General features: G+C 72.4%; 55 protein-coding genes, 1 tRNA gene and 1 pseudogene (1 of these 57 cut by a window edge). 36 read left to right on the plus strand and 21 right to left on the minus strand.

Features of this window, described 5'->3' with window-relative positions:
• The 7 genes and pseudogenes from IEY71_RS04505 to IEY71_RS04535 all read right to left on the minus strand — a co-directional run.
• On the minus strand, positions 1–718 hold a 718-nt coding region (locus IEY71_RS04505; protein WP_189084072.1), incomplete at its 3' end, for a creatininase family protein.
• Positions 715–1,695: an aldo/keto reductase gene (locus tag IEY71_RS04510; protein WP_189084073.1), complete on the minus strand. Its 981-nt coding sequence runs from the start codon at positions 1,693–1,695 to the stop codon at positions 715–717. The genes IEY71_RS04510 and IEY71_RS04505, both read right to left, overlap by 4 nt.
• 173 nt (positions 1,696–1,868) lie before the next feature.
• Positions 1,869–2,735 carry a helix-turn-helix transcriptional regulator gene (locus IEY71_RS04515; protein ID WP_189084074.1) on the minus strand — a complete coding sequence of 289 codons (867 nt, stop codon included), beginning with the start codon at positions 2,733–2,735 and terminating at the stop codon, positions 1,869–1,871.
• Positions 2,736–2,761: 26 nt separating this feature from the next.
• On the minus strand, positions 2,762–4,006 hold the full coding sequence (locus tag IEY71_RS04520) for a cytochrome P450 (protein ID WP_189084075.1): 1,245 nt from the start codon (positions 4,004–4,006) through the stop codon (positions 2,762–2,764).
• 14 nt (positions 4,007–4,020) lie between these two features.
• Positions 4,021–5,232 (minus strand): NAD(P)/FAD-dependent oxidoreductase, encoded by a 1,212-nt coding sequence (locus IEY71_RS04525; protein WP_189084076.1) that lies wholly within the window; start codon positions 5,230–5,232, stop codon positions 4,021–4,023.
• Positions 5,229–5,426: pseudogene (locus tag IEY71_RS04530) on the minus strand (ferredoxin); the annotation flags it as partial. The pseudogene IEY71_RS04530 and the gene IEY71_RS04525, both read right to left, overlap by 4 nt.
• Before the next feature lie 158 nt (positions 5,427–5,584).
• Complete coding sequence (locus tag IEY71_RS04535) at positions 5,585–6,265, minus strand: M23 family metallopeptidase (RefSeq protein ID WP_189084078.1); 681 nt, start codon at positions 6,263–6,265, stop codon at positions 5,585–5,587.
• A 284-nt stretch (positions 6,266–6,549) separates the two neighbouring features.
• Here IEY71_RS04535 and IEY71_RS04540 point away from each other — a divergent pair, with 284 nt between their 5' ends.
• Complete coding sequence (locus IEY71_RS04540; protein ID WP_189084079.1) at positions 6,550–7,800, plus strand: M23 family metallopeptidase; 1,251 nt, start codon at positions 6,550–6,552, stop codon at positions 7,798–7,800.
• A gap of 104 nt (positions 7,801–7,904) precedes the next feature.
• Here IEY71_RS04540 and IEY71_RS04545 read toward each other — a convergent pair.
• Positions 7,905–7,978, minus strand: a tRNA-Gly gene (locus IEY71_RS04545).
• A 52-nt stretch (positions 7,979–8,030) separates the two neighbouring features.
• Here IEY71_RS04545 and dcd point away from each other — a divergent pair.
• From dcd to IEY71_RS04560, 3 genes are all read left to right on the plus strand, one after another.
• The gene (gene dcd, locus IEY71_RS04550) at positions 8,031–8,636 is read left to right on the plus strand and encodes a dCTP deaminase (RefSeq protein ID WP_189084080.1); all 606 of its coding nucleotides are present in this window, start codon (positions 8,031–8,033) and stop codon (positions 8,634–8,636) included.
• A 149-nt stretch (positions 8,637–8,785) separates the two neighbouring features.
• Positions 8,786–9,763 carry an alpha/beta hydrolase gene (locus IEY71_RS04555; protein ID WP_189084081.1) on the plus strand — a complete coding sequence of 326 codons (978 nt, stop codon included), beginning with the start codon at positions 8,786–8,788 and terminating at the stop codon, positions 9,761–9,763.
• A gap of 106 nt (positions 9,764–9,869) precedes the next feature.
• Positions 9,870–10,889 carry a helix-turn-helix domain-containing protein gene (locus IEY71_RS04560; RefSeq protein WP_229781522.1) on the plus strand — a complete coding sequence of 340 codons (1,020 nt, stop codon included), beginning with the start codon at positions 9,870–9,872 and terminating at the stop codon, positions 10,887–10,889.
• Here the strand turns inward: IEY71_RS04560 and IEY71_RS04565 are convergent.
• Positions 10,858–11,778, minus strand: a complete 921-nt coding sequence (locus IEY71_RS04565; protein ID WP_189084083.1) for an alpha/beta hydrolase — start codon at positions 11,776–11,778, stop codon at positions 10,858–10,860. The two genes, IEY71_RS04560 and IEY71_RS04565, sit on opposite strands and share 32 nt — an antisense overlap.
• Before the next feature lie 91 nt (positions 11,779–11,869).
• Here IEY71_RS04565 and IEY71_RS04570 point away from each other — a divergent pair, with 91 nt between their 5' ends.
• Positions 11,870–12,550, plus strand: a complete 681-nt coding sequence (locus IEY71_RS04570) for a TetR/AcrR family transcriptional regulator (RefSeq protein WP_189084084.1) — start codon at positions 11,870–11,872, stop codon at positions 12,548–12,550.
• 254 nt (positions 12,551–12,804) lie between these two features.
• Here the strand turns inward: IEY71_RS04570 and IEY71_RS04575 are convergent, their stop codons facing one another.
• Positions 12,805–13,539, minus strand: coding sequence for a MarR family winged helix-turn-helix transcriptional regulator (locus IEY71_RS04575; RefSeq protein ID WP_189084085.1), 735 nt, complete (start codon positions 13,537–13,539; stop codon positions 12,805–12,807).
• Between the two features lie 419 nt (positions 13,540–13,958).
• Between IEY71_RS04575 and IEY71_RS18320 the strand changes: the two genes are divergently transcribed.
• Positions 13,959–14,273 (plus strand): MarR family winged helix-turn-helix transcriptional regulator, encoded by a 315-nt coding sequence (locus IEY71_RS18320; RefSeq protein WP_229781523.1) that lies wholly within the window; start codon positions 13,959–13,961, stop codon positions 14,271–14,273.
• A gap of 9 nt (positions 14,274–14,282) precedes the next feature.
• Here IEY71_RS18320 and IEY71_RS04585 read toward each other — a convergent pair whose 3' ends face one another.
• From IEY71_RS04585 to IEY71_RS04595, 3 genes are all read right to left on the minus strand, one after another.
• Positions 14,283–15,632, minus strand: coding sequence for an MFS transporter (locus IEY71_RS04585; protein ID WP_189085069.1), 1,350 nt, complete (start codon positions 15,630–15,632; stop codon positions 14,283–14,285).
• Between the two features lie 285 nt (positions 15,633–15,917).
• Positions 15,918–16,796: an alpha/beta fold hydrolase gene (locus IEY71_RS04590; protein WP_229781525.1), complete on the minus strand. Its 879-nt coding sequence runs from the start codon at positions 16,794–16,796 to the stop codon at positions 15,918–15,920.
• 60 nt (positions 16,797–16,856) lie between these two features.
• Entirely contained in the window at positions 16,857–17,729 is an 873-nt protein-coding gene (locus IEY71_RS04595) for a serine protein kinase RIO (protein WP_229781526.1), read from the minus strand.
• 342 nt (positions 17,730–18,071) lie between these two features.
• Between IEY71_RS04595 and IEY71_RS04600 the strand changes: the two genes are divergently transcribed.
• Positions 18,072–18,344: a DUF4190 domain-containing protein gene (locus tag IEY71_RS04600; protein WP_189084087.1), complete on the plus strand. Its 273-nt coding sequence runs from the start codon at positions 18,072–18,074 to the stop codon at positions 18,342–18,344.
• A 55-nt stretch (positions 18,345–18,399) separates the two neighbouring features.
• Here IEY71_RS04600 and IEY71_RS04605 read toward each other — a convergent pair whose 3' ends face one another.
• The 4 genes from IEY71_RS04605 to IEY71_RS04620 form a co-directional block, all read right to left on the minus strand.
• Positions 18,400–19,680 (minus strand): MFS transporter, encoded by a 1,281-nt coding sequence (locus IEY71_RS04605; RefSeq protein ID WP_189084088.1) that lies wholly within the window; start codon positions 19,678–19,680, stop codon positions 18,400–18,402.
• A gap of 89 nt (positions 19,681–19,769) precedes the next feature.
• Positions 19,770–20,555 carry a sulfite exporter TauE/SafE family protein gene (locus IEY71_RS04610; protein WP_308426121.1) on the minus strand — a complete coding sequence of 262 codons (786 nt, stop codon included), beginning with the start codon at positions 20,553–20,555 and terminating at the stop codon, positions 19,770–19,772.
• Positions 20,552–22,132: a gamma-glutamyltransferase gene (locus IEY71_RS04615; protein WP_189084089.1), complete on the minus strand. Its 1,581-nt coding sequence runs from the start codon at positions 22,130–22,132 to the stop codon at positions 20,552–20,554. Before IEY71_RS04615 ends, IEY71_RS04610 begins: the two co-directional genes overlap by 4 nt.
• A gap of 151 nt (positions 22,133–22,283) precedes the next feature.
• A complete protein-coding gene (locus IEY71_RS04620) occupies positions 22,284–23,027 on the minus strand; it encodes a FadR/GntR family transcriptional regulator (RefSeq protein WP_189084090.1) in 744 nt (247 codons plus the stop codon).
• 175 nt (positions 23,028–23,202) lie between these two features.
• On the opposite strand from IEY71_RS04620, the gene IEY71_RS04625 reads away from it, so the two are divergent.
• From IEY71_RS04625 to IEY71_RS04650, 6 genes are all read left to right on the plus strand, one after another.
• A complete protein-coding gene (locus IEY71_RS04625) occupies positions 23,203–24,381 on the plus strand; it encodes a M24 family metallopeptidase (RefSeq protein WP_189084091.1) in 1,179 nt (392 codons plus the stop codon).
• Positions 24,382–24,472: 91 nt separating this feature from the next.
• Positions 24,473–26,125: an ABC transporter substrate-binding protein gene (locus IEY71_RS04630; protein WP_189084092.1), complete on the plus strand. Its 1,653-nt coding sequence runs from the start codon at positions 24,473–24,475 to the stop codon at positions 26,123–26,125.
• Between the two features lie 41 nt (positions 26,126–26,166).
• Positions 26,167–27,117, plus strand: coding sequence for an ABC transporter permease (locus IEY71_RS04635; protein ID WP_189084093.1), 951 nt, complete (start codon positions 26,167–26,169; stop codon positions 27,115–27,117).
• Complete coding sequence (locus IEY71_RS04640; protein ID WP_229781527.1) at positions 27,114–27,986, plus strand: ABC transporter permease; 873 nt, start codon at positions 27,114–27,116, stop codon at positions 27,984–27,986. The genes IEY71_RS04635 and IEY71_RS04640 overlap by 4 nt, the downstream gene beginning before the upstream one ends.
• Positions 27,983–28,915, plus strand: coding sequence for an ABC transporter ATP-binding protein (locus IEY71_RS04645; RefSeq protein WP_189084094.1), 933 nt, complete (start codon positions 27,983–27,985; stop codon positions 28,913–28,915). The genes IEY71_RS04640 and IEY71_RS04645 overlap by 4 nt, the downstream gene beginning before the upstream one ends.
• Complete coding sequence (locus IEY71_RS04650; protein ID WP_189084095.1) at positions 28,912–29,745, plus strand: ABC transporter ATP-binding protein; 834 nt, start codon at positions 28,912–28,914, stop codon at positions 29,743–29,745. The genes IEY71_RS04645 and IEY71_RS04650 overlap by 4 nt, the downstream gene beginning before the upstream one ends.
• Here the strand turns inward: IEY71_RS04650 and IEY71_RS04655 are convergent.
• Positions 29,729–30,607: an IclR family transcriptional regulator gene (locus IEY71_RS04655; RefSeq protein WP_189084096.1), complete on the minus strand. Its 879-nt coding sequence runs from the start codon at positions 30,605–30,607 to the stop codon at positions 29,729–29,731. The genes IEY71_RS04650 and IEY71_RS04655 overlap by 17 nt on opposite strands.
• A gap of 128 nt (positions 30,608–30,735) precedes the next feature.
• Here IEY71_RS04655 and IEY71_RS04660 point away from each other — a divergent pair, with 128 nt between their 5' ends.
• The 10 genes from IEY71_RS04660 (at position 30,736) to IEY71_RS04705 (ending at position 41,054) form a co-directional block, all read left to right on the plus strand.
• The gene (locus IEY71_RS04660; protein ID WP_189084097.1) at positions 30,736–31,401 is read left to right on the plus strand and encodes an ABC transporter permease; all 666 of its coding nucleotides are present in this window, start codon (positions 30,736–30,738) and stop codon (positions 31,399–31,401) included.
• Positions 31,394–32,440, plus strand: coding sequence for an ABC transporter ATP-binding protein (locus IEY71_RS04665; RefSeq protein WP_229781528.1), 1,047 nt, complete (start codon positions 31,394–31,396; stop codon positions 32,438–32,440). The genes IEY71_RS04660 and IEY71_RS04665 overlap by 8 nt, the downstream gene beginning before the upstream one ends.
• Positions 32,437–33,225 (plus strand): ABC transporter permease, encoded by a 789-nt coding sequence (locus IEY71_RS04670; protein ID WP_189084098.1) that lies wholly within the window; start codon positions 32,437–32,439, stop codon positions 33,223–33,225. The genes IEY71_RS04665 and IEY71_RS04670 overlap by 4 nt, the downstream gene beginning before the upstream one ends.
• Before the next feature lie 64 nt (positions 33,226–33,289).
• Positions 33,290–34,225: a glycine betaine ABC transporter substrate-binding protein gene (locus IEY71_RS04675; protein ID WP_189084099.1), complete on the plus strand. Its 936-nt coding sequence runs from the start codon at positions 33,290–33,292 to the stop codon at positions 34,223–34,225.
• Positions 34,225–34,740, plus strand: coding sequence for a formaldehyde-activating enzyme (fae, locus tag IEY71_RS04680; RefSeq protein ID WP_189084100.1), 516 nt, complete (start codon positions 34,225–34,227; stop codon positions 34,738–34,740). Before IEY71_RS04675 ends, fae begins: the two co-directional genes overlap by 1 nt.
• Positions 34,737–35,840, plus strand: a complete 1,104-nt coding sequence (locus IEY71_RS04685) for a mandelate racemase/muconate lactonizing enzyme family protein (RefSeq protein ID WP_189084101.1) — start codon at positions 34,737–34,739, stop codon at positions 35,838–35,840. The genes fae and IEY71_RS04685 overlap by 4 nt, the downstream gene beginning before the upstream one ends.
• Positions 35,841–35,863: 23 nt before the next feature.
• Entirely contained in the window at positions 35,864–37,360 is a 1,497-nt protein-coding gene (locus IEY71_RS04690; RefSeq protein WP_189084102.1) for an aldehyde dehydrogenase, read from the plus strand.
• Positions 37,361–37,399: 39 nt separating this feature from the next.
• Positions 37,400–38,326 (plus strand): NAD(P)-dependent oxidoreductase, encoded by a 927-nt coding sequence (locus IEY71_RS04695; RefSeq protein WP_189084103.1) that lies wholly within the window; start codon positions 37,400–37,402, stop codon positions 38,324–38,326.
• Entirely contained in the window at positions 38,323–39,516 is a 1,194-nt protein-coding gene (locus tag IEY71_RS04700; RefSeq protein ID WP_189084104.1) for an iron-containing alcohol dehydrogenase family protein, read from the plus strand. Before IEY71_RS04695 ends, IEY71_RS04700 begins: the two co-directional genes overlap by 4 nt.
• 65 nt (positions 39,517–39,581) lie before the next feature.
• Positions 39,582–41,054, plus strand: a complete 1,473-nt coding sequence (locus IEY71_RS04705) for an NAD-dependent succinate-semialdehyde dehydrogenase (RefSeq protein WP_189085075.1) — start codon at positions 39,582–39,584, stop codon at positions 41,052–41,054.
• 11 nt (positions 41,055–41,065) lie between these two features.
• Here IEY71_RS04705 and IEY71_RS04710 read toward each other — a convergent pair whose 3' ends face one another.
• Positions 41,066–41,671, minus strand: a complete 606-nt coding sequence (locus IEY71_RS04710) for a hypothetical protein (protein WP_189084105.1) — start codon at positions 41,669–41,671, stop codon at positions 41,066–41,068.
• Positions 41,672–41,793: 122 nt separating this feature from the next.
• Here IEY71_RS04710 and IEY71_RS04715 point away from each other — a divergent pair, with 122 nt between their 5' ends.
• Positions 41,794–43,242: a dihydrolipoyl dehydrogenase family protein gene (locus IEY71_RS04715; protein ID WP_189084106.1), complete on the plus strand. Its 1,449-nt coding sequence runs from the start codon at positions 41,794–41,796 to the stop codon at positions 43,240–43,242.
• A 109-nt stretch (positions 43,243–43,351) separates the two neighbouring features.
• Here IEY71_RS04715 and IEY71_RS04720 read toward each other — a convergent pair whose 3' ends face one another.
• Positions 43,352–44,368 carry a magnesium and cobalt transport protein CorA gene (locus IEY71_RS04720; RefSeq protein WP_189084107.1) on the minus strand — a complete coding sequence of 339 codons (1,017 nt, stop codon included), beginning with the start codon at positions 44,366–44,368 and terminating at the stop codon, positions 43,352–43,354.
• A 388-nt stretch (positions 44,369–44,756) separates the two neighbouring features.
• Between IEY71_RS04720 and IEY71_RS04725 the strand changes: the two genes are divergently transcribed.
• The 5 genes from IEY71_RS04725 to IEY71_RS04745 all read left to right on the plus strand — a co-directional run bounded on the left by IEY71_RS04725 (position 44,757) and on the right by IEY71_RS04745 (position 49,444).
• The gene (locus IEY71_RS04725; RefSeq protein WP_189084108.1) at positions 44,757–45,131 is read left to right on the plus strand and encodes a VOC family protein; all 375 of its coding nucleotides are present in this window, start codon (positions 44,757–44,759) and stop codon (positions 45,129–45,131) included.
• A 279-nt stretch (positions 45,132–45,410) separates the two neighbouring features.
• Positions 45,411–47,294, plus strand: a complete 1,884-nt coding sequence (gene dnaK / locus IEY71_RS04730; RefSeq protein ID WP_189084109.1) for a molecular chaperone DnaK — start codon at positions 45,411–45,413, stop codon at positions 47,292–47,294.
• A 2-nt stretch (positions 47,295–47,296) separates the two neighbouring features.
• The gene (locus tag IEY71_RS04735) at positions 47,297–47,902 is read left to right on the plus strand and encodes a nucleotide exchange factor GrpE (RefSeq protein ID WP_189084110.1); all 606 of its coding nucleotides are present in this window, start codon (positions 47,297–47,299) and stop codon (positions 47,900–47,902) included.
• 136 nt (positions 47,903–48,038) lie between these two features.
• Positions 48,039–49,025: a DnaJ C-terminal domain-containing protein gene (locus IEY71_RS04740; protein ID WP_189084111.1), complete on the plus strand. Its 987-nt coding sequence runs from the start codon at positions 48,039–48,041 to the stop codon at positions 49,023–49,025.
• Between the two features lie 2 nt (positions 49,026–49,027).
• Positions 49,028–49,444 carry a heat shock protein transcriptional repressor HspR gene (locus tag IEY71_RS04745; RefSeq protein WP_189084112.1) on the plus strand — a complete coding sequence of 139 codons (417 nt, stop codon included), beginning with the start codon at positions 49,028–49,030 and terminating at the stop codon, positions 49,442–49,444.
• A gap of 42 nt (positions 49,445–49,486) precedes the next feature.
• On the opposite strand, the gene IEY71_RS04750 is transcribed toward IEY71_RS04745, so the two are convergent.
• The gene (locus IEY71_RS04750; protein WP_189084113.1) at positions 49,487–50,233 is read right to left on the minus strand and encodes a hypothetical protein; all 747 of its coding nucleotides are present in this window, start codon (positions 50,231–50,233) and stop codon (positions 49,487–49,489) included.
• A gap of 73 nt (positions 50,234–50,306) precedes the next feature.
• Between IEY71_RS04750 and IEY71_RS04755 the strand changes: the two genes are divergently transcribed.
• From IEY71_RS04755 to IEY71_RS04785, 7 genes are all read left to right on the plus strand, one after another.
• Positions 50,307–51,500, plus strand: coding sequence for a class I SAM-dependent methyltransferase (locus IEY71_RS04755; protein WP_189084114.1), 1,194 nt, complete (start codon positions 50,307–50,309; stop codon positions 51,498–51,500).
• Positions 51,497–52,402 carry a DUF817 domain-containing protein gene (locus IEY71_RS04760; RefSeq protein ID WP_189084115.1) on the plus strand — a complete coding sequence of 302 codons (906 nt, stop codon included), beginning with the start codon at positions 51,497–51,499 and terminating at the stop codon, positions 52,400–52,402. Before IEY71_RS04755 ends, IEY71_RS04760 begins: the two co-directional genes overlap by 4 nt.
• 40 nt (positions 52,403–52,442) lie before the next feature.
• A complete protein-coding gene (gene clpS / locus IEY71_RS04765) occupies positions 52,443–52,751 on the plus strand; it encodes an ATP-dependent Clp protease adapter ClpS (RefSeq protein ID WP_229781529.1) in 309 nt (102 codons plus the stop codon).
• Positions 52,748–53,236, plus strand: a complete 489-nt coding sequence (locus tag IEY71_RS04770) for a DUF2017 family protein (protein ID WP_189084117.1) — start codon at positions 52,748–52,750, stop codon at positions 53,234–53,236. The genes clpS and IEY71_RS04770 overlap by 4 nt, the downstream gene beginning before the upstream one ends.
• Positions 53,237–53,358: 122 nt before the next feature.
• Positions 53,359–54,885: an LPXTG cell wall anchor domain-containing protein gene (locus tag IEY71_RS04775; protein ID WP_189084118.1), complete on the plus strand. Its 1,527-nt coding sequence runs from the start codon at positions 53,359–53,361 to the stop codon at positions 54,883–54,885.
• Positions 54,886–54,929: 44 nt separating this feature from the next.
• On the plus strand, positions 54,930–55,559 hold the full coding sequence (locus tag IEY71_RS04780; RefSeq protein WP_189084119.1) for a histidine phosphatase family protein: 630 nt from the start codon (positions 54,930–54,932) through the stop codon (positions 55,557–55,559).
• 175 nt (positions 55,560–55,734) lie between these two features.
• Positions 55,735–55,983: the start of a DUF998 domain-containing protein gene (locus IEY71_RS04785; RefSeq protein WP_189084120.1), read on the plus strand. The gene runs 927 nt beyond the window's last position; 249 of the gene's 1,176 nt are visible here — the first part of the coding sequence; it begins with the start codon at positions 55,735–55,737; its stop codon lies off the right edge, out of view.

The raw sequence follows: 55,983 nt of genomic DNA on the forward strand, positions 1-55,983 counted from the left end.
CGACCCAGTCCACGAGGTGGGCGAGCAGCGGCTCGGCGTTCTCGGTGTCGAGGCGGCGGGGATCGGCGCCGAAGACGCCGTGCAGCGGGTGGTCGGCGCGGTGCCGGTCCTGGCCGTAGGGGTCCTCGCCGTCAGGGGCCGGATGCGTCGTGGGGTCGGGCAGTGCGTCGACGTGCACGAGCTCGGGCGAGAGGGCGTGCAGCAGGAGCGACTCGAATCGGCCGGCGTGGTCGGGCGCGACCGGCGGCGTCGGGGCCTGGCCGAGCGTGCGGGCCACGGCGCGGAGCGGGGCATCCGTGCCGTTCCAGCGATCGGCGACCCGCTCGACCAGCTCGCGCTGCTCCTCGGCGAAGTGGCCGCTCAGGATGACGGCGCGGCGCACGCCCAGCTCCGAGAGCCGCGCGAGGCGCTCGCCGAGCAGCGCCTCGATCGCCTCGGGGGTGTCGCTCATGAGCGTCCACGGGTAGCGCGAGTGCTCGCCGCCGACCGCGTGGTAGGAGGCGGGAAGCACGACGCCGCCGTGCTGCTCGGCCGCTCGCAGGCAGATGCCGTAGGCGGTGAGCGCGTCGAGGCCGATCGGCAGGTGCGGGCCGTGGAACTCGAGCGAGCCGAGCGGCAGGTACGCGACGGAGGCGTGCGCCAGGCGCGCCTCGATCTGCTCGGGGCTCAGCCGCTCGATCGCGGGTGAGACGTCGGTGGCTGCGGTCGTGTCGCTCATACGTAGAAGTTCCTCTCCCATCCGAAGCCGGCGAGCCGCTCGCGCAGCCCCTCGGCGAGTCCGCGCCCGTCGGCGAACGACAGATTGCGGGCGATGCGCCGCTGCGAGGTCATCCCGACGATCGCCGTCGACACCTCCGGGCGGTCCAGCACGAAGCGCACGGCGGCCTCGTCGAGCCCGCCGTAGTACGGCGCCGTGACCGCCTTGATCGCCTCGACGCGTTCGAGCGTCTCGGTGAAGCGCTCGCCGCGGAACATCGTCTTCAGCACCGAGTCATCCGCCCACTGCGCGTACGTCGCAGGGGTCCACGCCCCGCTCAGCGAGCCGGAATCCAGGGCGACGCGCACGATGATCGCCGTGCCGGACCCGGCGGCCGCCGGCAGCAGCGCCTCCTCGGGCCGCTGCTCGAACAGGTTGTAGATGACCTGGATCGAGTCGACCAGCCCCGACTCGGCGAGGGCCACCCCCTCGTCGGCCCGGTAGTCGCGCAGCGAGACGCCGATGCGGTCGATCTTGCCCTCCGCGCGCAGTTCGTGCAGGGTCTCCAGCCAGCCGAGCTCCTGCATGCCGCGAGGCATCCAGCAGTGCAGCTGGTACAGGTCGATCCGCTCGACGCCCAGGCGGCGCAGCGACTGCTCGGCCTGTTCGCGCAGGTACTCCGGGCGGTAGGCGGCCGCGATGTCGGGGTCGTCGACCGAGGGGTGCGGCCACTCGGGCGGCTGCACCTTCGTGGCGACGTAGACGCGCTCACCGCCCCACTCCCGCAGCGATCGGCCGACGACCTCTTCGCTGTGCCCGGAGCCGTACATCTCGGCGGTGTCGACGAAGTTGATGCCGCGCTCGTAGGCGTCGAGCAGCGCGCGGACCGAGGCGTCGTCGTCGACCGGCCCCCACTGCCCGCCGAGCTGCCAGGCGCCGAACGACACCTCGCTGATCTCCCACCCGGTGCGACCGAACGGTCGGCGATGAACGGTCATGTGCTGGTGCGCTCCTTCACGCTCGGGGCGCGCTGCTTGCGCGCGGCGGCGCGCGGGGTGCACACCGCGCCGCGCATCCGGCGCGGCCCTTCGAATCTACGAAGCGCGGATGGCCCGCCGAAGGACACCGGAACGCGGAAACATGGACTGGACGAGCAGCGCTCGCCGCCGCCTCACGGCCGCACGGTGTCGCGCGCGAACTGGGTCGGCGAGACCCCGTACGCGCGGCGGAACGCGCGCGAGAAGTACAGCGGATCGGGGTAGCCGACGAGCTGCGCCACCTCGCTCACCCGCATGCCGGTGGTGCGCAGCAGGCTGCCGGCCTCGCGCAGGCGCACGTGCCGGATCCACGCCTGCATGGACTCGCCGGTATGCCGGGTGAACAGGCGCTGCGCGGTCGTCTCGCTGCACCTGGCCGCCTCGGCGACCCGGGCGACGGTCAGCGGCTCGGCGATGTGGTGGCGGATGAATGTCATCATCAGCTCGAGCGAGCCGGGTACGGCGGTCTGCTGCGCGTGGCTGTCGGCCCAGGCGGCGTTCTCGAAGAGGATGAGCCGCCCGAGCGCCCGGAAGTACTCCTCGTCGAAGGCGCCCTCGCCGAGTCGCTCGATGGCGATCGTGCCGAACTCGGTGATGCGCCGGGCGGCGGCGTTCCGCATCGTCGACAGGCCGGGGCGGAACGCCGCCGCATCGCCGTGCCTGGCCGGATCGTCGAGCAGCGGGTCGCCCGGCAGGTGCGCGACCCGGGGCACGACGGGCGCTGAACGGTCGTAGCGGGGCACGACGTGCAGGGTGCCGATGTGGAACGGTCCGCGGCGGTTCGCGCGGTACTCGACCCGGTGGTGCCACGGCAGCCGCACGACGTGCTGCGCGTCGACGGTCCAGCTCTGCCCGCCGGCGCGGATCTCGCCGCCACCGCTCACGATCCAGATGAACGAGACGCTCATCACGTGCGGGTTCACGATCTGCTCGCCCGAGGTGAAGCGGTACCAGTTCGCGCCGACGACGACGGGGTCGTCGTCGGGGTGCAGCAGCGTCACATCGACCATGGTAGGTCGCATGAGCGTCAGGCGGCGGCCTCCAGGCGGACCGAGACGGTGCCCGCCTCGTACACGGCGACCGGGTGCGCGAAGGGCTGCGGGGTGAGCTGCTCCGCGTCGACGAGCGCGAGGCCGGGGAACGACTCCAGCAGGGCCGCGATGGCCTCGCGGATCTCGACGCGGGCGACCTGCTGGCCGATGCATCCGTGGATGCCGTAGCCGAAGCCCAGGTGACCGAACGCGTCCCGCGTGACGTCGAAGTCCTCCGGGCGCTCGCCCCAGTGCCCGGGGTCGCGGTTCGCCGCGACGGGCGAGACGGACACCGAGGTGCCGGCGGGGATCCGCGTGCCCTCGATCTCGACGTCTTCGAGCGCGGTGCGGGCGAAGAGCGTCACGAACATGGCGCCGGCGCGCATGAACTCCTCGACCGCCGGACGCAGCTGCTCGGGGTCCGCGCGCAGGATGGCCAGCTGCTCGGGGTTCGTCAGGATCGCGACGGAGGCCGTCGCGATCAGGTAGGCGACGGAGTCGCGCCCCGCGCCCATCAGCAGGCGCAGCAGCGCCTCGACCTCGACCCGGTCGAGCTCGGGGTTCTGCAGCAGGTCGGTGATGACGTCCTCGCCCGGCGAGTCCGCGCGCTCCGCGAGCAGGGCGCGGATGAAGTCGTACTTCTGCTGCGCCGTCGACTCCTCGACGAAGAGCGCGACGAAGCGCTCGTAGTGGTGCTCCGGGATGCCGATGACGTGGCAGTGCGTGCGGGCCGAGATCGGCATGGCGTAGTCGCGCCAGAGGTCGACGACCGGGCCGCGCTCGCGCAGCGCCTCGATCTGCTCGGCGACCATGGCACGGATCCACGGCTCGCGGGCCCGCGCCTGACGCACCGAGAAGCGGGCGGTCACGGCGCGCCGGAGCTTCGCGTGCTCCTCGCCGTCGAGGTTCAGGAGGTTGAGCTCGTCGGAGGCCTGCCCCGAGGCATCCAGCTCGCCCGGCGCCTCGAGCGGCACCGCGGCGCTCTCGGCCTTGCCCTCTTCGCCGTGCGCGGGCGGGCCGACCGGCATCCGCGAGGGGCGCATGCTGAACCGCGGATCCTGCAGCACGGCGACCGCCGCCTCGTATCGGGTGGCGACGAGGCCCTCGTGGCCGTCCTGGAAGTCGAGCGGCATGAACGCGCCGGCTTCGCGCCAGGCGGCGAGCTGCGGGGACGGCGTGAGCGGGGTGCCGTCGCCGGGGAGGGAGCGGGAGTGGAACGGGCATTCGGCGGGGATCGTCATCGATCTGGCTTCTTTCAGGAGTGGGCGACGAGGGGATGGGCGGAGGTGACGACGGCCGCGCGGGCCGTGCGGAAGTCGCGGGGCGGGGCGTTCCAGCCGACGACGCCGCGCAGCTCGCCGGCGCCGTCGTGGCTGCCGAAGACGGTGCCCACGGACTCGGCGGTATTCGGGAGTTCGGCGCTCTTCGGTAGCTCGGCGAGCGGACGTTCGGGGTCGAACCAGCCGTAGGCGTGGATGCGGGTGCCGTGGATCTCGGACCAGAACAGCGGCACCGGCTGTGCGCCCTCGGCGCCGTGCGCGAGGCGCCCGGCGACGGCGATGGCCTGCTCGATGGCGTTGCTCTGGTGCTCGACGCGGCGGTGCCGCCCGGTGATCGGGTCGAACCACGCGGCGACGTCGCCCACCGCGGAGATGCCGGGGGCGGCGATGCCGAGGCGGTCGCAGGCGATGCCGTCGGCGAGCTCGAGCGTCGAGGAGGCGAGCCAGTCGGTGCACGGGGTGCCGCCGATCATGGTGACGACGAGGTCGACGGTGCGCGTGGTGCCGTCGGCGAACCCGAGCTCGGTGGCGTCCGGTGCGGTCGACGTGCCGGCGGGCCTTGCGGCGACGAGCTCGGCGCGGAGGGAGAGCTCGACCCCGTGCGCCTCGTGCAGCCGCACGAGCTCTTCGCTCAGCAGGGTGCCGACCCCGCCGAAGCCGAGCGCACCGGAGCGGCCGACGAGCAGCACCTCCGCGTCGCGCTTGCGCGCGGCGCTCGCGATCTCGGAGCCGAGGATGCCGGAGCCGATCACCGCGACGCGACGGGCCGCCTCCATCCGCTCGCGCAGTCGCAGCGCGTCGTCCATGGTGCGGAGGGTGGATGCCTCGGCCAGCGCGGGATGGCGTCGGGGCTCCGTGCCCGTCGCGATCACGAGTTCGTCGAAGTCGATCGGACCGTCGCCGGTGTGCAGGGTACGCGCGCCGACGTCGAGTCCGGTCGCCCGCCGGCCGGTGAGCACGCGGATGCCGAGCTCGTCGAGCTCCGCCGCCGTGCGGATGGCGGCCTGATCCGGTTGCCATTCGCCAGCCAGGATCTGCTTCGACAGCGGCGGCCGGGTGTACGGCAGGTGCGGCTCGTCGCCGAGCAGGGTGATCTCGCCGTCGAAGCCCTCGTCGCGCAACGACTCGGCGACGGTGAGCCCGCCGATCGACGCGCCGACGATGACGACGCGTGCGGGGGCGCTCATGTCGTCGAGAGCGCGATCGCGCGGGCAGGGCAGAGCCGCACGGCGCGGGTCGCCGCCGCGAGGTCGGCGCCCTGGGGATCGGGCTCGAGCAGCAGGACGATGCCGTTGTCGTCCTGGTCGAACACGTCGGGGGCGACGAGGGCGCACTGCCCGGCGCCGACGCAGGCGTCGGTCTGGACCAGGATGCTCATCGGTACTCCTCTGTACTAGGTGCAGTGGAGTCAATCCAAGCCGTGGCATCCACGGAATCCCATGCCCCGCGCACCCAGAACATGGACTGGACGATCAGGCGCCCCGCACGACGAGGCGCCCCCTCCCGCTCGAACGCGGGAGGGGGCGCGGCGTCGGAGAGCTACTGCTGGACGGGCTCCTTCGAGAGGTAGGCGGTCTTCCAGGCCTGCCAGGTGCCCCAGTCGAGGTTGACCGCGGTCCCGTGCTGCCCGGCGAGGCCGTTCGCGACGTTCACGTCGGAGATCTGCAGCCAGGCCGCAGTGCCGCGGCCGTCACCGGCGAGGGCCCACGTGTGCGAGCCATCGGTGTTCTGAATGTGGAAGAGCGAAGACATGCCGTTGTTGTTCCTTACGTGAGGGGTGGTGGTGGGATTTCCGGTGAGGCGGGCGTTGATGTACATCCATGGATCGGTGGTGACGCTGAGGTCTCCGTTGTTCCACGTGCCGTCGTGCGTGTAGGTGATGGTCAGGTGCAGGTGGTTGCCCTGCGAGGCGGTGCCCTCATTGCCGACGTTGCCGATGATCTGGCCGCGTGCGACGGACGCGCCGACCGCGAGCGGCGACTGCCGGATCATGTGGCTGTAGCCCGAGAACACGCCGTCGGCGTGCGCGATGACGAGGACCCAGCCGAGCGCGTCGTTCCAGACGTTGTGCCTGACGGTGCCGTCCGCCACAGCCGGGATGGGCGTGTCGGCAGCCTGCGGGTAGTCGAGTCCGCGGTGCGCTTGGCTGCGACCGCCGGCCCATGACCCCCAGCCGTCGGCGAGGTCCGGATTGGAGAACGGATGCTGGTACTGAACCATGTTCCTCCTTTCGTTCCGTAGCTTCCGGGCCGCCGGTCGGCGACCCGATATTCGAATGCGTGTTCGAAACTACGGATCGATGAAGGGGAGTGAGAACTCGACACGCCGGCCCGATATCCGCCGACTTCCATCCGTTCCGTGTTGGCAACAATCCGGCTGCGGTCTTGACTTCCGGGACGGAGTGTCGGCTTCCTATGCCCGCAATTTTCCTTCTACGTTCGAATGTGTATTCGATACATGGCCATCGACCGATGGGCCGGAAGTCACGTAATGAAGGAGTAAGCATGGTTCGGTATCAATACCCATTCCCCATCGAGTGGTACGACGCATCCGACCCGTTCGGCAACACGTCCCCGCCGTGGCGGTCGCCGGAGAACCCGCACCGCGGAGCGGACTTCAACGGAGGTGCGTCGGGAACTGCGGGCACCCCCGTGCCAGCGATCGCCGGAGGGGTGGTCGTCTACAGCGACTGGTACGACGGGCTCGGCAACGTCGTCACGATTCACCACCCGGACGGTGCGTTCAGCGGCTACTGCCACCTGACCGACCGGTCTGTCTCCGTCGGCCAAGAGATCGCGCGCGGCGTGATCGTGGGGACGGTCGGCGGCACTCGAACCGCCACGCAGCACTACGCCCCCCATCTCCACCTCACCATGGGGTCGGACTCGGCGGGCACGCGCGGGGGTGCTGCCCGCTTCGATCCGATTCCATACATCGCCGCGCGGCTCGACGCATCAGAGGGTGGCACCGCGGCACCCGAACGGTACGCGGTCCTCAGCGCTGACGGGAGGCTCTGGGTGAAGGAGCCGAACCCGTATGCGAACTGGGTGATCCAGGCGAGCAACGTGACGTCGTTCTCGCTGTCCGGGCATCGGATCGGTGTGGTCAGCGGCGGAACCGCCTATGTCAAGGAAGGAGATCTCTACGCCGGTTGGGTCCAGGTGAGCGGGGCTGGCGGCATCAAGGACATCGTCCTCGACGGACTTCGTATCGGCATCCTTGGGAGCGACGGAGTGCTCAACGTCAAGGAAGGCAACCTGTCTACCGCATGGGTGCAGCAGAGCGGCGGCGTCAAGAAGGCTGACCTGGCGGGCAACCGCATCGGCATCATCGGCACGAATGCCGTCGTTTCGGTGAAGGAAGGCGACCTGTCCGCCGCGTGGGTCGGCCAGGGGGTGGCTGACGACATCTCGCTCAGCGGGAACCGCATCGGAAAGATCGTGGGCGGCGTCGCAATGGTCAAGGAGGGCGACCTCTGGGCCGGCTGGACCACCATGACCGGAGGCACGGGGGCGTTGGCCATCAGGCTCGACGGCATCCGAGTGGGCGTCAACACCACCGGCGGGCTGCTGGTAAAAGAGGGCGGTCTGTCTGCGGGCTGGACCAATCAGGCCAACGGCGTCGAGCAGTTCTCGCTCAGCGGTGACAAGATCGGCATCCTGAAAGGCGGGCTCTCGATCGTGAAGAAGGGCACGCTCTTCGACGGCTGGATCAATCAGATGCCGAACACCACCCGGATCGAGGTGGCGAACTAGTCGTCCGGTCGCGGAGATCCGGACCGGAAGGAAAGGGTCTCCGCGACCGCCGTCTGCCTCGGTTCCGCGGCCGAAAGGCTGCTGAACGTGTACGCGGACTATCGTGGAGCCGAAGACGGGAATCGAACCCGCGCTGTCTGCTTGGGAAGCAGAAGTTCTACCATTGAACTACTTCGGCGTGCGACATCCTGCGACGTCACGGAGACCATCGTAGCAACTAGGCTGGGCGCGTGCTGCTCTCCGATCGCGACATCCGTGCCGAACTCGAACGCGAGCGCATCGGCATCGAGCCGTCCGACCCGGCCATGCTCCAGCCGTCGAGCGTCGACGTGCGGCTCGACCGGTACTTCCGGCTGTTCGACAACCACAAGTATCCCTTCATCGATCCCGCCGAGGACCAGCCGGAGCTCACCCGTCTCATCGAGGTGAAGCCCGACGAGCCGTTCATCCTGCACCCCGGCGAGTTCGTGCTCGGCTCCACCTACGAGCAGGTCACGCTGCCCGACGACATCGCCGCCCGGCTCGAGGGCAAGAGCTCGCTCGGCCGCCTCGGTCTGCTGACCCACTCGACGGCGGGGTTCATCGACCCGGGGTTCACCGGTCACGTGACCCTCGAGCTCTCGAACGTCGCGACGCTGCCGATCAAGCTCTGGCCGGGCATGAAGATCGGTCAGCTCTGCTTCTTCCGGCTCACCTCGCCCGCCGAGCGGCCGTACGGCTCCGCCGACTACGCGAGCCGCTACCAGGGCCAGCGCGGGCCGACCGCCTCGCGCTCGTTCCAGAACTTCCACCACACCGACGTCGGCGCGAGCGAGGCGGGCGCGCGCGGCAACTAGCGCGCGGCGCAGCTCGAGCACCACGACCCCGCCGAACGGCGGGGATCGAGCCGCGGATCCGCCGCGCTCGGCGGGTGCCGGCGGCGCCCACGAGCGGGGAGCATGGCGGCACGCGCCACGATGGAGTGGCCCCGGACGATGGAGTACCGATGACCGACATCCTTTCCCGACCGCCGTTCGATCCCGAGCTCGAAGCGGCGCTCACCGTGCTCGGCGACCAGCTGCCCTCGACGATCACTCCCGAGTTCATCCCCGTGATGCGGCAGGGGCAGTCCGGCCCGGTCGTGTTCGACCAGCTCGCGCCGCTCCTCGCCGAGTACGAGCTCGAGACCCGTGAAGTGATCATCCCGGGGCACGGCGGCGACGAGATCGCCGTGTCGATCGTGTCTCGCCGCGGCCGCACCGGCACCGGACCGGGCATCTTCCACACCCACGGCGGCGGCATGATCGTCGGCGACCGCTGGGTCGGCGTCGCGAGCTTCGTCGAGTGGATCGCCCGCTACGACGCCGTGCTCGTGACCGTCGAGTACCGGCTCGCCCCCGAATTCCCCGACCCGTACCCCGTCGAGGACTGCTACGCCGGCCTCGTCTGGACCGCCGAGCACGCGGCCGAGCTCGGCATCGACCCCGACCGCATCCTCATCGCCGGCGCGAGCGCGGGCGGCGGGCTCGCGGCCGGCACCGCGCTGCTCGCGCGCGACCGCAGCGGCCCGGCGCTGCTCGGTCAGCTGCTCATCTGCCCGATGCTCGACGACCGCGACGTCACGGTGTCGACGAAGCAGATCGACGGCGTCGGCGTGTGGGACCGCGGCTCGAACGTCACCGGCTGGTCCGCTCTGCTCGGCGAGCGGCGCGGGACGCCGGATGTCTCGATCTACGCCTCGCCCGCGCGCGCAACCGACCTCTCCGGCCTGCCCCCGGCGTACATCGACTGCGGCAGCGCCGAGGTGTTCCGCGACGAGGATGTCGCGTACGCGACGAAGCTGTGGGAGGCGGGCGTCCAGGCGGAGCTGCACGTGTGGGCCGGCGGCTTCCACGGCTTCGATCTGCTCGCCCCGCAGGCCGCCGTGTCGCAGGCCTCCACGGCCGCGCGCGACAACTGGGTCTCCCGCCTGCTCGGCGACTGATCCCTGAACGCTTCCGTCGCCGCGGCCGGCACCGCCTGCCTTCCGCCGCGGCGGCGGAGCACCACCCGCACCGGGATATCGTGGTCGCCAGAGCTTGGAGCGCACCATGCAGGAACTCGTCGGGCGGCTCACTGCCCTCGACCCCGAGGCGAGTGAGACCCTCAAGGTCGTCACCTACTTCGACGCGCTCGTCGCCGCGGGCGTCGGCGCCGAGGCACTGCTGCGCGGGGCTGCGGCGCTGAGCGGGGCGCCGGTCGGCTTCCTCGGCTCGGCGCGCCGGCTCCGCGTGGGACAGGACGGCGGGCGGCTGCCGAGCCCCGTCGCCCCGCCCGCGGGCGCTCGGCTCCGCACGGTCGGCGAGGGCTCCGTGTGCTGGCTCGAGCGCAGCGGAGACGCCCACGCGAACGACGCGATGGTGCTCGAGCGGCTCGCCATCGCCCTCGGCATCTCGGAGGCCCGCCGCGCGGCCGGCGGCTCGGGCCTCGCCGGCGTGGTCGAGATCGCCGTGAACCCGCATGCCACCGCCGAGGAGCGCGGGGCCGCGCTCGCCCGGCTCCAGCTCGACGCGGAGCCGCGGGTGCGCGCGATCGCCGCACCGCACGATGCGAAGGCGCCGACGGATGCCCCGAGCGCCGTCGTCGCGACCCGCCACGGGCTCGTGCGCGCCGTGCTGCGGCGGGCGACGGAGGACGGACCGGCGGGCACGGAGCCGACGCAGCTCGGCCTCGGTCTCGCACTGCCGCCCGAGCGCCTCCCGGAGTCGTGGGCCTCGGCGCTCGTCGCGCTCCGGCTCGCCGACGACGCCCGACCGCTCGTCGACGCCGAGGAGCTCGGCGGGCTGCTGCTGCTCGCCGAGGCGGCCGATGCCCGGCCCGAGCCGCACCCGGACGCCGTCGCGCTCGCCGCACTGGACGCCCGGGCGCTCGCCCTGCTCGACGCGCTCGCCGAGACCGGGAGCGTGCGCGGGGCGGCGGCGCGCTGCGGCATCCACCACTCCACGGTGCAGGAGCGGCTGCTCGTGCTCGGCCGTCGGCTCGGCTACGACCCGCACTCGCCGCAGGGGCGCACGCGCTACGCGATCGCCCGCGTGCTCGTCACGCTGTCGGTCGTGCCGAGCTCGCGCTGACGGGCGCGAGCGCGTCGACGCCCGCGAGACCGCGGAGCGCGAAGGCGGCGACGGCGTCGAGCGTCGCGTCGTGGCCGAGTACCCGAGTGTGGCCGGAGCCGGTGACGACGACCGCGCGGGCGCGCTCGTCGTGCGCAGCGCGCAGGCGCTCGCTCTCGCTCACCGGCACCTCGCGGTCGGCGGCGTCGTGCACGAGCAGCAGCGGCACCGGCGCGGGGATCGGGTGCGCCACACGGTCGAAGCGACGCCACACCTCCACGGGGTCGAGGCCCGGCGCGACGCGGTGGATGAACGCCGTGGCGAGCTCGGCGGCGGCCCGATCGCCCAGCCGGAGGGCTCCGGCGAAGACGTTCGTGGTGACCGCCGCGTCGCCGACGCTCGCGATGGCGACGACCCCGCCCGCGCTCGTGCCCTCGGCGACGGCGGTCATCGCGGCGAGGCCGCCGAGCGAGTGACCGACGATCGCGCTGAAGCGCCCGTGCCGCTGCTGCAGGGCCTCGATCGCGGCGATCCAGTCGCGGATGTCGGCGCGGCGCCCGGGGGAGTCGCCGTGCGCGGGGGCGTCGAAGGCGATGACGCGGAAGCCCTCCGAGCGGAGTTCGCGCACGAGCGGGGCGAACTGGCTCGCGCGACCGCGCCAGCCGTGCACGAGCAGCACGGTCTGCGCGCCCGAGCCCCACTCGTAGCTCACGAGTTCGTGGCCAGCGGCGGTGAACGAGCTGCGCCTGGCGCTGTCGTGGATCGCCCGTTCGCGCGGCGAGACCGGGCGGCGCGGGCGCGTCGACGTGAAGAGTGGGAGCACGGCGCGCGCGGCGAGGCGCGGACTGCGCGGGGCGGCGGCGCGGGCGATGGCGATGCGGGCGGCGACGGACGCGGGGAGCTTCGGCATGACGGCCTCCGGATGGCGGGCAATGAATACGAACGATCGTACGGGTTACTTTACGCACGATCGTGCGTAAAATCGAGTGGAGGAGGCGAGCATGCAGCAGCAGACGGCGATCGACGGGCGTCGCGCCCGCGGGGATGCCTCGCGCCGGACGGTGCTGGCGCAGGCCGTCGACCTCGCCTCGGTCGAGGGGCTCGACCAGCTCTCCATCGCCCGCATCGCGGAGGCGGCCGGCGTCGGCAAGTCGAGTGTCGCGACCCTCTTCGGCGGCAAGGAGCGGCTCCAGCTCGCGACGGTCGAGACCGCGAGCGCACGCTTCGCCGCCACGGTCATCGCCCCCGCGCGGGTGCATCCCCGAGGAGTGCGCCGGCTCGTCGCCCTGCTCGACCGGGTCGTCGCCTACTCGCAGGACCGGGTGTTCCCGGGCGGCTGCTTCTTCTCGGCGGCCGCGGCCGACTTCCACGCCAAGCCGGGCCAGGTGCGCGACGCCGTCGCCGCGCAGCTCGACGACTGGCTCGGCTACCTCGCGCTCACCGCGCGCTTCGCCGCCGAGCGCGGGGAGCTGCCGGGCCTCGACCCCGCCGGAGACGAGCCCGAGCAGCTCGCCTTCGAGATTCAGGGCACCTTCGAGCTGATGAACCTCCTCGCCGTCATCCGCGACGACGAGCTGCCCTACCTGCGCGCCCGCCGCGCCTACCGGGCCCGACTGCTCGCCCTCGGGGTGCCCGCCGAGCTCGCCGAGCGCGTCCTGGAGCCCGGCGCCGCCCTGCGCTGAGCGGTCGCCCTGCTCCCCGGCTGGTCGCGGCCGCTGACGTCGCACAAACGGCGCTCCGGGGCCGGGCGAAAGAGTGAACTGCGCGACTCCACGATGCGAAGTCGCGCACACGGCTCCTGGCGGGGCCGCGGAAGCGCCGTTCGCGCGACTTCGTGAGGCGGCGGGCGGCGGGCGGCGGGCGGACGCGACGAAGCGCCGGCCCCGTTCGGGACCGGCGCTCCGGGATGGATGCCTCGGCGGGGCCGAGGCGCGGTTCAGCGGTGCAGGTGCACGTGCACCTCGAGCTGCTCGCGTCGCAGACCACGACCGTGTCCGCGACCGCCGTGGCGCTCGTCGCGTCCGTGGCGTTCGCCGTGCCCGACGTGCGACTCGTGACCGCAGGGCTCGTGGCTCGAGCCGGGCCGGCGGCGCCCGCCGCGTGACTCGCGGTGCCACTCGGGCCCGCCGTCGCGCTCGTGGCCGAAGCCTCGGCCGTGGCGCTCGCCGCGGAGGCCGTGCTCGTGCGGGAAGCCCCCGCGCTCGCCGTGGAAGCGGCGGCCGCCGCGACGGCCTCGGGGCATCGGCTGCGACTCGTCCCAGCCGAGCTCGCGGGCGATCGCCTCGAGCGTGCGGAGCGTGGTCGCGAAGTCCTCGTCAGAGACCGCGCCGGCGACCCGCTCGCGGAATCCGTCGACGCGGGACTGCAGGCGCTCGCGCGCCGCGCGGCCCTCCTCGGTGAGCTCGCCGCGTTCGAGCCAACCGTGCTCGGCGAGCCGATGGGCGAGCTTCGGCCGCTCGGAGAGGCGGGCGGCGAGCCGCTCGTCCTCCGCGGCGCCGGCGTACAGGTTCAGTGCGCGCCAGTCGCGGCGGCTGAGGCCTTCGTCGGCGAAGAGCTCCGCCATCTCCTCGGAGAGGCGGCGGTCGACGAGCTTGAGCCAGAAGCCGAACGGGCGGGTGCCCGCCGTGGCCTCGGTCGGCTCGGGGGTGGGGTGATCTTCGTGGGTGGTCATGGTGTTCCTCTCTCGGTGGCCCGCCTCGGCGGGTCCCGGCGCGCGGTGCGCGGTGTTTCGACATTGCATGTCTTATGACATGTATATGTACTATGACATGTATGTCTGATCGTGGTCAAGGGGCTCCCAGCGAACGCTCGGCTTCGGACGATCCGGTGTCCCGCATCGAAGCGGCGCTCGGGGTGCTTCGCGGCGGGCCACGCGGCTTCGGTCCGCGCGGTGGCGGCCCGCAAGGCGGCGGCGGCCCCCACGGCGGCGACGAGGGCGTTGGGCGCCACCACGGCCGCGGCCCCCACGGCGGCGGGCACCACGGTCGGGGTCCCCACGGCGCCGGGCATCACGGCGATGCCGCGCCCGGCGACCCCGAGCGCGGCGGCTGGCGCGGCCCCGGCGGTCGAGGCGGGCAGGCGGCGCTGCGCGTGCTCCACCTCTTGGACGAGCACGGCCCGGCCTCGGTCGGCGAGCTCGCCGAGCGCATCGGTGTCGATCAGCCCCGGGCGAGCCGTCTGGTCGCCGCCGCGGTCGCCGCGGGTCACGTGCGACGCGAGCCCGATCCGAACGACGCGCGCCGGGCCATCCTCGTCATCACCGACAGCGGTCGCCAGGCGCTGCGATCCCTCCTCGGCCGCCGTCGCGGCGCGGTCGAGCGCGCGCTCGAGGGCTTCAGCGACGACGAGCGCGCGCAGTTCGCCGAGCTGTTCGCCCGCTTCGCCGAGGGCTGGCGCCGCGGTTGAGCGCTGCGCTCAGTCCCGCGCGCTCCGCGTCGACTTCACCGGGATGAGCAGCGCGAGCCCGATCGCGATCACCAGGACGATGCCGAGGATGCCGAAATACGCCTGGTTGCCGCTGAGCGTCACGAAGATCGCGAAGGCGGTGGGGGCGAGGAAGCTCACCGCCCGACCCGTCGTCGCGTAGAGGCCGAACACCTCGCCCTCGCGCCCGGCCGGGATGAGCCGCGCCAGGAAGGTGCGGCTGGCCGACTGGGCCGGGCCGACGAAGAGGCAGAGCGCGAGGCCCGCCGTCCAGAACACGAGCTGGCCGCCGTCGTGCAGGAAGAACACGATCAGCCCGCTCACGACGAGTCCGACGAGCGCGACGACGATCACCGGCTTCGCGCCGAGCTTGTCGTCGAGCGCGCCGACCGCGATGGTCGAGATGCCGGCGACGACGTTCGCGGCGATGGCGAAGACGATGACCTCGCCCGCGGAGAAGCCGAAGACCGAGGCCGCGAGCACGCCGCCGAAGGTGAACACGCCGGCGAGCCCGTCGCGGAACACCGCGCTCGAGAGCAGGAACCACACCGTGTTGCGGTCCTCCTTCCAGAGCTTCGCGATGTCCCGGCCGAGGCGCCGGTAGGAGGCGAAGAAGCCCACTCGCTCGCGCCGCACCGCGGGTCCCCGGTACTCGGGCACGGCGAACAGCACCGGCAGGGCGAAGAGGCCGAACCAGAGGGCCGAGACGAGCATCGAGACGCGCACCGCGAGGCCGTCGTCGCCCGTCACGCCGAACCAGCCGACCTCGGGCTGGATGAAGCCGAAGTAGACGATGAGCAGCAGCACGATGCCGCCGACGTAGCCCATGCCCCAGCCGAAGCCCGAGACCTTGCCGATGGAGCGCGGCGTCGAGACCTGCACGAGCATCGCGTTGTAGTTCACGCCTGCGAACTCGAAGAAGACGTTGCCCGCCGCGACGAGGAAGAGGCCGAGCAGCAGGTACTCCGGCGTCGGCAGCACGAAGAACATCGCGAGCGTGCAGGCGACGACGAGGTACGTGTTGACCGCGAGCCAGAGCTTGCGCCGTCCGCTCGTGTCGGAGCGCTGCCCCGTGATCGGCGCGAGCAGCGCGATCAGCAGTCCGGCGATGCCGAGCGCCCACCCCAGCTGCGCTTCGACCGTGCCGCTCGGGCCGAACGATTCGCTCGTGAGGTACACCGTGAAGACGAAGGTGGTGACGACGGCGTTGAACGCCGCCGAGCCCCAGTCCCAGAGCCCCCACGCGAGGATGCGCCCGCGCCGGGCTCCGGCCTCCGTGACCGCCTCCACCTGCTCCGTGCCGACGCCGATGGTCGCCGCGGCGCCCTCCGCGGTCGTCATCGGGGCGGGCGGGAAGTTGCGGGGGCGCCGGTCGGCGGCGTCGCCGCCGCTGGGCTCGCCCTGCGGCGCGGTGGGGTCGGTCATGGCGGCAGTCTCCCGAGATCCGGTGAACGGGTGGTGACGGCGCTCGTCCGGGGATCGGCGTCGATCGTCTGCACTGTATCGCGCGGGGCGAGCGATGCGCGCGGTTCGCCATGCCTGTCGCCCCGGCGCGGCGCGGTGCGTTGCGAGGCGGGGCGCCGGATGCCTCAGGGAACCCGCGCGACTGCGCTCCCCGTTCCTTCGCTACTCGGCTTGTCGGCTTCCGGCTTCCGGCTTCGGGTCTCGATGCCGGGAGACGTGGCGGAGCTGCACCGTCGAGAACCACTCCTCAGCGATCCGCACGAACGCGTCTGCTTGCTCGACCCACGGGTAGTGTCCGCAGTCCTCGATCATCTCGAGACGCGCGCCGAGGAGCGAGGCGCAGTCCGCGACCGGCTGGACACCCGTGAGCGCGTCGCGATCCCCGCCGATGACGAGCGTCGGCGGGAGGCTGCTTGCACGGATGCGATCGGCCGCGTCGGGAGGGATGTCGTTGAACCACGCGCGCGCCGAGGCCAGACTCATCGCGCCGACGGTCGCGTGGACCTGTTCGACGCGGGTCCAGTGGGCGTATGACGCGGGAGCCTGGCGCTGGAACGCCTCGAGATACTCGTCTTCGGTAGTGGGCTCGTCCTGTTCCAGCGAACGAAGCGCCGCCACGACGGCGGGATCCGTGGTGTCGAGGGCGACGGAGGCTGCATCGTGTCGCGTTCCGCTCAACCAGGTCGCCGGCGGGGTCACCAGGGCGAGCGAGCGGACGCGGTGCGGATCGCGTGCGGCGACGGCGAGGGCGAGTCGAGTGCCGGCGGAATGGGCGAGAAGATCGACACCGCCAAGGCCCAGCGCGTCGGCCAACGCGACGACGTCGTCGGCGTCGGTCCACCACCCACGAGAGCGGCCGCCGCTCAGCGGGGTTCCTCGCGGGTGCAGGACCACGAGCCGATGCGTTCTGTCGAGGCCTCCGAGATCGCTCAGATACTCCGGACCGCGGCACGGACCGCCGGGCAGCACGATGATCGGCTCCGCCTCCACATCGCCCATCTCGGTGACGGCGAACGGGAGGTCAAGATTGTCGACGCGCACGGTTCTACCTTGCCATGGCGCTGTCTGCGAGCCGGGGAACACGTACGGCCGCCGCGCCCGCTACCAGTGCAGCACCCCCACCAGCTCGCCGAACAGCTCCTCCGCGTCGCACTCGAGCCGACGTCGGGTGAACCACTCGCACAGGTTGACGCAGTCGCGGTGCAGCAGCTCGAGCCCCGCGGGGTTCGCGATGACGTCGACGACCTGGGGCAGGTCGATGACGACGACGCGGCCGTGGTGCACGAGCACGTTGTAGGGCGAGAGGTCGCCGTGCGCGAGCCCGGCTCCGGCGAGCACGTGCATGAACTCGACGAGCTGGTGGAACAGCTCGCGCAGCTCGCCCGGCTCGGCCCGCACCTGGGCGAGCCGCGGCGCCGCGACCCGGTCGTCGCCGATGAACTCCATCAGCACCTCGGTCTCCTGCACCTGAACGGGGTACGGCACGGCCGCGCCGAGCCGGGTGAGCTCGCTGAGCGCCTGGAACTCGGTGCTCGCCCACTGCACCCGCGCGACCTCGCGGCCGAAGGTGGAGCGCTTGTCGATGGCGCGCTGGTCGCGGCTGCGGCGGGTGCCGCGGCCGTCGGTGTAGATCGAGGAGCGGTGGAAGTCGCTGCGCTCGATGCCGCGGTACCGCTTCGCGGCGAGCACGACGTGCTCGCCGACGGTTCCGGGCAGTGCGCCCGGCACGGCACGTTCGAGCAGGAACAGGTCGGCCTCCTTGCCGCTCTTCACGACGCCGAGCTCGGTGTCGATCGCGCCGGCCGAGGTCACGAGCCAGTCGGGTCGCGGCTCGGGGCCGCGTTCGGTGGGAATGGTGGCCGGCCAGGTCGACCAGCGTTGACCGTCGCCGGGTTCGGCGGCGGAGAAGAAGAGACCGGACGCCGCGTCGAGCGGCGTGCCGGCGGAGTCGTCGAGAGACGAGAGGAAGTTCACGATGGTGGCTTTCGGATCGTGAGGCCACCGGGTGCCGCGACGGGCTTAGGAGGCGGCGGCCTCGAGGAGGGTGTCTGCTGAACGCGCGACGAAGGCGTCGGTCATCACTCGCTCCTCTCTCGATCCTGCGGGCCGTCGATGCGGCCGGACTCGGCCGCTCAGGCGACCGAACACGCAGCTTACGCCCGCTCGCCCGCCATGTCTATGCCCCGTTCCGGACGGAACGGGGGCCATTTGGGTACTGAACCCCGCGAAATCGTTGCCGCACCGCCGTTTTCCCCGCTACGCTCTCGGGTGCGCTCCGCGGGAGCGCGTGATCCCTACCCCAGAGAGGCACCCCTCATGAGCAACACTCCCGCTCAGCCGCCGGCCGACTACCCCGGCAAGACCCTCGGCATCGTCGGTCTCGTGCTCGCCATCATCACGCCGCTGATCGGTCTGATCATCAGCGCGGTGGCGCAGTCGCAGTCGAAGAAGGCGGGCTACCCGAACGGCCTCGCCAAGGCCGGGGTCATCGTCGGCTCGATCCTCACCGCGCTCGGCGTCATCTTCTTCATCATCTACATCGTCATCATCGTGGCGGCCGTTAACTCCGGCAGCGTCTCGACGTACTGATCGATCGTCGCAACGGGGGCTCGCCGGTTTCGGCGGGCCCCCGTTGCGCGTCCGGCTACACCGCGTGGACGCATCCGTTCTGCCCGGCGACCGCGACGCATTCCGCCTCGACGGCCTCCGCGTCGGCGCCGCCGGCCGGTGCCGCGGCGGGCTCGCGCGGCCAGAGCAGGAGCGCGGCGACGGTGCCGCCCATCGCGAGCGCGCCCAGGGCGACCCAGGCGACGGCGAGGCTCGAGGCGCCGAGCCACCCGGCGATCGGGTAGGTGATCAGCCAGGCCAGGTGCGACAGCGAGAACTGCGCGGCGAACGCGGCCGGCAGGCCTTCTCTGGCGATCGAGCTCCGGATGACCCGACCGGTCGGGGTCACGATGAGGGCCATCCCCGCGCCGATCGCCACCCAGATCGACGCCGTGAGCGGCACGGACTCCGTCGCGGTCGCGGCCATCGCGACGGCGGCTGCGAGCCCCGCCACCAGCGCGGCCGCACCGCTCAGCATCACCGCCCGATCGGACACGCGGTCGAGCACCCTCGGGAGGGCCAGCGCGACGAGGAGCGTTCCGCCACCGGAGGCCGCGAGCATCCAGGCGACATCGGCCTGACCTCCGCCGAGCCGGTCCCTGACGTAGTTGACGGTGTTGACCACGACGATGGACCCGGCCGCCGCGACGACGAGGTTCAGGGCCATGATGCCGCGCAGCCGCGGCGTCCGGGCGAACGAGACGAGGCCGGAGCTGAGGCGGTCCCGCGCCCCGACTCGGCCGCTCGGCGTCGCGTTCGGGATCCTCGTCGCGAGGACGAGCGCCGCCGAGACCGCGAAGCCGAGCGCCGTGCCCGCGAACAGCCAGTCGAAGCTCATGACGAGCAGCGCGAGCGCGGCGAGCACCGGGCTCAGCAGGCTCTCCATCGTGTACGCGACCTGCGAGGCGGACAGCGCGCGGGTGTACTGCGATTCATCCGTGACGATGTCCGGGATGACCGCCTGGAAGGTCGGCGTGAACGCGGCCGACGCCGCCTGGAGCACGCCGATCAGCACGTAGATCTGCCAGATCTCGGTGATGAACGGCAGGGCGACGACGACGCCCGCGCGGATGACGTCGAGCAGGGTGAGGAACAGGCGGCGGGGCAGCCGGTCCGCCCACGCCGCCGCGATCGGCGCGATGACGACGTACATCACCATCTTGATCGTCAGCGCGGTCGCCAGCACAGTTCCGGCGGCGGGCCCCGCGAGCTCGTAGGCGAGGAGCCCGAGCGCGACGGTCGCCAAGCCGGTGCCGAACAGGGCGATGACCTGCGCGCCGAACAGGCGGCGATACTCCCGGATCGCGAACAGTCCCATGACGACCTCCTTCATCCCGCCGTTCCGCTTGCGCCAACGATATACCCCCTAGGGGTATTGCGAATCGGCGCCGCCGGGAGGAGCGGAGGTCAGGCGGCGGTGCGGCGGGACTTCAGATGCTTCTGAACGAGCTGCCAGGCGGCGAAGGCGAGCAGCACCGAGAACGCGACGTTCGAGACGAACGGCGTGATGGACTGGGCCGTCCACGTGCCGAGGGGCGAGGCGACGCAGGCGGTCACGCCGATGATCGCGGCCATCCGCAGGTCGACGTTGCGCCGGCGGGCGTTGCCGATCGTGCCGGAGATCGAGCCGGGCACCATCATCGCGAGCGAGGTGCCCTTCGCGACGAGGTCGCTGGCGCCGAAGAAGAACATCAGCACGGGCACGACGACGATGCCGCCGCCCACGCCCATGAGGCCGGACAGGATGCCGGTCAGCACGCCGACCGCCACGAGGGCCGCGCCGAGCCAGACGTTCAGCTCGATCTCGGCGTCGCGCTGCGGCACCACGAGCCAGAGGCTCACGGCGACGACCGCGAGGAAGCCCAGGAAGCCCCAGAACAGCGCGGCGCGCGGCAGTCGGGCGAGGAGGTAGGTGCCGAGCTGGGCGCCGACGATCATGCCGACGGCGATGAGCGCGGCGGCGATCCAGTCGACGTGGCCGGTGAGCCCGTAGGTCACGGTGCCGACGATGGCCGTGGGCAGGATCGCGGCGGTGGAGGTGCCCGCGGCGATGCGCTGGTCGACGCCGAACAGCATGAGCATCGGCACGAGCACGATGCCGCCGCCCACGCCGAAGAGGCCGGAGAAGTAGCCCATCATGACGCCGAGCAGGATGAGGATCCAGATCGACAGGCGCGTGCGCTCCTGCATCATCGGCCGGCCTCCTCGAGCAGCTCGGCGGCGGCCTCGACGACGATCGCCGAGCCGTCGGAGCGCGGGTCGCTCGCAGCGTCGTAGCCGCCCGCGACGACGCGGATGAGGTTCGAGTGCCCGAGGTTCTCGTCGCGCGGCGGCACGAGCCTGGGCTTCAGCCCGCTCGCGTGCAGCGAGGTGAGCGTCGCCTCCGGCACATCCCGCTCGATCGTGATGGTGGCCTCGACGTCGCCGGCGTCCTGCACGCCGACGACCCAGCGCGGCGAGCTCGTCGCCTCGAGCGCGGAGGCGCCGGCGAGGGTGCGCAGCAGCAGGTGCGCGTGGATCTGCGGCTGGGCCTGTCCGCCCATCGTGGCCTGCGCCTGCAGCAGCTCGCCGTCGCGCAGCACGAGCACGGGCATGAGCGTGTGCGGCGGGCGGAGGCCCGGTCCGAAGGCGGCGGGGTGGCCGGGGTCGAGCGAGAACGACGTGCCGCGGTTCTGGAACAGCACGCCCGTGCTCGGCTCCAGCACGCAGGCGCCGAACGCCCAGTAGACCGACTGCACGAGCGACACGGCCCAGCCGTCGGCGCTCACCGCGGTGAGCCCGACGGTGTCGCCGGTGGCCGGGAGGTCGGCGCGGAGCTCGTCGAGCGGCGGCACGTCGGCGGCGACGAGCCCGGCGGCGTCGATCGTGGCCACATCGGGGTCGGACAGCCAGGCGCCGCGCACGCGGTTGTTGTCGTGGAAGACGGCCGCGAGTGCTCCGGCCCCCGTGCCGAGGGCGTCGGCGGGCGTGCCGAGCAGCCCGTTCGCGAGCGCCCGGACGGTGCGCAGCAGGGAGAAGCCCTGCGTGTTCGGCGAGGCGGTGACGACCTCGAGCTCGCCGACGGTCTCGGAGATCGGCGCCTCGACGACGGCGCGGGCGGCTGCGGCGTCCGTCGCGGTGATGCGGCTGCCGAGGGCGGCGAGGCCGTCGATCCAGCGGCTCGCGGTCGCGCCGGTGTAGAACTCGTCGGGTCCGTGCTCGGCGATGCGGTCGAGGGTATCGGCGAGCGCGGGCTGCACGAGCGGCTCGCCCTCGTCGAGCGGGCGGCCGCCGGGCAGGAACAGCGCGCGGCATCCGGCGTCCGCCTCGAGCGCGGCGCGTTCGTCGCGGATGGCCCGGGCCACCGAGGTCGCGGTCGGCACGCCGTCGCGGGCGTAGCGGCGGGCCGCCTCGAGGCGATCAGCCCAGGGCAGACGGCCGCCGATGGCGGCGAGCGCCTCCCAGCCGCGGATGCCGCCGGGGACCGTGACGGTGTCGACCCCGCGCGACGGCAGCCCGCCGTCATGCCGGGCGCGGAGCGCGTCGAGCGATTCGCCCGCCGCGGAGCGGCCGGTCGCGTTGACGAAGCTGATCTCACCCTGTGGGCTGCGCACGAGGGCGACGAGATCCCCGCCGAGCGCCACGTTGTTCGGGTAGACGACGCAGAGGGCCGCGGCGGCGGCGATCGCGGCGTCGACGGCGGTGCCGCCGGCCCGCAATGCGGCTGCGCCGGCCTCGGTGGCGAGGTAGTGCGAGCTCGCGACGGCGCCGAGGGGTGAGCTGGTGGTCATGGGCAGGGCCTTCTCGTTGCGGTCGATCGCGACGCGTCGATCCGCACGGCGGATGCGTCGGTGCTCACAGCGTCGCACTTGGTCCTACCAACTGTCAAACTTTCGCTCGACCGTGGTGCGGGCCGCCGCGCTGGCGGTCGGATGCCTCGGCTCAGTCCGCCCCGTCGCCCGTCGCGCCGGCCGCGAGCGCCGCCGCGGCGTGCTCGATCTGCTCCCGCACGGCGCCGATGTGCAGCGCCGCCTCGTGCTCGGCGACCTCGGGCTCGCCGGACGCGATCGCCGCGAGGATGCGGCGGTGCGCCGCGGTCGAGGTGTCGCGCCGCTCCTGCGTCTGCAGCGCGGTCGAGCGGCTCGGCGCGATGAGGTTCGCGATCTGCTCGTTCAGCATCGCGAGCAGCGGGTTGTGCGTGTACTGGGCGATCGCCTGGTGGAAGGCCCGGTCGAGCTCGGCGTAGTGCTCCTTCGACTCGGGCGACGCCATCTCGTCGACGAGCTGCTCGAGCTGCACGAGGTCGCGCGGGGTCGCGCGCTGCGAGGCGAGCGCGGCGATGGGCGGCTCGATGATCGAGCGGAGCTCGAGGATGTGCGCGATCTCGCCGCCCGTCGAACCGAGCACCTCGGCGAGGGCCGCGCCCGAGGCATCCCGCGCGTCCGCCGGAGAGAGCACGACGGTGCCGCGACCGGGCTTGCGGTCGATGAGGCCGCGCCGCTCGAGCTCGTGCAGCGCCTGCCGCAGCGAGACGCGCGAGACGCCGAGGCGCTCGGTGAGCTCGAGTTCGGGCGGGAGCTTCTCGCCGGGCTGCAGCGTGCCGTCGAGGATGAGCCGCTCCAGTCGGATCGACAGCCGATCCGGCACCGACAGCGTGCGGCCCTGCTCGATCTCAGTCCAGTCCATGCTGTTCCCTTCCGAGTCGATTGAAGCAGCTCGACCGCCCGCGCGGTGGATTCCGGACGGTCCGTCCTGCTCGCCGACCCCGGGCGTTGACGCCGGGGACGACCCCGGGTACTCTCCGACTAATCGTCCTACAAACTAACCAGTAGTCAAGGCCGAATCAACGAAGGAGTTGTCAGTGTCCGTCGAGCTGCAGATCACCCCGAGCGAGTACGTCGCCCGAGTCGCGGGCGTGCGCCGGCTGATGGCCGAGTCCGAGCTCGACGCGATCGTCGTGTGGGGTCGCGGCGGCGGCACCATCGAGCGCTACGGCAACGTGCTCTACCTCTGCGGCCACTACGCCGTCTTCCCCACCATCCGCGACGTGCCCGGCGTCTGGAGCGACCGCGGCTACGCGGCCGTCGTGGTCACCGCCGACGAGCTCGTGCTCTGCTCGGAGGACGTCGATGCCGAGCCGATCGGCGCCACCCGCCACCTCGCCCTCGACGGCCGCTCCGGCGGCAGCCTCGGCGAGCTCGTCGGCGAAGCCCTGCGCGGCGGCAGCGGCCTCCGCATCGGCGTCGTCGGCAGCGACACGATGACCGCCAAGCAGCTCGCCGCCGTCGACCGCGCCACCGAGGGCCTGCGCCGCGGCGCGCTCGTGCTCGCCGACGACCTCGTCGAGACCGTGCGCTCCATCAAGTCCGAGACCGAGATCGCCCTGCTCCGTCGCGCCGGCGAGATCGGCAATCGCGCGCTGACCGCCGGCGCTGAGTTCCTGGTGCCCGGCGCGCGCGAGACCGACGCCGTCGCCGCGATGGTCGCCGAGCTCACCCGCAACGAGGCCGTCATGGCGAATGCCTTCGTCTACACCTTCGGCGCCGAGGCGCCCGGCATCCCCGCCCCGCCCACCTACTCGAACCGGGTGCTGCAGGCCGGCGACCTCTTCACCGTCGATCTCACCGGCGCCTACCGCGGCTACTTCTTCGACTTCGCGCGGAGCCGCGTCGTCGGCGCCGAGCCGACCGCCCCGCAGGAGGCGGCCTACCGCCTCGCCCGCACGTCGATCGACGCGGCCGCCGACGCGGCCAGGCCCGGCGCGACCGTCGGCGACCTCGCCCGCGCGGCCGACGAGCTCCTCGCCGAGGGCGGCTACGACTTCGAGCACGCCGAGTTCCAGGCCGGCGGCCACGGCCTCGGCCTCGGCTTCGAAGCCCCGTGGATCCGTCCCGAGAACGACCGGCCCATCGAGGTCGGCATGACTCTCGCCCTCGAGCGCTTCGTCGTGATGGGCGGCACCGCCGCCACCTTCGAGCGCAACGTGGTCATCACCGCAGACGGTGCGGTCGACCTCGCCCCCGTCCTCGACCTCTGGTAGGCCGGCGACTCCCCCGCACGCAGCACCACCAGCACGCACCACCGGCACCGCGCCAGCAGCACCGCTCCCGCACCCCCGAAGGAGTCCTGACATGTCCCGCACCTCGTACCGCGTCGCCGCGGCGGCGCTCGTCGTCCCGCTCGCCGCCGGCCTCGCCGCCTGCTCGGCCGAGCGCCCCAGCCCGAGCGCCAGCGGCGGCTCGGCCGGCGCCGAGCTCGACTGGATCACCACGACGCCCGCCGCCTCCGGCCCCATCGACTCGTTCACGTGGAACCTGACGAGCGGCGAGCCCGCCTCGCTCGACTGGATCTACGCCTACAGCGACTCGGAGAACACCACCCTCGCGAACATGTGCGAGAGCCTCATGCTGCAGACGCCGGACTTCGGACTCGAGCCCGGCCTCGCCGAGAAGGTCGACCGCCCCGACGACACGACGATGGTGCTCACCATCCGCTCCGGCGTCACCTTCTGGGACGGCAGCCCGCTCACCGCCGAGGACGTCGTCTTCAGCCTCTCCCGCAACCTCGACGACGCGGCCGGCTCGTACTGGGGCGTGCCCCTCTACGACCGGGTCGCCTCCATCGAGCAGACCGGCGAGCTGCAGGTGACGATCACCTTCACCGAACCCGACGCGCTCTTCGAGCGGATGCTCGCGACCGCGGCCGGCGTCGTCGGCTCGAAGGCCTACGTGGAGCAGGCCGGCGAGGCCTACGGCACCGCGTCCGGCGGCATCATGTGCACCGGGCCGTTCCAGTTCGACGGCTGGAAGCCGGGCACGAACATCACCATGTCGCGCTACGCCGACTACTGGAACGACGACCGCGCCGCGCTCGCCGACTCCGCGACGCTCACCTTCGTCACCGACGAGTCGACGATCGCGTCGAGCCTGCTCTCGGGCGACATCGACGGCACCTACCGGGTGCCACTCTCGGCGACCGAGCCGCTGATGAACTCCGACTCCGGCAGCTTCTACCTGGGGGCCAGCACCGACTGGGTGGCCGTGCGCCCCACCGAGAAGGACGGCCCGTTCCAGAACGCCGAGCTCCGCCGCGCGCTGAGCCTCGCCTACGACCGGCAGGCGCTCGCGGACACGGTCTACCGCGGCACCGCCGCGCCCTCGCTGACTCCGATCCAGCCGGGCGCGTGGGGCTACGCGAAGGACGTCTGGGAGCAGGGCGCCGCCGAACTCCCGCCGCTCGCGCAGGACGTGGATGCCGCGAAGAAGCTCGTCGACGACGGCGGGCTCGCCGGCCAGAGCATCACCGTCGCGCTGCCCGCCGAGACCGAGGCCGACAACAAGGCCGCCGAGCTGCTCGCAGCCGCGGGCAAGGCCATCGGCATCGAGGTCAAGACGCAGACCCTGCCCCTCACGAGCTTCAACGCGCTCTACTTCGACGCGGCCGCCCGCGCCGAGTACGACGCCTTCATCGTGAACGAGTACGGCGCCGGCGTCGCCGACCCGATCGTGTCCCTGAGCGAGTTCACCCCGCTGAGCGCCTACAACTACGGGCTGCTCGACGAGCCGAGCGTCACGGACAACGTGGCCGCCGCCTTCGGCGAGCTCGACGACACGGCCCGCGCCGAGTCCCTCGTGGCCGCGCAGGCCGGGCTCGTCGACTCGATGGGGCTCATCAACCTGGTGAACCCGGGCATGCGGCTGTACTTGAACGACCGCATCTCCGGCGCGACCGCCTCGCTCGCGTTCCTCTACTACCCGTGGGCGGCGGGCATCGGCGCCAAGTAGCGCCGAGCCCCGTCCGAACCCGACCGAGGAGGGTCGTCGTCTTGCCCCGCTTCATCGCCATCCGTGTGCTCGAGGGACTGGCGACCCTCCTCGTGTCCTCGTTCCTGATCTTCGGCGCGCTGTACCTCGCGCCGGGCGATCCGCTCAGCTACCTGATCGGCAACCGCACCCTGAGCGACGAAGCGATCGCCGCGCTGCGCGAGCAGTACCACCTCGACGATCCCTTCCTGGTGCGCTGGGTCGCGTGGCTCGGCGACGTGCTCTCGGGCGACCTCGGCCGCTCGATCACCTACCGCGACGACGTGCTGTCGCTGCTCGGGCCGCGGCTCGCGACCACGACGCTGCTCATCGCCTACGCGCTCGTCGTCATCGTCGTGATCGGCGTCGGGCTCGGCATCGTCGCGGCGCTGTCCCGCCGGGCGCTCAGCGACGTGATCCTCGCCGGCACCTCGATCGGCGTCGCCATCCCCTCCTTCGTGGCGGCCTCGACGCTCATCTCGGTGTTCGCGGTGGGGCTCGGCTGGTTCCCCGCGTTCGGGCCCGGCGACGGCTTCTTCGACCGGCTCTACCATCTGACGCTGCCGGTCATCGCCTTGACGCTCGCCTCCGGGTCCTACGTGATCCGGGTGACCCGGGCCGCCCTCCGCGAGGAGGCGGCGCGCGACCAGGTGAAGGCGGCCGTCGCACGCGGCCTGCCGCGCGGCACGATCATCGGCCGGCACATCCTGCGCAACGGCCTCACCCCGGTGGCGACGGTCGTCGGCCTCACCCTCACGAGCCTCATCGTGGGCTCCGTGGTCGTCGAGCGCGCCTTCGCGCTCGACGGCATCGGCGCCCTGCTCACTGAGGCCGTCGCGAAGAAGGACTTCGGCGTGGTGCAGGCGATCTGCCTGCTGCTCATCACCGCCGTCGTCATCGTCGTGCTCATCGTCGACGTCATCCAGGTCGTGATCGACCCGCGGGTGCGCGAGCGTCAGGGGATCGCCGCATGACCACCGTCGTCTTCGAGGCGCTCCGGATGCGCCGGCGCCGCACGCGCCGGAGCCGTGGCTTCGGCGTCACCGGCATCGTCGCGACCGCCGTCGTCGGGCTCGCGGTGCTCGCCGCGCTGCTCGCGCCGGTCATCGCGCCCTACGACCCGAACGAGGTCGACTTCGGCCTCACCTACCGCCCGATGGAGCCGTGGGCGCTGCTCGGCACGGACGGCTCCGGCCGGGACATCCTGAGCCGGCTGCTCTACGGCGCCCGCACGAGCCTGCTCGGCCCGGCGGTCGTGGTGCTCGTCGCCGCGGTCGTCGGCACGCTGCTCGCGCTCGTCGCCGCGATCTCGGGCGGCTGGGTCGACCGCATCCTGAGCCGCATCTTCGACATCGGCTTCGCGTTCCCCGGGCTGCTGCTCGCGATCCTCGCGGTCTCGGTGCTCGGCCCGGGCTTCACGACCGCGGTGCTCGCCCTCGCGATCGCCTACATCCCCTTCATCGCGCGGATCGTGCGCAGCGTCGCGGTCGGCGAGATGTCGCTGCCGTACCTCAGCGCCCTCGTCACCGTCGGCCAGTCGCGCACCAGGATCGCCGGGCGCCACCTGCTGCCCGCCGTGATGCCGACGGTGCTCGCCCAGTCGACGATCTCCTTCGGCTACGCGATGGTCGACCTCGCGGCGCTGTCGTTCCTCGGGCTCGGCGTGCAGCCGCCCGACGCCGACTGGGGCCTCATGATCTCCGAGGGCCAGCGCGGCGTGCTGCAGGGGTACTGGGAGGAGGCCACGTTCGCGGGCCTCGCCATCGTGATCGTCGTGGCCGCCGTCTCGCTCATCGGCGACCGGCTCGCCGATCGGGTCAGCCTGAACCGGGAGGGACGATGACCGAGCTGCTGGAGGTCGAGGACCTCGTCGTCGAGCTCTTCGACGGCGCCGAATGGGTGCGCGCCCTCGACGGCGTGAGCTTCACCGTCGCGCCGGGGGAGATCGTCGGCTTCATCGGCGAGTCCGGCTCGGGCAAGTCGACGGCCGTCAACGCGGTCGCCCGCCTGCTGCCGGCCTCGGCGCGGGGGAGTGGCAGCATCCGCTTCGACGGGCGCGACGTGCTCGCGTTCCGCCAGCGCGAGCTCGCCCGTTTCCGCTCGGAGGAGCTCGGCATGGTCTTCCAGGACCCGCGGGCCTCCGTGAACCCCGTCACGACGGTCGGCGAGTACGTCACCGAGGGGCTGCGCAAGACGAAGCGGATGCCTCGGGCCGCGGCCTACGCGCGCGCCGAGCAGCTGCTCGGCGAGGTCGGCATCGCCGAGCCCGCGCAACGCCTGGCCGAGTACCCGCACCAGCTCTCCGGCGGCATGCTGCAGCGCGCGGTGATCGCGGCGGCGCTCTCGACCGATCCGCGGCTCATGCTCGCCGACGAGGCGACGACCGCGCTCGACGTGACCCGGCAGGCGGAGATCGCGGCGATCCTGCGCGCCGCGACGCGCGAGCGCGGGCTCGGCACCATCTTCATCACACACGACCTCGAGCTCGCCGGGGCGCTCTGCGACCGCATCTGCGTCATGTACCGGGGGCGCATCGTCGAGCAGCTGCCGGCCGAGGAGCTGCACGGCGGCGCGAGGCATCCGTACACCCTGGCCCTGCTGCGCTCGCGGCCGAGCATCGAGGAGCGGATGCCCCGGCTGCCCACGATCACGGCGGCCGACCGCGAGGCGTTCCTCACCGCGCCGGCCGTGGCCGCAGGCGGTGTCGGCGGGGCATCCGCGTCGGAGGCATCCACGTCGGAGGCATCCGCGTCAGAAGGAGGTGCGCGATGAGCGCCGAGCAGCCGGACGCGGCGCCCGCCGTCGTCGTCGACGACGTCACCCGGGTGTTCAGCAAGCGCGGACGGCGCACCGTCGCCGTCGACGGCGTCTCCTTCATCATGCGGGCCGGGCGCGACCTCGGCATCGTCGGGGAGTCCGGCTCGGGCAAGTCGACCCTCGCGCGCATCATCATGGGCCTCGACCAGCCGACGAGCGGCCGGGTGCTCGTGCACGGCGAGGACCTCACCTCGAAATCGCGCTCCCGGGCCGAACGGCTGCGCCGGGCGAAGCTCGTGCAGATGGTCTACCAGGACCCGTACGGCTCGCTCGACCCGCGGCAGACCGTGCGCTCCTGCCTGGTCGAAGTGCTGCGCCTGCACCCGCCGCGCGGCGGGAACGTCGCGGCCCGCGCGAGCGAGCTCGGCGACCTCGTCGGGCTCACGCCGGCGCAGCTCGACCGCAGCCCGGTCGGCCTCTCGGGCGGGCAGCGGCAGCGCGTCGCGATCGCGCGGGCGCTCGCCGTCGAGCCGCGGCTGATCATCCTCGACGAGGCGGTCGCCGCGCTCGACATCTCGATCCAGGCGCAGATCCTGAACCTGCTTGCCGAGCTCCGCGACGAGCTCGGCACGGCCTACCTGCTGATCTCCCACGACCTCGCCGTCGTGCGCCAGCTCACCGACGACGTCGTGGTGCTGCACCACGGCCGGCTCGTCGAACAGGGCGAGACCGGCGCGGTGCTCGACGACCCCGCCGAGGACTACACGCGGCGCCTGCGCGACAGCATCCCGAGCCGGCACTGGCGGGAGCCCGGCATGCTCGAGGAGCTCACCCGGGTGGGGTGAGCGCCGGGGCGCCGAGCTGGGCGGAGAGCTCCGCGGCGCCGCGCGCGGCCAGCCGGCCGGCGGCGTCGAGGTGGGCGCCGAGGCGCGGCTTCGGGGCGCTGATGTTCACCGCGGCGATGATCTGCCCGCGGAAGTCGTAGACGGGGGCGGAGACGCCGACGACGCCCGCCTCGAACTCCTCGTCGACCGTGGCGTAGCCGCGCTCGCGGATGCGCCGGATCTCGGCGAGCAGGCTGTCGAAGTCGGTGACGAGCAGTTTGCCGGGCGGCGGGGGCGGGGGCGGGACCACGCTCGGCCCCGACGGGCGCGAGGAGGCCGGGCTCACGATCGCCTCATCGTGCCCGTGCAGCTCGTACCAGGCGGCGAGCTCCTCGTCGGACCATCCGCTCACGAGCACCCGCCCGGCCGAGGTGCGCCAGGCCGCCGTGCTCACGCCCTCCCAGCCGAGGCCGCGGAAGGCGTGCTCGCTGAGCTCGCTCGCGAGCGTCAGCACGCTGCCGCCGCGCAGCACGCAGAGGTGCGTCGTCTCGTGCGTCGCCGCGACGATGCGACGGAGGTAGCCGGTGGCCTCCCGCACGAGCCGGGCCTCCGCGGTGCGGGCCGCCAGGGCGTAGAGCTGGTAGCCGAGGCTGTAGCCGAGGGTCACCGGGTCTCGGGCGACGAGTCCGGCGTCGGCGAGCGTCGCGAGCGTGCGGGAGACCTGGCCCTTGTCGCGGCCGGCGAGCTCGGCGAGCCGCACGACCCCGAGGCCGCCCTGCTGCAGCGCCTCGTCGCTGCCGAGCGCCTCGAGCAGTTCGAGATCCCGCCGGAGCCCGGCCGAGTTGCGCCGCTGCCCGCTCGCGGACGTCGTCGGTGGAGTCATGGGGCCAGCGTAGAGGTGCGTTGACACTCGCGCAACAGCAGTTGCGCATATCGTGACCCCGACGTATCGTCGCTGCATCGACCACCGAGCCCTCGGCGGTTCTCGACGACGAGAAGGGAGCACGCGACGTGAACGCACTCGACCTCGACGGTCTGCTCACGTTCTGGGGCCGCCGGTGGGACGACATCCTCGAGCTGGTGCTCCAGCACCTCGCCGTCGTCGCGCTCTCGCTCCTCATCGCGACCGTCGTCGGCGTGCTCATCGGCATCCTGGTCTGGAACCGGCCGGTGCCGCGCTCGCTGACGATCGCGGCGGCCGGCGTCGCCCTCACCATCCCCTCGCTCGCGCTCCTCGCCCTGATCACCCCCGTGTTCGGACTCGGGTGGACGCCCACTGTGCTCTCGCTCGTCTTCTACTCGCTGCTGCCGATCGTCCGGAACACCGTGGTCGGCCTCCGCGAGGTCTCGCCCGCGATCATGGAATCGGCGAAGGGCATGGGGATGTCGCCGGCGAAGATCCTCTTCGCCGTGCAGCTGCCCATGGCCTGGCCGATCATCCTCACCGGGGTGCGCGTCGCCGCCCAGCTCACGATCGGCATCGCCGCGATCGCCGCGTACGTCGCGGGCCCCGGCCTCGGCCAGTTCATCTTCCAAGGACTGTCGTCCCTCGGGTCCAAGAACGCGCTGAACTTCGCGCTCACCGGAACGCTCGGCGTCGTCCTCCTCGCGCTCGTCGTCGACGGCGCCTTCGTCCTCATCAGCCGCTCCACGACGTCAAGGGGTCTCCGTGTCTGAATCCACCGCCACCGGCATCACCGCGATCGCGCAGCACACGAGCGGCGTCGAGATCGTCCTCGACCAGGTCGTCAAGGTCTACCCCGGCCAGCAGGCCCCCGCCGTCGAGGACTTCTCGATGACCGTGGCCCCCGGCGAGCTCGTCATGTTCGTCGGCCCCAGCGGCTGCGGCAAGACCACCACCATGAAGATGATCAACCGCATCATCGAGCCGAGCTCGGGGTCCATCTCCATCGGCGGCCGCGACGTGCTCTCCCTCGACCCGAACGAACTGCGCCGGCACATCGGCTACGTCATCCAGCAGATCGGCCTCTTCCCGCACATGACGATCGCCGAGAACATCGCGACCGTCCCGAAGCTCCTCGGCTGGTCGAAGCCGCGCATCGCGGAGCGGGTCGATGAGCTGCTCGAGACCGTGCAGCTCGACCCCGGCACCTTCGCGAACCGCTATCCGAAGCAGCTCTCCGGCGGACAGCAGCAGCGCGTCGGCGTCGCCCGCGCGCTCGCCGCGGACCCGCCCGTCATGCTGATGGACGAGCCGTTCGGCGCGACCGACCCGATCACCCGCGAGAAGCTGCAGGCCGAGTTCCTGCGCCTGCAGGAGTCGATCGGCAAGACGATCATCTTCGTCACCCACGACTTCGACGAGGCCATCCGGCTCGGCGACCGCATCGCCGTGCTCTCCGACCGCAGCCGCATCGAGCAGTTCGACACCCCGGCGAACATCCTCGCCGAGCCGGCCAACGACTACGTGGCCTCGTTCATCGGGCACGGCGCCGCGCTCAAGCGCCTCGCCCTCGTGCCCGTCGTGGAGGCGACCCTCGGCGCCGCCGTCGGGACGAGCGGAGCACCCACGATCGAACTCGCCGGGAACCTCCGCGACGCGCTCGACGTGCTCGTGCTCACCGGGCTCCCGGCCGTCGACGTCGTCGACGAGCACGGGCGGGCGGTCGGCTCGCTGAGCGTCGACCGCATCTCCGCGGTCCTCGGCGCCGAACTGCCCGGCCGCACGGCCGGCTCACGAGCGGGCGCACGATGACCGTCACCACCGAGACCCAGGCGATCGGCGCGACGCGCGCGGCCGAGGCGCCCGCGCGGCCGCGGTTCTTCACCTGGCGCCGCTTCACGACGCCGATCGTCGTGGTCGTGGTGCTCGCGCTCCTGCTGCTCTGGGTCTCGACGCTGCAGCTGGACTCGATCGAGCAGCGCACGCTGAACTGGGGCTACATCACGCTCCGAGTCGGCGAGCACCTGAGCCTCACCGTCGTCGCCTCCGCGCTCGTCGCGGTGCTCGCGATCCCCACCGGGATCCTGCTCGCGAAGACGCGCTCGGCGACCGTGCGGAACGTCATCCTCGCGATCGCGAACATCGGCCAGGCCACCCCCGCCGTCGGCGTCGTGATCCTGCTCGCCATCCTCTGGCAGACGGGGTACACGACGGCGCTCGTCGCCCTCGTCGTGTACGCCTTCCTGCCGGTGCTGCGCAACACGATGATCGGCATCCAGCAGGTCGATGCGAACGTGCGGGAGTCGGCCCGCGGCATGGGGATGACCCCGAACCAGGTGCTCACCCGCATCGAGGTGCCCCTCGCCGTCCCCGTGATCCTCGCGGGGCTCCGCACCGCGCTCGTCTTCTGCGTCGGCGTCGCGACGATCGCGACCTTCATCAACGCCGGCGGCCTCGGCGACATGATCGTCAACGGCCTGAAGCTGCAGCGCTATCCCGTACTCGTCGTCGGCGCCGTGCTCGTCGCCTGCATCGCCCTGCTCATCGACTGGATCGCCGGCTTCGCCGAGGACCTGCTGAAGCCGAAGGGCATCTGAGCGGCCTCCGCTCCCGCCATTCCACCCGTCCCACCCCCGAATCCCGCACACAAGGAGTCCATCAATGAAGACGCGCACCCTCCTGTCAGCGCTGGCGCTCGCCGCGGCCGGCGCCCTCGCCCTCTCCGCCTGCTCCTCCGGCGGCGCCGCCACCGGCAGCCAGGGCACCGAACTCGAAGGCCTGAAGGGCGACATCGGCGCCAAGGACTTCTCGGAGCAGTTCATCCTCGCCCACCTCACGAGCCAGCTGCTGAACGCCCACGGCGCCGAGACCGTCGCGAACACGAAGCTCGTCGGCTCCGCCAACGTGCGCCAGGCGCTCGAGAACGACGAGTTCCTCGGCTACTGGGAGTACACCGGCACCTCCTGGATCACCTACAACGGCAACACCGAGCCCGTGAAGGGCGAGGAGGCGCAGTTCGAGGCCACCAAGGAGGCCGACGCCGCCAACGGCATCGCCTGGCTCGACCCGGCGCCCCTGAACAACACCTACGCCTTCGCCATCCGGGCCGACAAGGCGAAGGAGCTCGGCGTGAAGACGCTGAGCGACGTCGCCGCCCTCCCGGTCGAGGAACAGACCTTCTGCGTCGAGAGCGAGTTCTCCACCCGCGACGACGGCTGGCCGGGCCTCAAGGCCGCCTACGGCATCGACGTCCCCGACTCGAACGTCGCGCTCCTCGACACCGGCGTCATCTACACGGCGACGCAGAAGGGCGACGACTGCAACTTCGGCGAGGTCTTCCAGACCGACGGCCGCATCCCCGCGCTCGACCTCGTGGTGATGGAGGACGACCTGCAGTTCTTCCCCGCCTACCAGGGCGCCTTCACCCTCAAGCAGTCCACCCTCGACGAGTACCCCGAGATCGCCGACGTGCTCGGCCTCCTCACGCCCCTGCTCACGACCGAGCAGATGCAGAAGCTCAACGCCCTCGTCGACGTCGACGGCGAGGACCCCGAGGACGTCGCCACCGACTGGCTGACCGAGCAGGGCCTCATCTGATGAGCGAGGGCCTCCTGATCGGCGAGAGCTTCGTCGGCGACGGCGTGAACGCCGCGCACGTGAACACCGTCTTCGGGCACCGCGAGGGCCCGGCCGGGGTGGCGTGGGCGACCGCGCTCGCCACCCCGAGCGCGGGGCACGTGCCCTTCGTGACGGTGCTCCGGCCGTCGCTGCCGGTGAAGCCGCTCACCCTCTTCGTGACGAAGTCGGCGCCGGCGAGCGACGAGCACGGCCTGCTGATCTGGGGGCCCGCGCAGGCGGGCATCGCCGCCGGGGTCGCCGACGCGCTCGCGGACGGCGTGATCACCCGGGAGGAGGCGGACAGCCACGTGCTGATCGCCGCCGTCTGGGTGAACCCCGGCGCCGACGACGCCGACGCCGTCTTCGAGCACAACCGACGCTCCGTGCGCACCGCGCTCGAGAACGGCGCCAGGCACCTCCCCGAGACCGACGACGTCATCGCCGCCCGGCACGCGCCATCGAACCCCTTCTACACGCCGAAAGACCCAGCATGAAGATCACCGCCATCACGCTCACCCGGCTGCTGCAGCCGCTCGATCCGCCGTTCGCGGCGGCCTGGGACCCGAACCCGCGCACGGAGTTCGCCGCGACCCTGGTCACGGTGCACACCGACGAGGGCATCACCGGCTACGGCTCCGGCGACACCATGGACGGCTTCGAGGCCTTCGAGCACCTGTTCATCGGCACCGACCCGCTGCAGATCCTGAACCAGGTGCGCCGCATCGAGACGATCAACTTCCACGGCGGCCGGTACTGGCCGCTCGAGGCGGCGCTCTGGGACATCATCGGCCAGGTCGCCGGGCTCCCCGTGAGCGTGCTCTTCGGCGGCGCGCGCGACCGGCTGCCCGCCTACGCGTCCAGCGGCGAGCTGAAGGCTCCGGAGGCGCGGGCCGAGTCCGCGCTCGCCGCGAAGGAGCTCGGCTTCCGCGCCATGAAGATCCGCATCGCCAGGCATCGGCTGGCCGAGGGCGTCGCCGCCGTGCGCGCCGCGCGGGAGGCGGTCGGCGAGGACTTCGAGCTCATGGTCGACCTGAACCAGATGTGGCGCATGTCGGGCGACATCGAGGCGGCGCTGCCGCTCGCGAAGGTGCAGCGCGTCGCCGCGGAGCTCACCGAGCTCGGGGTGCTCTGGCTCGAGGAGCCGCTGCCCCAGGTCGACGTCGTCGGTGCGCAGCGCGTGCGCGCCGAGACCGGCATCCAGATCGCCGGCGGCGAGATGGTGCGCAGCCTGCCCGAGATCATGGCGCTCATCGAGGCCGACGCCTTCGACGTCTACCAGCCGGACGTCGCGCTCGCCGTGGGCATGTACCGGGCCCGCCAGGTCGCCGAATCGGCGAACCTCAGGCACCGTCTGTTCACCCCGCACACCTGGTCCAACGGGCTCGGTCTGCTGGCGAACCTGCACGTGGCCGCCGGCGTCGACGCCGGCCCCTACCTGGAGTTCCCGTTCGACCCGCCCGGCTGGACGGCCGAACGGCGCGACTTCTTCATGACGCCGCTGATGATCGACGCGGCCGGCGACCTCGTCGTGCCGGATGCCCCGGGGCTCGGCGTCGAGATCGACCACGACGCCGTCGCCCGCTACACGGTCTGACGACGAGCACGAGGAGCTGCACCATGACCGATTGGATCGCCGCCGCGGCGGCGCTCACCCCCGAGACCCGGCTGTTCATCGACGGCGCGTTCCGGGACGCCGCGGACGGCGCCGTCTTCGACACCTTCGCCCCGCGCGACGGCCGTCGGATCGCGAGCGTCGCGGCGGCCGCCGAGGCCGACGTCGACGCCGCGGTGCGCGCCGCCCACCGCGCCTTCGAGGCCGGGGTCTGGTCGCGCGCCGACCGCCGCGAACGGCAGCGCGTGCTGCTGCGGCTCGCCGAGCTCATGCTGGAGCACCGCGAGGAGCTCGCGCTGCTCGAAGCGCTCGACTCGGGCCATCCGATCGGCGACTCCCTCAACGTGGACGTGCCGAACGCCGCCCGCGTCGTGCGCTGGTACGCGGAGGCCATCGACAAGCTCACGGACGAGATCGCCCCGGCCCCCGAGTCCGCGCTCGCGCTCGTCACCAGGGAGCCGCTCGGCGTGATCGGCGCCGTCGTGCCGTGGAACTACCCGCTCATCATCACCGCGTGGAAGATCGCCCCGGCGCTCGCCGCCGGCAACTCGGTCGTGCTGAAGCCGGCGGAGCTGACCAGCCTCTCGGCGCTGAAGCTCGCCGCGCTCGCCGCGGAGGCGGGTGTGCCGGACGGCGTCTTCAACGTCGTCCCCGGGCTCGGCCCCGTCGCCGGGCAGGCGCTCGGCCGGCATCCGCTCGTCGACAAGATCGCGTTCACCGGCTCGCCGGCCGTCGGCCGCGGCTTCCTCCGCTACGCGGGCGAGTCGAACGGCAAGCAGGTGAGCCTCGAACTCGGCGGCAAGTCCCCGCAGCTCGTGCTCGCCGACGTCGGCGACCTGCAGGCGTGCGCCTCGGCCGTCGCCTGGGGCATCTTCTACAACGCCGGGCAGACCTGCCACGGCGGCAGCCGCCTCATCGTCGAGGAGCGCGTGCACGACCAGCTCCTCGAGGAGGTGCTGAAGGTCGGCCGCTCGCTCGTGCAGGGCGACCCGCTCGACGAGCGCACGCAGCTCGGCACCATCGCGAGCGAGACGCAGCTCGAGCGCGTGCTCGGCTACGTCGACGTGGCGCGCGCGGAGGGGGCGACCGTGCACGGCGGCGGGCGCGTCCGCCCGGCCGGGCTCGAGGGCGGCTACTACGTCGAGCCGACCGTCTTCGACGGCGTCGACAACGCCGGCCGCATCGGTCAGGAGGAGATCTTCGGGCCGGCGCTGGCCGTCACGACGGTGCGGGATGCCGAGGAGGGCGTGCGCCTCGCCAACGAGTCCGACTACGGGCTCGCCGCGAGCGTCTGGACCTCCGACGTGACGCGGGCGCACCGGATCGCCCGCCGCCTCCGCGCCGGCACCGTCTGGGTGAACGCCTTCGACGTCGCCGACGTGATCACGCCGTTCGGCGGCTTCAAGCAGTCGGGCGCGGGCCGCGATCGCTCGCTGCACGCCTTCGACGCCTACACCGGACTCAAGACCACCTGGATCAACCTGGGCGACGGCGCGCTCTGACGCCCGCCCGATCTGCGAGAGAAACGCGAGAGACACAGCATGACGCATGCGGTCCTGCCGACGGTCGGCTTCATCGGCCTGGGCAACATGGGGTCCGGGATGACCCGGAACCTGCAGCGGGCGGGGTTCCCGCTCGTGGTGAACGATCTGCGCCGAGAGTCGGCCGCCGAGCTCGTCGCCGGCGGCGCGCGCTGGGCGGCGACGCCGGCCGAGGCCGCGGCCGCGAGCGACGTCGTGATCACGATGCTGCCGACGCCCCGGCACGTGGACGCCGTGGTGAACGGGCCCGACGGCATCCTCGCGGGCATCGCCGACGGCGGCACCTGGGTGGACATGTCGACCTCCGTGCCCGAGGTGGCCGACGCGGTGCGCCGGGCGCACGGCGCACGCGGCCTGCGCATCCTCGACGCCCCCGTCAGCGGCATGTCGGTCGGCGCCGCGAACGGCATGCTGCAGATCTTCGTCGGCGGCGAGGCCGAGGACGTCGCGCGGCTCCGCCCCGTGTTCGAGGCCATGGGCGACCCCGAGCGGATCCTCCACGTCGGCGGCGCCGGCGCCGGTTACGCCGTGAAGCTCATGATCAACCAGCTCTGGTTCTCCCACCTCGTGGCCACGGCGGAGGTGCTCGCGATCGGCGTGAAGGCCGGCGTCGACCTCGACGTGCTCCGGGACTCGCTCATCGCGAGCCCCGCCAACTCCAACTTCGTCGAGCACGACGTGCTCTCGATCCTCGACCGCGGCGACTACGACGAGGGCTTCGCGATCGCCCTCGCGTGCAAGGACCTCGGCCTCTCGATCGACCTCGCCCGCTCGGTCGGGGTGCCGGCCGAGCTCTCCGCCGTCGTGGAGCAGATCTACCGCCGGGCGAAGGCCCAGTACGGCGACCTCGCCGGGGAGATGACGCCCGTGCAGCTCTACGAGGACCTCATCGGCCGCCCGCTGCGCCGCGAGGCGGTGGCGGCATGACCGGCACCCGCCTGGCCCCGCTCCCGCGGCCGCTCGCCGAGACGGAGCTCGTGCTCGACCCCAAGCCCATCGCGTACTTCGGTCGTGGCCGGGTCGCCGAGGCCGGGGCGATCGTCGCCGCGCACGGCGCCGGCACGGTGCTCATCGTCACCGACCCCTTCCTCGCCGGCTCGCCGATCGTCGCCGCGGTGCGCGCCTCCCTCGACGCCGCCGGGCTCGCCGTGCACGTCTACGGCGAGGTGACGCCGAACCCGACGACCACGAACCTCGACGCGGGCAGCGATCTCGCCGCCCGCGTCGGCGCCGACGCGATCGTCTCGGTGGGCGGCGGCTCCTCGCTCGACGCTGCGAAGGGCATCGCCCTCGGCGCCGTGAACCCCGAGCGCGGCATCGAGCTCGACTATCGCGCCGCCTTCGCCCGCCCGGCGCTGCCGATCGTCGCGATCCCCACGACCGCGGGCACCGGCGCCGAGGTGAACGCCTTCGGCGTCATCACCGATGTCGTCGGCCACCGCAAGTTCTACGTCGGGCACGACACCGCGCTCGCGAAGGCCGCCATCCTCGATCCGGAGCTCACCGTCGGCCTGCCGCCGAGCGCGACGGCCGCCACCGGCTTCGACGCGCTGACGCACGCGCTCGAGTCCTATCTCTCGGTGCGGGCGAACCCCTACTCCGACGGCATCGCGCTGCAGGTGCTCGCGACCGTCTCGACCCACCTCCCGCGCGCGGTCGTCGACGGCGGCGACCTCGAGGCCCGCTCCGAGCTGCTCCTCGCGAGCCACGTGGCCGGTGTCGGCTTCTCGCACACGGGCCTCGGGCTCGTGCACGGCATCGCGCATCCGCTCGGCGGCCGCTTCGACATCCCGCACGGCCTCGCCCTCGCGATCGTCATCGGCGGCGTGCTGCGCCTGAGCCGGGCCGTGCGCGTCGAGCGCCTCGCGCGCGCCGCCTTCGCGCTCGGCGTCGGCGACACCGCGGCGACGGACGAGGAGAACGCGGATGCCGCGATCGATGCCGTCACGGGTCTCGCCCGGTCCATCGGCCTCGTCGGCCCGCTCTCGCGCTTCGGGGTGACCGAGGACGCCCTGCCCTCGCTCGCCGCCGACACCCTCGCCGACGCCGTCACGGTGAACGCGCCGCTGCAGCCCAGCGAGGAACAGATCATCGAGATCCTGCGGGAGGCGCTGTGAGCGGCACCCAGCCCAGCGGCGGCGCCAGCGGCGGCGCCAACTCCGGCTCCGGCTCCGGTTCCGCGATGCGACCGGCCGAGCGCGCCCTGCTCGCCTCGCTGCCCACGGGGCTCCTCATCGACGGCGAATGGCGCGAGGCATCCGACGGCGGCACCTTCGTCGTCGAGGACCCCGCCACCGGCGCCGCGCTCCTCGCGATCGCCGACGCCACCCCGGCCGACGGCGAGGCCGCGCTCGCCGCGGCCCACCGCGCGCAGGCCGGCTGGGCCAGGACCGCGCCCCGCGAGCGCGCCGAGATCCTGCGCCGCGCCTTCGACGCCGTCACCGCCCGCGCCGAGGACTTCGCCCTGCTCATGACGCTCGAGATGGGCAAGCCGCTCGCGGAGTCCCGCGGCGAGGTCGCCTACGGGGCGGAGTTCCTGCGCTGGTTCTCCGAGGAGACCTCGCGCGTCTCGGGCCGGTACGCGACCGCGCCCGACGGCCGCAGCCGCCTCCTGGTGCTGAAGCGTCCGGTCGGTCCGAGCCTGTTCATCACGCCGTGGAACTTCCCCCTCGCGATGGCGACCCGCAAGATCGCGCCGGCGATCGCGGCGGGCTGCACGATGGTGCTGAAGCCCGCCGCGCTGACCCCGCTCACGGCGCTCCTCTTCGCCGCCGTGCTCGAGGAGGCCGGGCTGCCGCCAGGCGTGCTGAACGTCATCCCGACGACGAGCGCGGGCCGCGTGACCGGCCCGCTCGTCCGCGACCCGAGGCTGCGCAAGCTCTCGTTCACCGGCTCGACCGAGGTGGGCCGCCGGCTCATCGCGGATGCCGCGGACCAGGTGCTGCGCGTCTCGATGGAGCTTGGCGGCAACGCCCCGTTCCTGGTCTTCGAGGACGCCGACCTCGACCAGGCCGTCGAGGGCGCGCTGCTCGCGAAGCTCCGCAACGGCGGCGAAGCCTGCACGGCCGCGAACCGGCTGCTCGTGCACGAGCGGGTCGCGGCGGAGTTCGCCGAGCGGCTGACCGCGCGGATCGCCGCCTACCCGGTGGCCCGCGGCACCGAGCCGGGCGCGAAGCTCGGCCCGCTCGTCGACGCCGGCACACGGGACAAGGTGCACGAGCTCGTCGAGTCGGCCCGGGCGGACGGGGCGACCGTCGCGCTCGGCGGCAGGCCCGTTCCCGGCCCCGGGTACTTCTACGAGCCGACCGTGCTGACGAACGTGCCGGCGGACGCGCGGATCCTGCGCGAGGAGATCTTCGGACCGGTCGCGCCCATCGTGACGTTCGCCGACGAGGCCGAGGCGGTCGCGCTCGCGAACGCCACCGAGTTCGGGCTCGTCGCCTACGCGTTCACCCGGGATCTCGACCGGGGGCTGCGCCTCGCCGAGGAGCTCGAGGTCGGCATGTTCGGGCTGAACACGGGCATCGTGTCGAACCCGGCGGCGCCGTTCGGCGGGGTGAAGCAGTCCGGCATCGGGCGCGAGGGCGGCTTCGAGGGCATCGAGGAGTACCTGGAGACCACCTACGTCGGCATCGCGGACCCGTTCCGCGGCTGAGCGCGGGCGCCTCAGCCCACCACGCTCGGGTCCGCGACCTCGACGACGAGGGGCGCCTCCGGCACCCCCGCCGCCCGCCACACCCGCACGGCCGCGCCGACGCCCGGGACCTGCGACTGCAGCAGCCGCTGCGCCGCCCGCTCGAGCCGCCACTCGGCCGTGAGCCGCGAGCCGTCGGCGAGGTCCACGTCGAGTTCGAAGGACGTCGGCGTGCCCTCCTCGGCGAGCTGAGTGCGGCGGGCGACGACGCGGCCGGTGGTGGGGGTCGCCGAGTCGCGGGCGGCGCTCCAGGCGGCCTGCGCCTCGCGGTCCTCGCGGGCCGCGCCGATCGAGCCGGCGAGCAGGAACCACGGCACGAGGCCCATCGCGCCGAGCAGCACCGAGAAGAGCAGGCTGAACCACCAGCCGGGCGTCTCCTCCGTCCAGAGCAGCACGACGCCCCAGGCGGCGACCGCGGTCGCGATGACCGCCGCCGCGGCGAAGGCGAGGCGGCCGGGCGTGCCGAGCCGACGCGGCAGGCGCAACGCCACCGGGGCGGCCGCGTCCGCGACGTCGTCGAGCCGATCGACGAGGTGGACGACCCTGGTGGCGGGCTGGGCGGCGCGCGTCGTCGGCATGGGCGCATCGTAGTGCGCCGGGGTGTCCGCCCGACAGCCGGGCGGGGAGGCTGGCGCTCCCGCACGCGCGCGACGACGATGGAAGGAGTGCCGCGCCGAGCGGCGCCGACGAGGGGAGCAGCATGCAGCAGGAATTCGACCTCATCGTGATCGGCGGCGGGCCCGTGGGCGAGAACGTCGCCGATCGGGCCGTGCAGGGCGGGCTCAGCACCGTCATCGTCGAGCACGAGCTCGTCGGCGGCGAATGCTCGTACTGGGCGTGCATGCCGTCGAAGGCGCTGCTGCGCGCCGGCGCCGCGATCAGCGCGGCCCGCCGCGTGCCCGGCGCGGCGGAGGCGGTGACCGGGCATCTCGACGTGCAGGCGCTCTTCGCGCACCGCGACGACGTCGTGAAGCACTGGGACGACAGCGGCCAGCTCGAATGGCTCGACGGGGCCGGCATCCAGCTCGTCCGGGGGCACGGCCGGCTCGACGGCGAGCGCCGCGTCGTCGTCGACACCCCGGACGGCGGCAGTGTCGAGCTGCGCGCCCGCGTCGCGGTGGTCGTGGCGACCGGCTCGGATCCGCTCATCCCGCGCATCGAGGGGCTCGCCGAGGCCCGGCCCTGGGCGAGCCGGGAGGCCACGAGCGCGGAGCAGGCGCCCCGCCGGCTCGCGGTGATCGGCGGCGGCGTGGTCGGCGTCGAGATGGCCGCCGCCTACGCCTCCTTCGGCACCGAGGTGACCGTCATCGCCCGCAGCGGGCTGCTGCGCGAGTTCGAGCCCTTCGCGGGCGAGCTCGTCGGCGAGGGGCTGGCCGAACAGGGCGCGCGGGTCATCACGGGGGCGTCGCCGGTGCGGGTCGAGCGGGTCGGGGCGGCGGACGACGCGGATGCCTCGGGCGGCGAGGTGCGCATCGAGCTGTCGACCGGCGAGACGATCGTCGCCGACGAGGTGCTCGTCGCGACCGGGCGCACCCCGCGCACCCACGGGCTCGGGCTCGAGACGATCGGCCTCGAACCCGGCGACTGGCTCGAGGCCGACGACACGCTCCGCGTGCCGGGGCACGACTGGCTCTACGCCGTCGGCGATGTGAACCACCGGGCGCTGCTCACCCATCAGGGCAAGTACCAGGCCCGGGCCGCGGGCGACGCGATCGCGGCGCGGGCGCGCGGCGACGAGGCATCCGACGCCCCCTGGGGCGCGCACGTCGCGACCGCCGACCACCACGCGGTGCCGCAGGTCGTGTTCGCCGACCCCGAGGTCGCCGCCGTCGGGCTCACGGCGGCCGGCGTCGAGGAGGCCGGGCTGCGCACCCGGGTGCTCGACTACGAGCTCGGCTGGGTCGCGGGCGCCTCGCTGCTCGCCGACGGCTATCGCGGCACGGCCCGCATGATCGTCGACGAGGACCGCGGGGTCGTCGTCGGCGCGACCTTCGTCGGGCAGGACGTCGCCGAGCTCGTGCAGGCCGCGACGATCGCGATCGTCGGCGAGGTGCCGATCGATCGGCTCTGGCACGCGGTGCCCGCCTACCCGACGATGAGCGAGGTCTGGCTGCGCCTGCTCGAGGCCTACGGCCGCCCCGCCGCCTGACCCTGCCTGGCTCGCTGAGCTCGTCGGAGCGTGTCGAGTTCGCTTCGACAAGCTCAGCGGACCAGCGGGCCAGCTCAGCGGACCAGGGGACGAGCTCAGCGGGCCAGGGTCAGAGCCAGCGGCGGAGCTTGAAGACCCCGTACAGCGCGGCGCTCATGCCGAGCATGAGCAGCAGCGCGAAGGGGTAGCCGAGGCTCCAGTGCAGCTCGGGCATGACGTCGAAGTTCATGCCGTACACGGTGCCGATCAGAGTCGGCGCGAACAGGATCGCCGCCCACGAGGAGATCTTCTTGATCTCCTCGTTCTGGGCGAGGTTCAGCTCCGTCATCCGGCGCATCTCCTCGTTCTGCCGCTGGGCGACGAGCGTCGCCTCGACCTGCAGGGCGTTGTCCAGGATGGCGCGGAACGCCCCGGCCCGCTCGACGATCCGCAGGGCGTGGTCGAGCACGTCGCGCAGCGAGCGGCGCAGCTCGACGTCGACGCCGTACTTGTCGGAGCCGCGGGCGAGCCCCTCGAGCATCCCGACGAGCGGCTGCGCCGCGCGCTGGAAGTCGAGCACCTCGCGGGCGAGCTCGTAGATCCGCCGGGAGACGCCCTCGACACCGGAGAACAGCTGGTCCTCGATCTCGTCGATGTCGTTCTCGAGCCCTGCGACGACGGGGCCGTACTCGTCGACGACCTCGTCGAGCACGGCGTAGAGCACCGCCTCCGGGCCCATCGCGAGCAGCTCGGGGGAGGCCTCGAGGCGCCGCCGCACCCGTCGGAGGTCGGGCGCCTCGGCGTGCCGGATCGTCACGACGAAGTCGGGCCCGACGAACAGGTGCAGTTCGCCGAACTCGACCTCCTCGTGCTCGTCGACGTAGCGGGCGGGGCGGAGCACGACGAAGAGGGTGTCGCCGTAGCGCTCGAGCTTGGAGCGCTGGTGGCCGGTGAGCGCGTCCTCGACGGCGAGCGGATGCAGCTCGAACTGCTCGGCGACCGAGCGCACTTCCTCGGGGCTGGGGCGGTACAGGCCGATCCAGGCCATGCCTCCGCCGGAGCGCATCACCTCGGACGTCTGCTGCAGGTTCTCGGGGGTGGCGGTGCGGAGGCCGTCCACGTACACGCCGTTGTCGATCAGGGTCATCATTTCGTCTCACCTCGTCTGGGTCGATCGCGCGACGTCCACGACGTCGCGGGGGCTGCGCGCTCGGCGCGCGGATGCCACCGCTCGGACCAGCGAGGGACGGATGCCTCGGGCGGACGTGCGATCGTGCCGCAGCCGCGTCGGGGACGCGGGGCGCTGCGGGCGGGACGATCAGTGCCGCGGGAGACCGGCTCGAAGGGGCGAGGCGGCGGCGCGGCTACTATCACCGGACATGTCGCATCACCTGCCTTCGATCGGGGCGGCCTCGTGCCGGAGTCGGCGGGAGGCCCGGGGGCCGGAAGGGCCCCGGCAACCATAGGCCGGGGCATCCGACAAGTCAATGCGGGGCGTCGGCCGGGATGTCGGTGGCCGGCGCGAGACTCGCGTCATGACCTCTCACACGCACGGCATCCCGCGCACGATCGACTACATCGAGATCTCCGTCACCGACCTGCCGGCCGCGCAGGCGTTCTACGGCGCCGCCTTCGGGTGGGAGTTCACGCCGTACGGCCCGCAGTACGCCGGCATCCGCACGGCGGCCGAGCGCGGCGGCGAAGAGGCCGGCGGGCTGATGCAGGTCGACGAGGTGACCACCGGCGGCCCGCTCGTGCTGCTCTACAGCGACGATCTCGACGGCACCGCCGAGGCGATCACCGCGGCCGGCGGACGGGTGACCCAGGGGCCGTACGAGTTCCCCGGCGGCCGTCGTCTGCATTTCGCCGACCCCAGCGGCAACGAGCTGGGCGTCTGGTCGGAGCGATAACCGCTCCCACCAGGCAAATCCTTCTGCTGCGGGAATACCGCACGCGCTCCAGAAGTTGAGTCAACTGTACTCAAGTTTTACCGGATCGACTTGACGCGTTCACCTCGATTTGCGACACTTGAGCCGTTGAGACTCAAGTCTTGACGGGGCCAGCAATGGCCGTCAGAGATGACAGAGACTTCGGCTGCGGGCCAGCACGGCCGAGCCGCGCGCTGAACCGGGGTCTCGCTCAGGCGCATCCGCGCCGCCGGACACCGGTCAGCAGAAGGAGAGAAACACATGTCACGAGCAGTTGGAATCGACCTCGGCACCACGAACTCCGTGGTCAGCGTCCTCGAGGGTGGCGAGCCCACCGTCATCGCGAACGCCGAAGGCTTCCGCACCACCCCCTCGGTGGTCGCGTTCACGAAGGACGGCGAGGTGCTCGTCGGCGAGACCGCCAAGCGCCAGGCCGTCACCAACGTCGACCGCACCATCTCGTCGGTGAAGCGCCACATGGGCACCGACTGGAAGACGCAGGAGATCGACGGCAAGCAGTACACGCCGCAGGAGATCTCGGCGCGCATCCTGCAGAAGCTCAAGCGCGACGCCGAGCAGTACCTCGGCGACACGGTGACCGACGCGGTCATCACCGTCCCCGCGTACTTCAACGACGCCGAGCGCCAGGCCACCAAGGAGGCCGGTGAGATCGCGGGCCTCAACGTCCTGCGCATCATCAACGAGCCCACCGCGGCCGCGCTCGCCTACGGCCTCGACAAGGGCAAGGAGGACGAGCTCATCCTCGTCTTCGACCTCGGTGGCGGCACCTTCGACGTGTCCCTCCTCGAGGTCGGCAAGGACGAGGACTTCTCGACCATCCAGGTCCGCGCGACCGCCGGCGACAACCGCCTCGGCGGCGACGACTGGGACGAGCGCGTCGTCGAGTGGCTGATCAAGCGCTTCAAGGAGTCGACCGGCGTCGACGTCTCGAACGACAAGATCGCGAAGCAGCGCCTGAAGGAGGCCGCCGAGCAGGCCAAGAAGGAGCTCTCGTCGAGCATGTCGACGAGCATCCAGCTCCCCTACCTCTCGCTCACCGAGAACGGCCCGGCGAACCTCGACGAGACGCTCACCCGCGCGCAGTTCGAGAACATGACGAGCGACCTGCTCGACCGCACGAAGAAGCCCTTCGAGGACGTCATCAAGGAGGCCGGCATCAAGGTCTCCGACATCGCCCACGTGGTGCTCGTCGGCGGCTCGACGCGCATGCCCGCCGTCTCGGAGCTCGTGAAGCAGGAGACCGGCAAGGACCCGAACAAGGGTGTGAACCCCGATGAGGTCGTCGCCGTCGGCGCCGCGCTGCAGGCCGGCGTGCTGAAGGGCGAGCGCAAGGACGTCCTGCTCATCGACGTCACCCCGCTCAGCCTCGGAATCGAGACCAAGGGCGGCATGATGACGAAGCTCATCGAGCGCAACACCGCCATCCCGACCAAGCGCAGCGAGACCTTCACGACCGCCGACGACAATCAGCCGTCGGTCGCGATCCAGGTCTTCCAGGGCGAGCGCGACTTCACGCGCGACAACAAGGCGCTCGGCACCTTCGAGCTGACCGGCATCGCGCCCGCGCCCCGCGGCATCCCGCAGATCGAGGTCACCTTCGACATCGACGCGAACGGCATCGTGCACGTGTCCGCCAAGGACAAGGGCACGGGCAAGGAGCAGTCGATGACCATCACGGGCGGCTCGTCGCTCTCGAAGGACGACATCGACCGCATGGTGCGCGAGGCCGAGGAGCACGCCGCCGAAGACAAGAAGCGCCGTGAGTCCGCCGAGCAGCGCAACCAGGCCGAGCAGCTCGCCTACTCGGTCGAGAAGCTGATCAAGGACAACGAGGACAAGCTCCCCGAGGACGTCAAGACCGAGGTCCAGGGCGATGTCGACGCGCTGAAGTCCGCACTCGCGGGCGAGGACGACGACGCGGTGAAGACCGCGTTCGAGAAGCTCTCGCAGTCGCAGGGCAAGCTCGGCGAGGCGATCTACGCGCAGCAGCAGTCCGAGGCGCCCGCCGGCGCCGGTGAGGACCAGAACGCCAGCGGCCAGGCATCCGACCAGGCGTCCGACGAGGACGTGGTCGACGCCGAGGTCGTGGACGACGAGGACCCCTCGACAGGACAGGCGAAGTAACCATGGCTGACGAGAACCAGAACCCCGACGAGCCGGTCATCCGCGACAAGCGGAAGATCGACCCCGAGACCGGTGCGGTTCGCGAGCCCTCGAGCGAGACGGATGCCGCGGCCGACGCCGCGGCATCCGCCGACGAGGCCGAGCTCACCGTCGACGACATCCTCAACGCGGCGCAGGCCGAGGTCGCGGAGCCGAACGACGAGCACCTCGCCGACCTCAAGCGGGTGACCGCCGAGTACGCCAACTACCGCAAGCGCACCGAGCAGAACCGCGAGCTCGAGCGCGACCGGGCGGTCGGCCAGACGGTCGCCGCGCTGCTGCCCGTGCTCGACGACCTCGACCGGGCCGAGAAGCACGGCGACCTCGAGGGCGACACCGCCTTCGGCACGATCGCCGCGAAGCTCCGGCAGGTCACCGAGCGGCTCGGGCTGGTGCGCTTCGGTGCGGTCGGCGAGCCGTTCGACCCGCAGCTGCACGAGGCGATCTTCCAGCAGCCCGCCGACGACGTGGAGGTCGACACGGTCGCCGACGTCGTCGAGACCGGGTACCAGCTGGGCGAGGTCCAGCTGCGGCCGGCCAAGGTCGTGGTGAAGAGCCCGCAGGGCTGAGCCCCGGCAGACCGCTCCACGAGACGGGAGGAGATTCGCGCCAGGGGAGGATGGGATCGTTCGATCCGACCTCCGCCGCAGCGAATCTCCTCCCGCACTCATTCAGATACGACAGACTTCAAGAAAGGAGGTGCCGATGGCCAGTCAGGACTGGTTCGACAAGGACTTCTACCAGGTGCTCGGCGTCTCCAAGGACGCGAGCGACAGCGAGATCAAGAAGGTCTACCGCAAGCTCGCGCGCAAGTACCACCCAGACCAGAACCCCGGCGACGCCGCGGCGGAGGCGAAGTTCAAGGAGATCTCCGAGGCGAACGCCGTGCTCTCCGACCCCGAGCAGCGCAAGGAGTACGACGCCATCCGGGCGATGGGCTCCGGCGCGCGCTTCACGGCGCCCGGCGCCGGCGGCCAGGGCGGCTTCGAGGACGTCTTCGGCGGCATGTTCAACCAGGGCGGCGGCGGTCAGCGCTACACCTTCCAGCAGGGCGGCGACTACGACGACCTGCTCGGCGGGCTCTTCGGCGGCGGCCGCTTCGGGCAGCCCTCCGGAGGCTACCGCGGCTTCGGCGGGCCGACCCGCGGGCGCGATGTCACGGCGACGACCACGCTCGACTTCATCACGGCGACCAAGGGCGAGCAAATCACCCTGCAGACCTCCGACGGCAAGCCGATCACGGTGCGCATCCCGGCGGGCGTCGCCGACGGGCAGAAGATCAAGCTGCGCGGCAAGGGCCACCCCTCGCCCGACGGCGGCGAGACCGGCGACCTCATCCTCACCGTGCACGTGCGCAAGCACCCGGTCTTCGAGCGCGACGGGCTGAACCTCCGCGTCACCGTGCCCGTGACGTTCACCGAAGCCGCGCTCGGTGCCACGATCCAGGTGCCGACCCTCGGCGGCGACCCCGTCAAGCTCCGCGTCGCGCCCGGCACCCCGAGCGGCCGCGTGCTGCGGGTGAAGGGCCGCGGCGTCGAGACGAAGAAGGGCACCGGCGACCTGCTCGCCGTCGTGCAGATCGCCGTCCCCTCGCACCTCTCGAAGGAGGCGAAGGAGGCGGTCGAGGCGCTCGCCGCCGCCCTCCCCGACGAGGACCCGCGCGAAGACCTGCTCGCAAAGGCGCGGAGCTAGCCGTGAACGAGACGAGCCCGCTCTTCGTGATCTCGGTCGCGGCCGAGCTCGCGGGCATGCACCCGCAGACCCTCCGGCAGTACGACCGGCTCGGGCTCGTGTCGCCCACCCGCACGGCGGGCAAGTCGCGCCGCTACTCGATGCGCGACGTCGTGCAGCTGCGCGAGATCGCCCAGCTCTCGGCCGAGGGCGTGAGCCTCGAGGGCATCCGCCGGGTGCTCGGCCTCGAAGACGAGGTGCAGAGCCTGCGCGCCCGCGTGCGCGAGCTCGAGGCCGCGCTCGCCGACGAGATGCTGAACCGGCCGGGTCGCCGCGTGTTCGCCGCCGGTTCGGCCGGTGAAGTCGTCACCCTCAAGGCCGGCACGCGCGTCCGCCGCGAGAACGCGCTCGTCGTCTGGCGCCCGCTCGAGCACGAGTAGCGGCCCCGCCGCGGCGGCGAGCCCCGGACACGAGCAGCCGGCTCAGCGCCCCCAGGCCTCCGCGGGCGCCTCGATGACGTCATACGGCCGCGAGCTCCAGTGCGTGCCGTAGCCGTAGTGGCTCGACGCCCACGGCGAGGCCCAGATCGCCTGCGCCGTCGCGTCGGCGGAGTCGCCGCGCTGCAGCGCCGCGTCGACGGCCGGGTACCGTCCGGAGCGCAGGTTCTCGGCGGCGTAGTACGCCGCGACGGCGAGGTCGGGGTAGCTCCCGAGCCCCGAGCCACCGCCCGAGCCCTGCCCGTTGTTGAGCGGGTTGTTGCGGTTCCACCAGTTGTCGGCGCCGTTCTCCTGGCGCATCCATCGCATCATGAACGTGACGTTCTCTTCGGTCACCGGCCAGTCGCCCTCGATCAGCACGAGCTTCGCCCAGTCGAGATTGGTGCCGCCCGCCACGAGCGTCTGGGTGCCCGTGGACGCGACGTACGACTCCTCGGCCACGCCGGGCAGTGCCGCGGCGTCGTGCACCTCGATCGACTGCACCGCCTCGGCCACGGTGTCGGCCGATCCGTCGGCGACGAGGGCGACGGCCGCCGGGTCGGGGGCCGGCGAGCTCGGGGCGAGCGCGAGCCCCGCGGTCGTGCCGAGCACGACGAAGGAAGCGAAGAGGGCCGCGAAGCGGCGGGCGACGGGCGGCCGTGCGGCGTCGCTGCGGGGTCGCTCGCTCGCCGCCGCACCGGGGTTCGGGGCGACGGCCGGGTCGGTGGAGCGGGGGAACCGGCGGTGACGCATGCGGATGCGAGGGTAGCAAACCCGACTGGATCCCTCCAGAGCGCGCCCAGTCGGCGCCGGGTAGCCTGCCGAGGTGGACTTCACTGCGCTGCGCCGGCATCCCGACGTCGAGGGGCCCGGGCTCGAGGCATCCGATGCCGCCGACCGGCTGATCCTCGACGAGGCGAGGGCGGCCGTCGGGGCGCTCGCGCCCGGTGAGCTCGTCGTCATCGACGACGCCTTCGGGGCCCTCGCGCTCGGCGCGGTGGACCTCGGCGCGCGCGAGGTGCGCGTGCACCAGGACCCGATCACGGGCGAGCGCGCGCTCGCCGAGAACGCCGCCCGGCTCGGGCTCGCGCACGAGGTGCGCTCGGAGCCGCTCGCGCCGGCGCTCGTCGCCGGGGCGCGGCTCGTGCTGCTGCGGCTGCCGCGCTCCCTCGACCGGCTCGACGAGATCGCCGAGCTCGTCGCCCGCCACGCCGACCCCGCCGTCGAGATCGTCGCCGGGGGACGCCTGAAGCACATGTCGATCGCGATGAACGAGGTGCTCGGCCGCGCGTTCGCGCGCGTCGACGTGAGCCTCGCGCGGCAGAAGTCGCGGGTGCTGCGGGCGAGCGGTGCTCGGGCCGAGCTGCGGCCGGCGGGCGGCGGAGCGGATGCCCCGTCGAATGCCGCGCCCGTCCGCTGGCCGCGCCGCGAGCGCCACGACGAGCTCGGCCTCGTGGTCGTCGCGCACGGCGGCGTGTTCGCGGGAACGAAGGTCGACATCGGCACCCGCTTCCTCCTCGGTCACCTCGCCGAGGCCGTGCCCGACGCGGCATCCGCCGTCGACCTCGCCTGCGGCAGCGGCGTCATCGCGACGAAGCTCGCGCTCTCGCGCCCGGGGATCCGGGTGACCGCGAGCGACCGTTCGGCCGCCGCCGCGGCATCCGCCCGCCTCACCGCGCTGGCCAACGGGGTCGCCGAGCGCGTGACCGTCGAACGCGCCGACGGCCTCGAGCTCCTCGCCGACGCGAGTGAGCCCCTCGTGCTGCTGAACCCGCCGTTCCACAGCGACGCGGCGCTGTCGACGGGCATCGCGGGCCACCTCTTCGCCGAGGCCGCACGGGTGCTGGCGCCCGGCGGCGAGCTCTGGTGCGTCTGGAACTCGCACCTGCGCTACCGCCCCCTGCTCGACCGCCTCGTCGGCCCGACGCGTCAGATCGCGAGGAACGCGAAGTTCACGGTGACCGCCTCCCGACGGGCCGAGCGCAGCACCGAGCGCAGCGCCGAGCGGGCGGGCGCGTGACGGCCGCCGAACAGCCGGCCGACGACGAGCGGCCGGACCCGCGCCGACTCACCTCCGTCGAGCAGCGCATCGACGCCGCGGCGCACCGCCTGCTCGCGGGCGCGCCCGAGCACGGGGCGAAGGCCAAACTGCTCGAGTTCCTCGTGTTCGGGGCGAAGCAGGCCTGGGCGTGCGTCTTCGGCGCCGCGCTCCTCGCCGTCATCGTCGCGGCGCGGCTCTGGTACCCCGACGACGCCTGGCTCGCGCGCAACGACGCCCTGACGCTCGCGGCGATCGCGATCCAGATCGTGATGCTCGCCACGCGCCTCGAGACCGGCCGCGAGCTCTGGGTGATCGTGCTGTTCCACCTCACGGGCACGGCGATGGAGCTGTTCAAGACCGACGTCGGCTCGTGGAGCTACGACGGCGACGGGGTGCTCCGGATCGGGGCCGTGCCGCTCTTCTCGGGCTTCATGTACGCGGCGGTCGGCTCGTACATGGTGCGCGTGTACCGGCTCTTCGACCTGCGCTTCACGCGCTATCCGCGGCGCTGGCTCACGGCGGTCGTGGCCGCGGCGATCTACGCGAACTTCTTCGGGCATCACTTCATCGTCGACTTCCGCTGGCTGCTGCTCGCCGCGGTGGTCGTGCTGTGGTGGCCGACGATGATGCACTTCCGGGTGTGGCGGCGGGTGCACCGGATGCCCCTGCTCGTCGCGTTCGGCCTCGTCGCCCTGTTCATCTGGTTCGCGGAGAACATCGCGACGTGGGGCGGCGCGTGGCTGTACCCGGACCAGCTCGACGGCTGGCACCCCGTCTCCGCGTCGAAGCTCGTGTCGTGGTTCCTGCTCATGATCATCTCGGTGGTGCTGGTGACGTTCGTCTATCGGCCGCGGGAACCGGATGCCCCGACGGAGCGCTGACGGGGGTGCGCGTCCGGCGGCATCGTGTCAGGCTGGAGGCGTGACCGGGATCCTCGAAGCCACCGACGTCGAATTCGACGTCGACCTCGACCGCGCCACCCGCGAGGGCGCCGCGCGGTCCTGGCGCGCCATCGTGTGGGACGACCCGGTGAACCTGATGAGCTACGTGAGCTACGTGTTCCGCAGCTATTTCGGCTACTCCCGCGAGGAGGCGGAGCGGCTGATGCTGCTCGTGCACACGACCGGCAGGGCAGTCGTCGCGACGGGCAACCGGGAGGCGATGGAACGGCACGTGCAGGCCATGCACGGCTACGGTCTGCAGGCGACGGTGGCGAGGGCGGAGCCGTGATCGTCGCGGGCCGCAGCGGCGAGGGCGTCCGGCTCGTGCTCGAGGCCGAGGAGGCGATGCTGCTCTCCGAGCTCGCCGACCAGGTCGACTCGGTGCTGCTCCTCGGCTCCGGCGAGGACCCGGCGATCGACCGGCTGCTCCCGAACGCCTATCCCGACGACGTCGAGGCGGCGGGCGAGTTCGAGCGGTACACCCGCGACAGCCTCGTCGACGGCAAGCGACAGGCGGCCCAGTCGGTGCGCGACGCGACCGACGTCAGCGACGGCCGCGACCTGGTCGAGATCGAGCTCGACGAGTCGCAGGCGTGGGGCTGGCTGACCTTCCTCACCGATCTGCGGCTGATCCTCGCCGAGCGGGTCGGCGTCACCGACGACGGCGGCTACGCGGAGGACGAGGAGCGCGACGACTACCTGCGCGCGGCCTACGAGTGGGCGGGCTTCGTGCAGGGCTCGATGCTGGAGATCCTCGACCCGATGGACGCCTGAGCCGCTTCCAAGTCGATCCCGCCCTCCGTTCGCGGGCTTCCGCGGGTGCGCCGCGCATGGATAGGGTGCGTACGCGGCGTCTCGGGATCGCGTCGCGATGATCGTGACGACGGGGGACGGGCATGCGCGGACGGATGTTGACGAAGGCGGCCCTGGTCGCGGCCGGTGCGGCGCTCCTCGGAACGGTCGCGGCCGCCCCCGCCGCCGTCGCCGCACCCGCCCCGTCGCCGGCCGAGGTGCCGATCATCGCCGAGTCGCTCCGGGACGGCACCTTCCTCCCCGCGGTCGAGGTGCAGGTGGGCGAGCGCCCGCTGACCCTCCTGCTCGACACCGGCTCGGAGGGGCTCGTCGTCTACCCGAACCGCCTCGCGGGCGACACGACGGTCGATCGCACCGACGTGGTCGCGAATCCGGACTACAACGGCGCGCACGTCTTCGGGCATGTCGCGCTCGCCGACGTCGCCATCGGCGGCGCGGCACCCGCCCGGTTGCCGTTCGTGCTCGCCCATCGCTGCGAGCCCGTCGACTGCCTCGGCGGCGACGACGGCCTCGACGGCATCCTCGGGGTGAGTCAGGGGCTCCGCACCTGGGGCGAGGCCGGTGAGACGCAGTACCCCTGGTGGTCGGCGATCGCCCAGCTGCCCGACGGCGCCGGCGACGGCCACACCATCCGCATCACGCACGCGCCCACCGCGCCGGGCGAGCGGATCGGCACCCTGTCGCTCGGCGCCCCGCTCGTGGGCGAGGCGGATGCCGTCCTCCAACCCGCGCTGACGGGCGGCGGCGACTACCCGGGCAGCGACCACCCGATGTTCGCGAAACAGGCCGAGAGCTGCTGGTCGATCGCCACGACCATGAACTGCCTGCCCACGACCGTCGACTCCGGAGAGCGCGGCTCGGTGCTGATGGGCGACTTCGGGGCGTGGGCGACGCCGATCCCCTCGCCGACCCCGTTCCCGGGCGGCGGCGCCGAGGAGATCGCGCACCTGAACACGGGCACGCCGATCTCGTTCGCGACCCCCGGGGGCGCACCCTTCTGGACGCGGACCGTCGCCGGCGGCTACCGCGCCGCCGGGCTGTACCAGCCGATCGGCGCGTCGCCGAGCGAGGATGCGGATGCGGATGCCGCGGCGCTCGCCGCGAGCGGGCCCTACTTCAACACCGGCAACGTCTTCTTCGTCGGCCGCTCGATCGGCTTCGACAACCTCACCGGGCGGATCGTCGTCGGCCCGGTCGACGGCCTCCCCGCCGCGGTCCAGCAGGTGAGCCTGAGCGAGGGCGACCGCAGCGTCGAGGTGGGCTGGACCGACGCGCAGCCGGGGGTCGAGTCCTACGTCGTCCGGTTGAAGACGACGGCCGGGGAGCCGCTGCAGGAGCGCGTCGTGCTCGGCGCCCCGACGCCGCAGCTGTTCACGGGCGTGGCCGACGGCGTGGACGTCATCGCCGAGGTGGCCGCGGCGAACGCCGCGGGCCTCGGTCCGTGGCTGGCCTCGCCGAACCCGGCGCGGTTCCGCCCGCACCTGCCCGAGACCGGTTCCGATCCGGCAGCACCGATCCTCGTCGCGGCGAGCCTCGCTGCGGCGGGGCTGCTCGTGCTCGCCGCTCGTCGCCGGGCCTCGGGGTCGCGGGCGTGCCGAGGCATCCGCTGATCCGCTCGGCCGACGTCTGCCCGTGACCTGGCAGGGTTGGGGAGATGAAGCGCGTCTATGTCGTCACTCATCCGGAGGCATCGCATCACGTCGATGGTCTGGTCGGAGGCTGGTACGACTCTCATCTGACTGCGAAAGGTCTTGCGGAAGCAGGAGAGATTGCTCGGCATCTTCGTTCGTTGATTCCCGCGGGGGAGCTGCCTCAGATTGTTTCGTCCGATCTTCGTCGAACGCGGGAGACCGCAGCGGCGATCGCCGAGGTGTTCGGGACCGGCGCAACACTTGATTCGGGTCTCCGGGAGAAGTCGTACGGCGTCGCCGAGGGACGTCCGCAGGCCTGGTTTCGCGAACGCTTCGTCCCTCCGCCGGCGGTCGGCGAACGGATGGATCACGACGAGGGGATCGAGGGGGCGGAGACCAAGCAGGAATGGCTCGAGAGAGTGCATGCGGCGGTCGCGCGCTTCGAGGATGATCCCGCTCCTCATCGCATTGTCGTCACCCATGGGGGCTCGGCGAGTCCCGTGATCGCAGCCTGGATGAGAATCCCCGTCGAAGCGTGTGCATACGCAGTCTTTCGAACTCCCACGGGGAGTGTGACCGTGCTCGAGCAGGATGATCGCTTCCACAATCGTTCCCTCGTCACCCTTGGCGACCGGGGCTTCTTCGCCGAGTGACGGCGGGATTGGCGACTCGCGAGACCGCGATCCGGCCAGGCGCAAGGCGTATCGGATCCCGCCCCGCTGAAGGAGACGCGCACCCGACGAGCAGGAGATCCACCTCGCCATCGTCCCGCGCCCTAGAGTGGTGCCGAGCGCGGCCGGTGGTCGGGCGCGCCGCGGGGGAGGCGCAATGAGCACGACGCAGGAGCATCCGGCCGGACCGGCGCCCAGGGAGCACGACGATCCCGTCTCGCTCCGCGCCGCGCTGCGGCATCCCGCCGAGAGCGCCGAGTCGCTGGAGTCGGTGGCGCTGCTCGCCGGCAGCGCGTTCTTCGTCGTCGGCGGGCTCGTCTCGCTCGCCGTCTTCTGGGGTCGCGATCTCCCCATCGCCGGCGGGCAGGGCTCGCTCGGCGAGTTCGTCGGCATCGCCGGGGCCGTC

Origin of the sequence: Agromyces mediolanus (genome assembly GCF_014648575.1) — a bacterium.
In the GTDB taxonomy this organism is placed as follows: domain Bacteria; phylum Actinomycetota; class Actinomycetes; order Actinomycetales; family Microbacteriaceae; genus Agromyces; species Agromyces mediolanus.

Bases quoted from the DNA above. Each gene is read 5' to 3' on its own strand.
- IEY71_RS04650 (WP_189084095.1), top strand. From the start codon at position 28,912: ATGAGCGCCGAGCAGCCGGACGCGGCGCCCGCCGTCGTCGTCGACGAC.
- IEY71_RS04675 (WP_189084099.1), top strand. From the start codon at position 33,290: ATGAAGACGCGCACCCTCCTGTCAGCGCTGGCGCTCGCCGCGGCCGGC.
- IEY71_RS04740 (WP_189084111.1), top strand. From the start codon at position 48,039: ATGGCCAGTCAGGACTGGTTCGACAAGGACTTCTACCAGGTGCTCGGC.
- IEY71_RS04700 (WP_189084104.1), top strand. From the start codon at position 38,323: ATGACCGGCACCCGCCTGGCCCCGCTCCCGCGGCCGCTCGCCGAGACG.
- fae (WP_189084100.1), top strand. From the start codon at position 34,225: ATGAGCGAGGGCCTCCTGATCGGCGAGAGCTTCGTCGGCGACGGCGTG.
- IEY71_RS04575 (WP_189084085.1), bottom strand. From the start codon at position 13,539: ATGACCACCCACGAAGATCACCCCACCCCCGAGCCGACCGAGGCCACG.
- IEY71_RS04615 (WP_189084089.1), bottom strand. From the start codon at position 22,132: ATGACCACCAGCTCACCCCTCGGCGCCGTCGCGAGCTCGCACTACCTC.
- IEY71_RS04735 (WP_189084110.1), top strand. From the start codon at position 47,297: ATGGCTGACGAGAACCAGAACCCCGACGAGCCGGTCATCCGCGACAAG.
- IEY71_RS04610 (WP_308426121.1), bottom strand. From the start codon at position 20,555: ATGATGCAGGAGCGCACGCGCCTGTCGATCTGGATCCTCATCCTGCTC.
- IEY71_RS04565 (WP_189084083.1), bottom strand. From the start codon at position 11,778: ATGCCGAAGCTCCCCGCGTCCGTCGCCGCCCGCATCGCCATCGCCCGC.
- IEY71_RS04520 (WP_189084075.1), bottom strand. From the start codon at position 4,006: ATGACGATCCCCGCCGAATGCCCGTTCCACTCCCGCTCCCTCCCCGGC.
- IEY71_RS04570 (WP_189084084.1), top strand. From the start codon at position 11,870: ATGCAGCAGCAGACGGCGATCGACGGGCGTCGCGCCCGCGGGGATGCC.
- IEY71_RS04645 (WP_189084094.1), top strand. From the start codon at position 27,983: ATGACCGAGCTGCTGGAGGTCGAGGACCTCGTCGTCGAGCTCTTCGAC.
- IEY71_RS04620 (WP_189084090.1), bottom strand. From the start codon at position 23,027: ATGGACTGGACTGAGATCGAGCAGGGCCGCACGCTGTCGGTGCCGGAT.
- IEY71_RS04600 (WP_189084087.1), top strand. From the start codon at position 18,072: ATGAGCAACACTCCCGCTCAGCCGCCGGCCGACTACCCCGGCAAGACC.
- IEY71_RS04685 (WP_189084101.1), top strand. From the start codon at position 34,737: ATGAAGATCACCGCCATCACGCTCACCCGGCTGCTGCAGCCGCTCGAT.
- dnaK (WP_189084109.1), top strand. From the start codon at position 45,411: ATGTCACGAGCAGTTGGAATCGACCTCGGCACCACGAACTCCGTGGTC.
- IEY71_RS04750 (WP_189084113.1), bottom strand. From the start codon at position 50,233: ATGCGTCACCGCCGGTTCCCCCGCTCCACCGACCCGGCCGTCGCCCCG.
- IEY71_RS04695 (WP_189084103.1), top strand. From the start codon at position 37,400: ATGACGCATGCGGTCCTGCCGACGGTCGGCTTCATCGGCCTGGGCAAC.
- IEY71_RS04775 (WP_189084118.1), top strand. From the start codon at position 53,359: ATGCGCGGACGGATGTTGACGAAGGCGGCCCTGGTCGCGGCCGGTGCG.
- IEY71_RS04630 (WP_189084092.1), top strand. From the start codon at position 24,473: ATGTCCCGCACCTCGTACCGCGTCGCCGCGGCGGCGCTCGTCGTCCCG.
- IEY71_RS04780 (WP_189084119.1), top strand. From the start codon at position 54,930: ATGAAGCGCGTCTATGTCGTCACTCATCCGGAGGCATCGCATCACGTC.
- IEY71_RS04525 (WP_189084076.1), bottom strand. From the start codon at position 5,232: ATGAGCGCCCCCGCACGCGTCGTCATCGTCGGCGCGTCGATCGGCGGG.
- IEY71_RS04705 (WP_189085075.1), top strand. From the start codon at position 39,582: ATGCGACCGGCCGAGCGCGCCCTGCTCGCCTCGCTGCCCACGGGGCTC.
- IEY71_RS04710 (WP_189084105.1), bottom strand. From the start codon at position 41,671: ATGCCGACGACGCGCGCCGCCCAGCCCGCCACCAGGGTCGTCCACCTC.
- IEY71_RS04725 (WP_189084108.1), top strand. From the start codon at position 44,757: ATGACCTCTCACACGCACGGCATCCCGCGCACGATCGACTACATCGAG.
- IEY71_RS04560 (WP_229781522.1), top strand. From the start codon at position 9,870: ATGCAGGAACTCGTCGGGCGGCTCACTGCCCTCGACCCCGAGGCGAGT.
- IEY71_RS04535 (WP_189084078.1), bottom strand. From the start codon at position 6,265: ATGGTTCAGTACCAGCATCCGTTCTCCAATCCGGACCTCGCCGACGGC.
- IEY71_RS04585 (WP_189085069.1), bottom strand. From the start codon at position 15,632: ATGACGACCGCGGAGGGCGCCGCGGCGACCATCGGCGTCGGCACGGAG.
- IEY71_RS04510 (WP_189084073.1), bottom strand. From the start codon at position 1,695: ATGACCGTTCATCGCCGACCGTTCGGTCGCACCGGGTGGGAGATCAGC.
- IEY71_RS04605 (WP_189084088.1), bottom strand. From the start codon at position 19,680: ATGGGACTGTTCGCGATCCGGGAGTATCGCCGCCTGTTCGGCGCGCAG.
- IEY71_RS04670 (WP_189084098.1), top strand. From the start codon at position 32,437: ATGACCGTCACCACCGAGACCCAGGCGATCGGCGCGACGCGCGCGGCC.
- IEY71_RS04540 (WP_189084079.1), top strand. From the start codon at position 6,550: ATGGTTCGGTATCAATACCCATTCCCCATCGAGTGGTACGACGCATCC.
- IEY71_RS04640 (WP_229781527.1), top strand. From the start codon at position 27,114: ATGACCACCGTCGTCTTCGAGGCGCTCCGGATGCGCCGGCGCCGCACG.
- IEY71_RS04655 (WP_189084096.1), bottom strand. From the start codon at position 30,607: ATGACTCCACCGACGACGTCCGCGAGCGGGCAGCGGCGCAACTCGGCC.
- IEY71_RS04690 (WP_189084102.1), top strand. From the start codon at position 35,864: ATGACCGATTGGATCGCCGCCGCGGCGGCGCTCACCCCCGAGACCCGG.
- IEY71_RS04555 (WP_189084081.1), top strand. From the start codon at position 8,786: ATGACCGACATCCTTTCCCGACCGCCGTTCGATCCCGAGCTCGAAGCG.
- IEY71_RS04715 (WP_189084106.1), top strand. From the start codon at position 41,794: ATGCAGCAGGAATTCGACCTCATCGTGATCGGCGGCGGGCCCGTGGGC.
- IEY71_RS04720 (WP_189084107.1), bottom strand. From the start codon at position 44,368: ATGACCCTGATCGACAACGGCGTGTACGTGGACGGCCTCCGCACCGCC.